Source organism: Inquilinus sp. NPDC058860, assembly GCF_042743185.1.
In the GTDB taxonomy this organism is placed as follows: domain Bacteria; phylum Pseudomonadota; class Alphaproteobacteria; order DSM-16000; family Inquilinaceae; genus Inquilinus.
This window is the reverse complement of the sequence record NZ_JBHYMS010000017.1, coordinates 1-55,005: the sequence shown is the minus strand read 5'-3', so window position 1 is coordinate 55,005 and position 55,005 is coordinate 1. Positions and strand designations below refer to the sequence as shown.

Here is a 55,005-nt window from a genome sequence, read left to right as displayed (position 1 = left end):
CGGCGGCTCCTCCCGCCGCGGGAACACCGAATCGGACAGCGCGGGCTCCAGCACCGAGGGGCAGTAGCCGATCCAGGTGGCATAGGCGGCGCGCTCACGCGAGCCGACCGGCGGCGCGAGGCCGGCCTCGGGCAGAGTGTCGGCGACATAGGCGCAGATCGCGGCGCTCTCGGTCACCACCGCCGGCGGCGACCAGTCCCCGGCCGGGCCGCGGTCGATCAGCGCCGGCACCTTGCCGGCCGGGTTGATGGCGAGATAGGCGGGGTCCTTGTGCGTCGCCTTGGCGAAGTCGTGCCGGGCGACCTCGAAGGGCACCCCCGTCTCCTCCAGCAGCCACAGGATGCGGGCGGAGCGGGAGCGCGGCGCATGGTGCAGGATGAAGCGCGGCGTGGTCATGGCCGAAGATCCTCCCCGGGAACGTCGTTGCGGCGGCAGTGAACCACAGATGCGGAGTGTGAAGCGAGAGGACTTCAGCCCGGGTCGGCCGCCCCGTCCGCGACCTCGCGCACCTCCTCAGCAAGCCAGGCGCGGAAGGCGGCCAGCTTCGGCGACCGCCATGTCGCGGGACGGGCGGCGACGTAATAGGCGAAGCGGGTGGGCCAGGGCCGGTCGAGCGCCAGCACCAGCCGGCCGGCGGCGATCTCCTCCTCGACATAGAGGTCGCGGATCAGCGCCAGCCCCTGGCCGGCGACCGCCGCCCGCACCAGCAGCAGGTCGCTGTCGAAGGCGGGGCCGCGCTCGGCCCGCGGGTCCTCGATCCCCTGCGCCGCCAGCCACAGCCGCCAGTCGGCCCGGTCGCCGTCCTGCAGCAGCGGATAGGCCAGGCAGTCGGCCGGCGCCGCGATCGGCGGGCCGCGGCGCAGCAGCGCCGGGCTGGCGACCGGCAGCAGGCGCGGCGCCAGCAGCGGCTCCGACACCAGCCCCGGCCAGTGGCCGAGGCCGTGGCGCAGCACCACGTCGACCCGGCCGAGATCGGCCAGCGCCGTGGTCGCCTCGACCCGCACCTCGATCCCGGGATGGCGGGCGGTGAAGCGCCCCAGCCGCGGCACCAGCCAGGAGGCGGCGAAGGCCGGCGCGGTGCTGACCGTCAGCGTCTCCCGCCGCCCCTCCGCCGCCAGCAGGTCCAGAGCCTCGGCCAGCTGGTCGAAGCCGCGCTGCACCAGCGGATGCGCCCGGGCGCCGGCCTCGGTCAGGCGGATGCCGCCATGGTCGCGCACGAACAGCGCCAGGCCCAGCCGCTGCTCCAGCAGCTTGAGCTGCTGGCTGATCGCGCCCGGGGTCACGCCCATGGCCTCGGCCGCCGCCTTGACGCTGCCGCGCCGGCCGATCTCGGCAAAGGCCCGGAGGCCGAGGAGAGGAAGGGGTCCGGTCATGCCTCCGGTTTAGCCCTTCTAAACTCGAACCGCATGGAATCTCGTTTGCTTGGCCGCTGCCGACCCGGCGAGACTTTAGCCGGTCTGGCAAGGAGCGACATCATGCGGGAACGGGCGCCGGGCGGCCGCTGGGTCCTGGTCGGCATCGGCTTCGCGGCGCTGGCGCTGTCCTTCTCGGTCCGCGCCGTGCTGGGCCTGTCGATGCCGGCGATCGAGGCGGAGCTGGGCTGGGACCGCAGCTTCCTGTCGGGGGCCAGCGCGCTGGCGCTGTGCGTGATGGCGGCGATGGCGCCGCTGATGGGCGCCGCGGTCGACCGCCACGGCCCGCGCCGCCTGCTGGCCGGCGGCCTCCTGCTGATCGCCGCCGGCGCCGCGGTCGTCGCCGCGGGCCGCACCACCGCCCTGTTCCTGATCGGCTTCGGCATCGTCGCCGCGATCGGCTTCACCGCGGTCGGCACCAACATCGTGGCCGCGGCGGTGGCCCGGCGCTTCAGCGAGGGGCGCGGCCTGGCCACCGGCATCGCCACCGCCGGAGCCACCGGGGGACAGCTGGTGCTGGTGCCGCTGGTGGCGCTGCTGGCGGCGGGCCCGGCCTGGCGCGGCGGCTTCGCCGCCATGGCCGCCGCCTGCCTGGTGCTGGGCCTCGCCGCCTGGGCGGCGCTGCGCGGCACGGCAGCGCCAGCCGCCCCATCGCGGCAGGAAGCCGGCGCCGGCGGCCCGACGGCGCTGCTGCGCAGCCCGGTGTTCCACCTGCTGTTCTGGAGCTTCGCCATCCGCGGCTTCACCGCCACCGGGGCGATCGAGACGCATCTGCTGCCCTTCGCCGCCCTGTGCGGCTTCCCGCCCCTGCCCAGCGCCACCGCCTATGGCGTGCTGTCGGCGATGAACGTGGCCGGGATGGTGCTGGCCGGCTGGCTGACCGACCGGGTCGACCGGCCGCTGCTGCTGGCCGTGATCTACCTGGCCCGGGCCGCCAGCTTCGTCCTGCTGATCGGCATCGGCCCCGACATCCGCTGGCTCTACGTCTTCGCCGTGATGTTCGGCCTGTTCGACTACGCGACCGTGCCGGTCACGGTCAGCCTGACGGCGAGCCATCTCGGCACCGCGCGCCTCGGCCTGGCGATGGGGCTGATCTCGGCCGGCCATGCCGCGGGCGGCGCGCTCGGCGCCTTCCTCGGCGGGGTGGTGTTCGACCGCTTCGCCGATTACGCGCCGCTCTGGGCCGGCTCGATCGGCCTCGCCGTCCTGGCCGGCCTCCTGGCCTTGCTGCTGCCCCGTCGGGTGCGGCAGCCGGCGGCGGCGTGAGGGTCAGACCGCCGGTGGCCTTGCGCCCTCCAGCTCCAGCAGCGCCGCCTTGCGGTGCAGGCCGCCGCCATAGCCGGTGAGGGTGCCGTCGCTGCCGACCAGGCGATGACAGGGCACGATCACCGAGATCGGGTTGGCGCCGTTGGCGGCGCCGACGGCGCGCACGGCCTGCGGCCGGTCGATACGCTGGGCCAGGTCGCGATAGGTCAGGGCGACGCCGCAGGGGATGTCGCAGAGCGCCGCCCAGACCCGGCGCTGGAACGGCGTGCCGAAGGGCGCCAGGGGCAGGTCGAACACCCGGCGCCGGCCGGCGAAATATTCGCCGAGCTGATCAGCGACCGGGCGCAGCGCGGCGGGGTCGGCCGGGCCCGTCTGCAGGCCCTGCCGAGCCACGCGGCGCTGGCTGAAGGTCGGGGTGCCGTCGGCGCCCTCGAAATCGAGGCCGACCAGGGCGCCCGTGGCGTCGAGCAGGGCCAGCATCGGGCCGAGCGGCGTGTCGACCGGCCCGGCGGCGATCGGGGGAACGGGCTCGCCAAGCATCATGGCCATATCCCACCCGGCGAGGCGGGCGCCGGCAACCCGAATCTTGCGGCGCTCATGCCCCGGCGGGCCGGCCGTAGCGCCGCCGCTCCCCGCCCCGCTCCAGCTCCACCGCCACATCCGGACGCGCGGAGGGCAGCAGCGGATCGAACAGCCTTTCGCCGAAGCTGCGCTGCAGGCCGAAGACGTGGCGCAGCATCAGGTTGGTGGTCAGGCCCGGCCCGCTGGAATAGACCCGCCACCCGCCATCGGCGGCGATCGCCCCCTGTTTCACCAGGGCCCAGTCGGCGCCGGCGGCATACCGGTCGGCGAAGGCGGCGTCGCTGGAGCTGAAATAGGCGTTGCGCTGGCGCGGCGACGCGTTCGGCACCACCTCGGTCGACGCCACCGGGCTGGCCTGCAGCAGGATCCGCCACACCGAATCCGCCTCGCCATGCGCCGCCATCGCCTCGCCGGCGCGCAGATGGGCGTGGGTGTACATCAGCCCGATCTCGCGGCCGAAGAAGGCGGCGGATTCGGCGCGGCGGAACAGGGTCTCGACCCCGCCGCGATAGGCCACCGGCCGGTCCATCAGCCGGATGCCGTCGGGGAAGGTCAGGTGGTCGCGGATCAGCCCGAGATGCCGCTCCACCGCCTCGCCCGCGAACAGCCCGGCGATCAGCGCCCGCTTCATCGGCAGCAGCGAATAATGCAGGCCGGTACGGGTGTCGTCCGGGTGCAGCAGCAGCTCGGCCACCGTGCCGTCCGGGTTGAACACGGCGTAGCCGGCCAGCACCCCGTCGCGCACCAGGTGGCGCTGCAGGTCCCAATGCATCGCCCCGGCCAGGGCCTCGATCTCGCGCGCCTTGGCGGCCCGGCCGGCATGGTCGAGCACCCCGGCCCAGCGGCCGAGCTGCTGGATCAGCAGGGCGACGGTCCAGGCGCTGACCATCCAGTCGCGCAGATGCGGATCGACCGGCTGCAGCGAATCGTTCCAGTCGCCCTCGCCGTAGCGCAGCAGCCGGGTGCCGGGGATGAACCGCTCCTGCACCACCGCGACGATGCGGTCGATATGGGCCGAGATCGGGTCCTGCCGCCCGGTGCGGGAAAAATCCTGCTCGTTGCGCCAGGCCACGGGCTCGTCCAGGAAGGCCATGTCGCCCGTGGCCTCGATGTAGTCGCACAGCGCCTTCAGCGGCCAGACGATGACGTCGCCATGGGCGTGCCGGTCCTGGATCGGCGAATACGGCTCCAGCATGAACCATTGCGGCCAGTCGCCCCGGCCCTCGTATTGCTGGGCGAAGACGGTGCGCAGCACCTCCTTCGCCGCGGCGTCGTGCTCCAGCGCCAGCAGGAACTCCAGCGCGCCCTGGCAGACGTCGCGGGTGCCCCAGGCGCCGCCGGTGTACTGCTCGAGGCCGTGCGGCACGGTCAGGTGGATCATCGCGTCATGCGCCAGCCAGGGGAAGGCGGCATCCAGCGCCGCACCCTCCGACCCGCCGCCGGTGACCCGCAGGCCGCGCGTCACCTCTGCCCAATGGGCGTTGGCCGAGCCCAGCATCTCGTCGAAGGACACGCCGGCAGCGTAGCGGTCGGCCAAAGCGGCGGCCGCTTCCGGGTCGGTCAGCGCGCCGGTGACGGCGAAGCCGAAGCCGGCGACCGCCCCGGTGCGCAGCGCGATGTACCCGCCACCGCGGCCCTGCCCGTCGGCATGGAGCAACTCGTCGCCGCCGATCGCCTCGATTGCCTCGGGGGTCGGAGTGACCAGGTGATAGATCGAGTCGGGATAGCGCTGGCCCCACAGCCAGTCCGGGTCGGGGCGGAAGGCGATGCGCTTGCCGGCGGCGTCGATCGAGACCCGCCCGGCCTGCTCCAGCTCGCGCTCGCCGAGCACGAGATGGCCGAGGACGAGGAAGCGGCAGGGCGCGCCCTCGACCTCCACCCGCCACTGCATCGCCGTGTCGGCGCCGGAGACGGCGGCGCGGACGATGACGGTGCGGCCGCCGAAGCGGTAGATCCAGCGGGCCTCCGCCAGCCCCATCTCGAAGGCCGAGGGCACGGAGAGCAGGCGCCAGCCTTCCCCGGCATCGGCCAGGATGCGCAGGCCGGAGGCGCGGGTGATGTTGTAGGGGTCGCGCGAGACCGAGAACAGCTTGTGGAACGAGGTGTTGCCGACGGTCAGCTGGGCGGCGAAGACGCCATGCGCCCAGACCGTGGCGCAGAGCAGGCCGTCGGTCGGCAGCAGCGCGGCGCCGGAGCGCAGCAGCGCGCCATGGCGGCGGCGCAGGTCGCGCTCCTTGGCCCGCAGCGCGACGTGCCGGTTCAGATTGCCCTCGTCGACGAAGAAGGATTGCAGCGCCCCGTCGTGCGTCTCCTCCAGCCGACGCGCCGGCCAGAGACGGTCGAGCGTGGCGGTGTCGAGATCCTCGGCCACCAGCGGCGGCGCGTCCTGCAGCAGGCCGCGCACCGGGGTCTCCAGCGCCACCTCGGCCGGGCGGAAGGCCTCGGTGGCCTTGAGCGCCTGGTCGACCACGGCCAGGTCCGCATCTGCGGACGCCGCCTTGTGGTCCGGCACGAACAGGCCGAAGAAGCTCCAGGTTGCCTTGGCACCGGGCGTCAGTGCGGCTGGGGCCGAGGCGATGGCCGGGCAGGCGACCTCGTGCTGCAGCCGCTCGCCCGGCAGCGCGCCGGTCACCTCGGCCCGGTCGCGGAAGCCGGGGCCGAAGCTCTGCGCCGCGTCGGTGGCGAAGCCCGCCGCGCCCTCCAGGCAGCCATGCGCCACCCAGGGGATCCGGCCGCCCTGGGCCAGGGCCTGGCGGCTCATCACCACCGGCCCGAGGCGCGGGTGCCGGGCGATGTGGTGGTCGATATATTGCGAGGCATAGGCCTCGTTGTTCATCAGGAAGCCGCGGCTGCCGAGGCCGATATCCTGCAGCAGCACCGCCGAGACCTTGGCCGCGGCGGCGCCCCGGTTCTCGACCTCGACCCGCCACAGCCAGAGATCGGCGTCCGGCGCCAGCCACAGGGTGACGCGATGCACCAGGCCCTCGGCCTCTCCGGCCCAGACGAATCGGTCCTGCCCGATCCCCGCCTGCAGCCGCGCTGTCGGCCCGACCGCTTCGACCACGCGGCCGTCGCCGAGCCGCAGCAGCACCCGGCCGATGCCGCCGGCGATCGGCGAGCCCAGCACCTGGTTGACCAGCACCGGGTCGCTCTTGTCGTCCGCCCGGTGCGACAGGGCGAAGATCGTGCCGTTCGGCAGCAGGGCGGCGGCGAGGCCGGTGCGGTTGGCGATCCGCCGCAGCCCGAGATCGGCGTCGCGCGGCAGGATGAAGTCGGCCGTCATGTTGCGTTCCCTCCGTCCGAGAATCCCTTCTACCCCGGCCCGGAGCCGCTGCCTATGGGACCCGATGCCTGCCTTGGCAGCGTCGCAATTCGCCCCTCTACTGCGCCCCAACCGCAACCCTTTCGGGATTCGACCATGACCCGATTCCGTTCCAGCCTGCTCGCCGCCGCCCTGCTCGCCGCCGTGGCGGTGCCGGCCACGATCGCCGGCACGGCGCCGGCCCTGGCCGCCGAGGCCGCCGCGCCGACCCTGACGATGACCGGCGAGGGCACTGCCGGCGCCGCGCCCGACCAGGCCACCATCACCAGCGGCGTCACCAGCGAGGGCCAGTCCGCGCGCGAGGCAGTCGACGCCAACAGCAAGGCCATGGCCGCGCTGATCGACGCCTTCAAGAAGGCCGGGATCCAGCCCGCCGACCTGCAGACCAGCGGCTTCTCGGTGCAGCCGCGCTATGCCGCGCCGAAGGAGGGCTCGGGCGAGGCGCCGAAGATCGACGGCTATGAGGTGCGCAACCAGGTGACGGTGCGGGTGCGCGACCTGACCAGGCTGGGCGCAGTGCTGGACACCGCGGTCGCCACCGGCTCGAACCAGATCGACGGCGTCGGCTTCGGCCTGGCCGATCCGGCGCCGGTGCTGGACAAGGCGCGCGAGGCCGCGGTGGCCGATGCCCGGCGCAAGGCCGAGCTGATCGCCAAGGCCGCCGGGGTGAAGCTGGGCCGCATCCTGGCGATCGCCGAGCCGGGTTCCGAGCCGCCGCGCCCGATGATGGCCGCCTACGCCATGGAGAAGATGGCCGCCGTCCCCGTCGAGGCCGGTGAGAGCGAGTTCAAGGCACGGGTCAACGTGACCTGGGAGATTGCTCAGTAAGGAGCCGGCTCAGCCGCCGCAGTGACCGTCGAGACTGCGCTGCAGTCTCGACGGTCACTGGCCCTGGATGACGTGGATCGCCTCGTAGACCCGGCGGACCTGGTCGGCGTAGGGGCGCCCCGTCTCCAGGTTCTCCGGACCGGCATTGTAGGCGGCGACCGCGGACCAGATGTCGCTGCCGCCGGTGGCGACGCGCATCTCGCGCAGGATCTCGCCGCCGACCAGGAGGCAGACGCAGCGGTCGGCCAGCAGCGCCTCGCGGGTGACGCCGAGCGCGGCCAGGCGGGGATAGTGGATCGAGTTGATCTGCATCATGCAGACATCCTCGCTGCCGTTGCTGTTGGCCGCGTTCACGGCCTGCTGGCGCCAGCGCGTCTCGACATAGGACATGGCCAGGATCAGCTCGGTCGGCACCCCGGCCTGCAGGGCGGCGCGGGCCATGCAGTCCCCGGCCGAGGCCGGCCCCGGCAGCAGGGCCAGCGCCGTCACCGCCGCCACGGCCGCCCGCCGTCCATTCCGTCCCCCGTGAGCCATCGGACCCCGCCTGCTGCGCCGTCGGAAGGACCCGAAGCCTATACCATCCGGCTTGCGGATCAATGACATCGGCCTATACCGAAGGCCATGCCGATGTGATCCGCCGACGGGAGGACCGATGGAGAAGGTGCGCAGCACGGTCGAGGACGGCATCGCCGTCGTCACCATCGCCAGCCCGCCGGTCAACGCACTGGACGCCGGCGTCCGCGCCGGGCTGGCCGAGGCGGTGCGCCGCGCCGATGCCGACCCCGCGGTGCGCGCCATCGTCATCGCCGCCGAGGGCCGCACCTTCATCGCCGGCGCCGACATCGGCGAGTTCGGCAAGCCGCCTGTGCCGCCCTCCCTGCCCGAGGTGATCGATGCCCTCGATTCGGTCGGCAAGCCGGTCGTCGCCGCGATCGGCGGCGCGGCGCTGGGCGGCGGGCTGGAGGTGGCGCTGGGCTGCGACGCCCGCATCGCCGGCCCGGCCGCCAAGCTGGGCCTGCCCGAGGTCAAGCTGGGGCTGATCCCCGGCGCCGGCGGCACCCAGCGGCTGCCCCGGCTGATCGGCGCCGCCCCGGCGTTCAGGCTGATGGCCGACGGCGCCCCCACCTCCGCCGCCGAGGCGCTGAAGCTCGGCATCGTCGACGCCGTGGCCGAGGGCGACCTGCTGGCCGCGGCCAAGGCCAAGGCGCTGGAACTGGCCGGCACGAAACGGCGGACCCGCGACCTGGACCGGCAGCTGCAGCCGGGCGGCCGCGAGGCCTTCGAGCGGGCGGCAGCCGAGGCGCTGAGGCGCAGCCCGGACCTGCCGAACATCGCCGCCCTGGCCGAAGCGGTGCGCGCCACCTTCACCGAGACCTTCGAGGCCGGGCAGGCGCTGGAGCGCGCCCGCTTCGTCGATCTCGTCGCCGACGACCGGTCCAAGGCCCTGCGCTACGCCTTCTTCGCCGAGCGCGAGACCGCCCGGGTGCCGGGGCTGGCGAAGGACACGGCGCGGCGGCCGGTCGCCCGCGCCGCGGTGATCGGCGCCGGCACCATGGGCGCCGGCATCGCCATGTGCTTCGCCAATGCCGGCATCCCGGTCACCGTGATCGAGACGGGAGAGGAACTGCTGGCCCGCGGCCTGGACCGCATCGCCAGGACCTATGCGTCGTCGGTGCAGCGCGGCAGCCTGTCGGCGGAGGAGCGGGACCGCCGCCTGGCGCTGGTGACCGGCAAGGTCGGGCTGGAGGCCGCCGCCGACGCCGATGTGGTGGTCGAGGCCGCCTTCGAGGACATGGATCTGAAGCGGCAGATCTTCGGCACGCTGGACCGGGTGGCCAAGCCCGGCGCGGTCCTGGCCACCAACACCTCCTATCTCGACGTCGATGAGATCGCCGCCGCGACCGGCCGCCCCGGCGACGTGCTGGGGCTGCATTTCTTCAGCCCGGCCAATGTCATGCGCCTGCTGGAGGTGGTGCGCGGCCGCGCGACCGCGCCGGAGGTGCTGGCCACCGCGATCGACCTGGGCAAGCGGCTGGGCAAGGTGCCGGTGGTGGTCGGCGTCTGCCGCGGCTTCGTCGGCAACCGCATGCTGGCCCGCCGCACCCAGGAGGCCGAGCGCCTGCTGATCGAGGGCGCGCTGCCGCACGAGGTCGACGCCGCCCTGACCGGCTTCGGCTTCCGCATGGGGCCCTTCGCGGTCAGCGACCTGGCCGGGCTGGACATCGCCTGGCGCAACCGCAAGTCGCTGGGCCAGAAAGCGCCGGTGGCCGACGCGCTGTGCGAGGCCGGGCGCCTGGGCCAGAAGGCGGGCCGCGGCTACTACCTCTATCCCGAGGGCGCCCGCAGCGGCGTGCGCGACCCGGAGGTGGAGGCGCTGCTGCAGCAGGTCTCCGCCCGGCTCGGCGTCACCCGCCGCCCGATCCCGGCCGAGGAGATCGTCGAGCGCCTGGTCTACCCGATGGTCAATGAGGGCGCCCGCATCCTGGAGGAGGGCATCGCCGCCCGCCCCGGCGACATCGACGTCATCTGGATCAACGGCTATGGCTGGCCGGCCTGGCGCGGCGGCCCGATGTTCCATGCCGACCAGGTCGGGCTGCAGACCGTGGCGGCCCGGCTGGAGGCTTTTGCCGCCCGCGGCGAGCCGGCCCTGGCGCCGGCGCCGCTGCTGTGCCGCCTGGCCGAGTCCGGCCAGGGCTTCGCCGGCTGGACCGCACCGGGGCGTTGAGCGGCCGTCCGAAGGACGATCGGGTGAGGGCGGATCGCGGCCTCGGGGTCCTGCTCTCACCCGGAGGCGCAAGCGCCTCCGACCTCTCCGGTAAGTGGGAAAGGCAACATGATCCGGATTTCGTAGGTTGGGTTCGCGGCAAGCGAACCCAACAGAGATGCGGCACGATGTTGGGTTCGCCATGCGAACCCAACCTACGCGGCCGCGCTGGACAACAGGGGGCGCCTAACTGCTGTCCGGCTTCCACGGCTTCGTCGCGGGCCGGCCGGTGTCGGCCTCCTCCGGCGGACGAGGCCGGTCGGGCTCGGGCCAAGTCGCCGCGGCTTCGACAGGGTCGGAGGGCACGTGATCGGGGGGCAGACGATCCGGGGCCTCGACGGCGCCGTTCCAGTCCCGCGGCAGCAGGGCTGCGTCCAGGTCTCGCCGATCCTCCGCCTCCTCACCCGGTTCGAGCTCGATGTCGAGGCACTCGCTCTCGGTCAGGGATTCGCGCGGTTCCGGCCGGGGCTCGCCGTCCTCGGGATCGGCCGCCGGCGCGGCCTCGGCCGGGGCGGCTTCGGCGGCCTCGACCGCCGCCTCCGCCGGCGTGGGTTCCGGCGCCGCCTTCCCGGCCTTGCGATCCTGGTAGTTCTCGCGGACCCGCTGGCTCATCGCGATCGACAGCCGCACCGAACGGGCCAGGCGCACCTGCGCCAGCGCGAAATCCGGCCTGGTCGGCCCGATCGGCGTCGCCAGCTGCTCCGTCGCCGTCATCCGCGCCGTGCGGAGATGGATCTCGACCAGCTCGGCCAGCGAGCCCAGCGCCCATCGCGTCCAGGCCAGGTCCCTATCGACCGGCCCGTCCTCCAATCCGCGATCCTCAGGCGCCATGTCCATGGAACATATCATGAACGAAGCCGATCGATAATGCCACTGCAATCGTGCCCCCGGTGGAGTCAGGCCGGAAGGCCTCGTGAGCGGGAGAGACAGGATCTGCCCTAAAGCCCGCCCGTCACCGCCTGCCAGTCCAGGCCGAAGCGGGCGAGGTATTTGCGCAGGCGGTCGGCGTCGTTGGCGCTGGTCTTCTGTGCCCGCGACGCGGCGAACAGGGTGCGGCCGGCGGCGCTGAGCGAGCTGCTGGTCCGGCACACGCCCACCACCGCGGCCAGCTGGGCGCGGTCGAACAGGTCGATCCGCGCCAGCCGCTCCGGCCCCATGAGCCCGGCCAGCAGCGCCTCGCCCCCGTCCTCGCCGCCGCGCGACCAGGTGCGCTTCAGCCGCTCGATCTCCTCCTCCACCACCGCCTCGTTGATCCGGCCGGAGGGGGCGAAGGTGGCCATGCGTGTGATCGAGGCGCCGAGGTCGCGGAAATTCGCGCTCCACACCGCCTCGGGCGCGGTGGCGAAGGCCAGGTAGCGGTCCCGCGCCTCGCGGTTGAAGGTGATCTGCACCCCTTCCCGCTCGGCATGGCGGCGCAGCTCGAACTCCAGGTTCGGGGCGATGTCCTCGCGCCGGTCGCGCAGCCCCGGCAAAGTGAAGGTCCACAGGTTCAGCCGGGCCAGCAGGTCCTCGCGGAACCGGCCGCGGGCGACGTCGACCGACAGGTCGCGATTGGTGCCGGCGATCAGCTGGAAGTCGCTCGCCACTTCCCTGTCCGCGCCGACCGGCGGGAACCGCTTCTCCTCCACCGCGCGCAGGATCATCGCCTGCTCGTCGGGGCCCAGCTCGCCGATCTCGTCGAGGAACAGGATGCCGCCATCGGCCGAGCGCAGCAGCCCGGCGCGGTCCTGCAGCGCCCCGGTGAAGGCGCCCTTGACATGGCCGAACAGGGCCGACATGGCGCCGTCGCCGCGCAGCGTGGCGCAGTTGACCTCGACGAACGGCCCCTCGACCTGGTGCCGCGCGCGCTTCAGGTCGTAGATCCGCCGCGCCAGCTGCGACTTGCCCGCGCCGGTCGGGCCGATCAGCAGCAGCGGCGCCTTCGACCGGACCGCCACCTGCTCGATCTGGTCGATCATCCGGTTGAAGGCGGCGTTGCGGGTGGCGATGCCGGATTTCAGGAACGACGCCGCCTCCTCCCGCTCCGCCTCGAAACGGGTGGCGATGCGGTCGTAGCGCGACAGGTCGAGGTCGATGACGTCGTAGCCGCCGGGATGCCCCGCCTCCCACCGCTTCGGCGGGGTCAGCTGCAAGAGGCGCGCCGGCAGGTAATGCGCTTCGGTCAGCAGGAACCAGCAGATCTGGATGACATGCGTGCCGGTGGTGATGTTGACCAGGTACTCCTCGTCCTCGGTGTCGAAATCATAGGCGCGGGCGAAGTCCAGCATCGCCGCGAAGACCTCCTGGAAGTCCCAGGCGTTGCGCAGGTTCATCAGGTTGAAGCGGACGACGGTGTCCGGCGACACCGCCTGGATGTCGCCGGCGACGCGCTTGGCCAGCGCGGCCGAGTGGGTGTCGTGGATCAGCTCCAGCCGGTCGACCAGCATGTCCTCGTGCTGGCACAGCGCCACGGTCGGCCGCCACCGCTCCCACCGGCTGTCCAGCTTGCCGGCATCCATGGTGGTGCCGATGAAGCCGATGACCACCCGCCGCTTCGGCATAGTCTTATCCTGTAAGATAATAGCCGATCCTGTAAGATCGGACTTCCTCATCATCTCCGATGACCGGCAGGCTGTAAATCGCGGCCTGAAAATTTTTTATTCCTTCATTATCAGTGATTTACAAGAAATCAGCCGATCGGCCTTCCAGAGTTGGCACGCGCTTCGCTTATTGAGTGGCGCAACCGAAGGATGACGATCATGGCAAACAAGTCCGTGTTTGCTTCGCTGATGGGAAGGCTGCTTCCGCGCAGCGACGCACAGAACCACGAGGGGGCCCAGGCCTACGCCCTGACGCCGCGCCACGCGCTGGCGCAGCTGGCGGCGACCGGGACGCTCCACCGGACGTTCTACGCCGATGCGCGGGAGCAGCTGGACCAGGTGCTCGCCCTCGCCCGCGAGGTCGAGCCCGGATTCATCGCCCGCACCGCGGTCCATGCCCGCGAGCGGGGGCACATGAAGGACATGCCGGCCCTGCTGGTCGCCCTTCTGTCCACCCTCGAGACGCCCGACGTCACGCCGGCCTTCCGGCGCGTGGTCGACAACGGCCGCATGCTGCGCAGCTTCGTGCAGATCATGCGGTCGGGCGCCGTGGGGCGGAAGTCGCTCGGCACCCGGCCGAAGCGGCTGGTGCAGGAGTGGCTGGAGCAGGCCTCGGACATCGAGATCATGCGGGCGGCGGTGGGGCAGGATCCCTCGCTGGCCGATGTGATCAGGATGGTCCACCCGAAGCCGGCGAACCCGTCGCGCCAGGCGCTGTATGGCTGGCTGATCGGCCGGCCGTATGACGCCGCGGCGCTGCCGGAGGTGGTGCGGGGCTTCGAGGCCTTCAAGCGCGACCCGTCGGCGCCGGTGCCGGACGTGCCCTTCCAGATGCTGACGGCGCTGCCGCTGACGCGGGAGCACTGGGCGGCGATCGGGGAGAAGGCCGGCTGGCACATGCTGCGGATGAACCTGAACACCTTCGCCCGCCACGGCGTGTTCGAGGTGGACGGGTTCGCCGAGCGGGTGGCGGCGCGGCTGCGCGACCCGGAGGCGATCCGGCGGGCCCGGGTGTTCCCGTACCAGCTGATGGCGGCGTATGCCATGGCGGGGGCGGGTGTGCCGGCGGTGGTGCGCGAGGCGCTGCAGGACGCGATGGAGGTCGCGGTCGGCAACGTCCCGGCGCTGCCGGGCCGGGTGGTGGTCTGCCCCGACGTGTCGGGGTCGATGGCTTCCCCGGTCACCGGCTACCGGGCCGGCGGGACGACTTCGGTGCGCTGCATCGACGTCGCCGCGCTGGTGGCCGCGGCGGTGCTGCGGGCCAACCGGTCGGCCCGGGTCATGCCGTTCGAGCAGGCTGTGGTCGAGATCGACCTCAACCCGCGCGACTCGGTGATGACCAATGCGCGGAAGCTGGCCGCCATCGGCGGCGGCGGCACCAACTGCTCGGCCCCGGTCGAGCGGCTGGTGGCGGAGCGCGCCGCGGTCGACCTCGTCGTGTTCGTCTCGGACAACCAGTCCTGGGTCGATGCGGCGAAGCACCCGCACCAGGGCACCGGGCTGATGCAGGCCTGGGCCAGGCTGAAGGAGAGGAACCCGGAGGCCAGGCTGGTCTGCATCGACATCCAGCCCTACGCCACGACGCAGGCGCAGGAGCGGACGGACATCCTCAACGTCGGGGGCTTCTCCGACGCGGTGTTCGACGCGATCGCCGCCTTCGCCGAGGCCGGGACGGGCGCGGACCGCTGGGTCGAGGAGATCGAGCGGATCGTGCTGTGACGGATCGGGACCGGGCGTCCGGGAGACCGGGCGCCCGGTCCCGGCCGGGAGGAATGCGGCCGGGACTCCATCGGGACCCCGCAGGCGGGCCGGGCAACCGGCTGCGCACGGGGCGCCGCTTCGGCGGCGTTGTCCCGGCACCCCTCGTCCTTCCGGTTGGGATCCATGGCGAATGCCGTGCGGGAGTACATCCTCCCAAGATGGGCGCGGCGTGCCGGAAACACGCCTCCGACCCCGCGTCGGAAGCTCGCCTCCTGCACATCCTCGTCGCCATGGCCTCGTTCCGAACACCGGCCGGTCGGTGGGGAACGGCCGGAAGCCGGGGGGAATGCCGTCGGGACTACATTGAAAACCTGCCGTCAAACGCAGGCGCCGCTTCGGCGGCGGTCGTCCCGGCATCCCTCGTCCCCCCGGCCGACCGAGTTTTCGTGACGAATGCCGGCGGAACTCCATGCAGGCGGGTTCGACTCCCGCCGGGTCCGGTTTCCATCACCGGCCCCGTCGCTCAGCGGCCGAGCAATGGTTTCGCCACCTCTCGTCGTCACACCCTCGCGCGGCGAATGCCTGCGGGAGTCCATTGGTCAGAGCACCTGCCGCAAGGCGGGAGGTGGCGGTTCGAATCCGCCCCGGGCCGCGAGGTCCGGTAGCTCAGGAAACGCTCTCGCGAACCCTTGTCGCCGCACCCGTACAACCGTTTGAAAGGACCACAGATCGCAGCGAATGCCAGGCGGGATTACCTGGGAGCGGCGCAAGCCGTGAGGTTCGAAGCCTCGCCCGCATCGCGGTTCGCCGCGGCGCGGGAGATCCCGCCACCCCTTGTCGCTGCACCCGAACGCATGGCGAATGCCGATGGAACTCCATGGACTTTCACTCCCCTGGTCGCGGGTTCGACTCCCGCCGGGGTATCGCCCTCACGGGAATACCCCGTAGCTCAGCGGTAGAGCAGGCGCCTGCCCGGGCCTCGGCCCGGTCGGGCAAAGTTTCATCTCCCTCGTCGCCATGCGTCCTTCTGGACACAGGATCGAACATCATGGACCGGACCTACGACCTCCTCACCGAAAGCTTCGCCCCGGCGCGCGACGCGTCCGTGCGCGCCAAGCCGGTCAAGATGTGGACCCGCGGCGTGCCGGTCGACGACGGCTCGCGCCAGCAGCTGCTGAACACCGCGACGCTGCCCTTCATCCACAAGCACGTCGCGGCGATGCCGGACGTGCATTACGGCAAGGGCGCGACCATCGGGTCGGTGATCCCGACGCGCGGAGCGATCATCCCGGCGGCGGTCGGCGTCGACATCGGCTGCGGCATGTGCGCGGTGCGCACGACGCTGACCAGCCATCAGCTGCCGGACAGCCTGTCCGGGCTGCGCTCCGCGCTCGAGGCGGTGATCCCGGTCGGGATGGCCGATCACGGGCAGGACGTGCCGCGCGCGGCGGAGAACGCCTGGTACTCAGGCTTCAAGCGCCGCTACGACGAGCTGCAGCAGAAGTACCCGGCGATCTCCACCCGGCATTCGCCGGCGCGGCAGATCGGCACGCTGGGCGGCGGCAACCACTTCATCGAGGTCTGCCTGGACCAGGACGACCGCCTGTGGGTGATGCTGCATTCCGGCTCGCGCGGGGTCGGCAACCGCATCGGCAGCTTCTTCATCGCCGAGGCGCGCCGGGAGATGGAGCGGCTGTTCGTCCATCTGCCGGACCGGGACCTGGCCTATCTGGCCGAGGGCTCGGAGCTGTTCGACGACTACATGGCGGCGGTCGGCTGGGCGCAGGACTACGCCCGCGCCAACCGGGACGTGATGCTGAAGCAGGCGCTGGCGGCGATGGCCGCCGCCTTCACCGATTTCGGCGTCACCGACGAGGCGATCAACTGCCACCACAACTACGTGGAGCGGGAGCATCACTTCGGCGAGAACGTCTGGGTCACCCGCAAGGGCGCCGTGCGCGCCCGCGAGGGCGACCTGGGCATCATCCCGGGGTCGATGGGGGCGCGGTCCTTCATCGTCCGCGGCAAGGGCAACCCCGACAGCTTCTGCTCGTGCTCCCACGGGGCCGGGCGGGTGATGTCGCGGACCGAGGCCAAGCGGCGCTTCACGGTCGCCGACCATGCAGCCGCCACCGCGGGGATCGAGTGCCGGAAGGACGAGGGCGTCATCGACGAGACGCCTAAGGCCTACAAGGACATCGACGCCGTGATGGCCGCCCAGTCGGATCTGGTCGAGGTCGTGCACACGCTGCGCCAGATCGTCTGTGTGAAGGGGTAGAGACGCCACGGACAGCGCGGTCCGGGCAGCCGGACCGCGCTGCCCCCTGTCGCTCGTGGTCTCAACAAGAAACGAAAGAACCGACCATGATCACGATCGACGGATCCCAGGGCGAGGGCGGGGGGCAGATCCTGCGCTCGGCCCTGACCCTGTCCCTGGCCACCGGAACCCCGTTCCGGATCGAGAAGATCCGGGCGGGGCGCGCCAAGCCGGGCCTGCTGCGCCAGCACCTCACGGCGGTGAAGGCGGCGGCCGAGATCGGCCGGGCCGCGGTGACGGGGGCCGAGCTGGGCTCGACCGCGCTCGGCTTCGCGCCGGGCACGGTCGCGGCCGGTGAGTATGCCTTCGCCATCGGCTCGGCCGGGTCGACGCTCCTGGTGCTGCAGACCGTGCTGCTGCCGCTGGCGCTGGCGGATGCCCCGTCGCGGCTGCGGCTGCAGGGCGGCACCCATGCCATGGGCGCCCCGAGCTTCGACTTCGTCGAGCGCGCCTTCCTGCCGCTGCTGCACCGCATGGGCATCCACGCCCGGGCGGCGCTGCGCCGGCACGGCTTCTATCCGGCGGGCGGCGGCGTGGTCGAGGTCGAGGTCATGCCGCGCGGCAAGCCGGCGCCGCTGGTACTGGAGCGGCGCGGCGCCCTGCTGTCGCAACAGGTAGAGGCGGTGGTCACCCATCTGCCGCTGCACATCGCGGCGCGGGAGACGGCGGCCTTCGCCAAGACCCTGCGCTGGCGGGACGACACGGTCGTTCCCGGCCGCGCCGTCGCCGCGGACGGACCGGGCAACTGCCTGACCGTGACGGTGGCGCATGAGCACGCGATCGAGATCTTCACCGGCCATGGCCAGCCCGGCCTGCCGGCGGAGGATGTCGCCGCCGGAACGGCCCGGGCGGTGCGGCAGTATCTCGCCAGCCGCGCCCCGGTGGGCCCGCATCTGGCGGACCAGCTGCTGCTGCCGATGGCGCTGGGCGCCGGCGGCCGGTTCGTCACCATGGCGCCGACGCCGCACACCCGCACCAACATCGCGGTGATCGAGGCCTTCCTCGGCACCCGGATCGCGGTGACCCGCCACACCGGCCGCAGCGTGCTGGTCGCGGTGGACGGCCGAGACAGCAAGGAGACGGCATGAACGCCGCACTTGAAGCTTGAAGCCAGCAGCAGACATGCCGCGATGATGAACCAACCGAACGCGGAGCTTGGGCTACCTTGTGTCTAATCCGGATCGACACGTCAGAATAGACGCCCGGCCATCATGCCGGGCCTTTTTCCTCCGCCGGTCAGTCCGGCCGAAAACAAGCGAAACTACTGAAGCGGGATGCGTCCTTCCGCCTGCAGCAAGCGCTGTCCAATTTCGGGCACAGCGTGCATCGCCTGCAGGACGAATCCCTCCCTTTCTGACTGCTCGCCCAATTCGTGCAAAGCCTCGTCCAGGCGTTCAATCTGCTTTTCAGTCAGCAAAGGACTGTCGCGCGGTGGCGTAAAGATGATCATCTCATGTTCGCGCGGCTCAAACGGCAGGCCCTTTTTGTCCTCATCGCGACGGACCTTGAGATCGAACATCTTACGCTTGATTAGGTCAACCGCTTGGGCCTGCGTGCTGGCTTGAAGCGTCGCGAAGTTCGCCACAAGTTTTGGCCCTGCGAAGTCGATGCTGATGCGAGCCACCCCTTGTCCGCGGCGGCGGCGATGAGCCCGAATGTGCTCACTGAAATAGTCACTGAGACGTGGAGCGATCTGCTTCACATGCTCAAGGACGAGGATCGGGAGCCGGTCCGATGCGCCAGCGCCTCCATCCTCTGTATGTGCCTCCACGGTCGTAAGAGGGGGCTCATACCGATAGAGCGATGACAATGCCCCCATCCATGTTTTCGCGAGTTGCTCCAAAGACCTCGCCTCGCCCTCAGCGACAGTTCCAACGCTGACACCAGAGAAAACGAGAAGCCCTTCCGCTAGCGCTGCAGAGCCTTGGGTGGCGAGCGCGGTTCGGAGTTCGTCCAATGCAACTTCAGCTGCGAAAAGGGCGGTCTCCGCCGCAACTCCGTATAGGCATTCAAGCCGATTGAGCGCGTTTGCGGCTTCGATGTGAAACCCCTGTAGTCCCACCGCGGCCACAGCAATGATGAAGCGCTCCGGCGAACCGAGAATGGGCGACAGATAAATGGGCGCCCAACGCCCACGCACCGTCCCCTCCGGCCGAGGGAAGTTCGAGGTGGAGAGAGCCATCAGACCAGCCTCTCGAGTTCCAGCGTCGATGCTGCCAATCGGGGCACATGTGCGCGTCGGCTGCTCAAAAACGACATGACGGCCTCAAGGTCGCCCGAGGTTAGCAGGTGGGCAACGTGGTTCACGACGGCCAGCGCTTGAAAATCTAGCCCCTTAGTATCTAGCTCCACGAGGGCTGCATCGTCTGCAACCGCAATCCGCTGATCGTAATCCAGAACAGGCGTTAACCATTCGGTAAGCCTGCTGCGCACGGGCCGGTCGGGAGCTTCGAGATCGCCAGGCTGCCAGTCAGGTCCAGTGAAGCACTGCCCGTGGTCGATAAGCCACACCTCCTTATCCCCCGAAAAGAGAATATTTCCTGCATGACGATCGATATTGGCGACAAGTGCATCGAAGCCATACAGACGGCCAAGCGCTTGCCACTGCGCGAGACGCTCTAGCACAGCCCGCCCTCCTCCGCTGAAATACAAAGCCGCCACATGGGGTTGGCGGACATCGACGCTCGCATAAACTAACTTTGCATCGCCGAGCGTCGGCCCCTTACGGGCAGTGAATCGATCGGGGTGGGCCAGCGCAATGTAGGGCGGAGGAATGGGAAGGCCTAGGCGGATCCCGAGCGCAGCGGCAAGAACCTCGTTCGCCAACTCCTTTGGTTCGAGATCTTTGATGACTGCGGTTTGTTCGCCCTGCTCGGTGAAAATCACGCCGCGGTATGTGTCGCTGACGTTGCCCACGTTGAACGGCATCGCGCCGGCAAGCACCTCTCCCAGCCGGATAATCGGGCCCGCGTTCAGGGATGAAGCAGGCGCGGTGGGGATATCTGACGGCATCAGCAATTCTCGTTATTACAATATGGCCATAAAAGCATCGTTTCCGTCGAAACGGGAGCCACGTTCGCATCGCGAACTATGCGGGCTACCAACTCGATCAAACCCTCATCATCTGTCTGCGTGGGCGATGTTATCAAGCGAGCACCATGGCCGGTGCGCTTGACACCGGCCGTCCCGGCTTGCGAGCCTGGACCCGGAAGTGACACGGGGTGCCCGGGAACGGGCTGAGATCATACCCGTCGAACCTGATCTGGGTCATGCCAGCGAAGGGAGCCGTCACGCGATGCCCGCCATGGGCCCCGGATCCTCAGGATCGATCGCCGACCGCCCTTCGCCGGAGGAGGAGCGGAATGGCTGCGGCTGCTGAAGCATCGGAACCGGGGCGGCGCTTCGACCTGTCGGTCTATCTCGTCACCGACACGCGGCTGAGCGGGCCGCGCGGCGTCGCCGCCGTGGCCGCGGCGGCGGCGCGCGGCGGCATCACCATCGTGCAGCTGCGCGACCCCGACGCCACCACCCGGGCGCTGATCGCAGCGGCCGGAGCGCTGCAGGCGGTGCTGGCGCCGCATGGCATCCCGTTGGTGATCAACGACCGGGTCGACGTCGCCCTGGCGGTCGGCGCCGACGGCGTCCATCTCGGCGACCGCGACATGCCGGCGGCGACGGCGCGGCGCCTGCTGGGCCCCGGCCGCATCGTCGGCGTCACCGTGCATGACGCGGCCGAGGCGCGGGCGGTCGACCCGGCCGTCGCCGACTACGCCGGCATCGGCCCGGTCTTCGCCACCTCCACCAAGGCCGAGGCCCGGCCGGCGATCGGGGTCGACGGGTTCCGGGTACTGCGCCGGCTGGTGCCGCTGCCCGCGGTCGGCATCGGCGGCATCGATGCGGCCCAGACCGCCGATGTGATCGCGGCCGGGGCGGACGGCGTCGCCGTGGTCTCGGCGATCTGCGCCGCGCCCGATCCGGAAGCGGCGGCCCGGGCGATCGCCGCGGCGGTGGCGGAAGGACGGAGGGCTTGATGATCCCCAATGTCCTGACCATCGCCGGCACCGATCCCTCGGGCGGCGCCGGCATCCAGGCGGACCTGAAGACCTTCTCGGCCCTCGGCGCCTATGGCTGCGCGGTGATCACCGCCCTGGTCGCCCAGAACACCCGCGGGGTGCAGGCGGTGGAGCTGGTGCCGGCGGCCTTCGTCGCCAGGCAGATCGACTGCCTGCTGGCCGATGTCCGGATCGACGCGGTGAAGATCGGCATGCTGGCGACCGGCGAGATCGTGCGCGTGGTGGCCGAGGCGCTGCGCCGGCACGGGCTGACCCGGGTGGTGGTCGACCCGGTGATGGTGGCGAAGAGCGGCGACCGGCTGCTGGACCCCGACGCGGTGGCGGCGCTGCGCGAGGAGCTGCTGCCGCTGGCCACCGTGGTCACGCCGAACCTGCCGGAGGCCGCCGATCTTCTGGGCCGCGCGCCGGCCGGGAGCCGGGACGAGATGCCGGGGATCGCCGCGGCGCTGCTGGCGCTGGGGCCCCGGGCGGTGCTGCTGAAGGGCGGCCATCTGGCGGAGGCGGAGAGCCCGGACCTGCTGCTCTCGGCGGCCGGGTCCCTGACCCTGGCGGCGCCGCGGATCGCCACCCGCAACACCCACGGCACCGGCTGCACCCTGTCCTCGGCCATCGCGGCCCTGCTGCCGCAGCGGCCCGACCTGGAGACGGCGGTGCGCGAGGCGAAGGATTACCTGACCGGGGCGCTGGCCGCGGCCGACCGCCTGTCCGTCGGCGGCGGCCACGGGCCCCTGCACCATTTCCACCGCTGGTGGGGGTAGCGTCCTTGTAGGTTGGGTTCGCGACAGCGAACCCAACACCCATAGAGCGGCGCGATGTTGGGTTCGCGAACGCGAACCCAACCTACGGCGTGCCAGCCTCAGCCGACCTTGTTCTTGTTGTAGACGTCGAAGGCGACGGCGGCGAGCAGGACCAGGCCCTTGATCACCATCTGCAGGTCGATGCCGAGGCCGAGGATCGACATGCCGTTGTTCATCACGCCCATGATGAAGGCGCCGATCACCACGCCGGTGATCTTGCCGACGCCGCCCGAGGCCGAGGCGCCGCCGATGAAGCAGGCGGCGATGGCGTCGAGCTCGTACTGGTTGCCGGCCTGCGGCGTCGCCGAGGTCAGGCGCGCCGTGGTGATCAGCCCGGCCAGCGCCGCCAGCACCCCCATGTTGACGAAGGTCAGGAACACCAGCTTCTCGGTGTTGATGCCGGACAGCTTGGCCGCCTTCTCGTTGCCGCCGACCGCGTAGATGCGGCGGCCGAGCGTGGTGCGGGTGGTGACGAAGGCGTAGAGCACCACCAGCACGCCCATCAGGATCAGGATGTTGGGCAGGCCGTTATAGGTCGCCAGCAGGTAGCCGAGCCCGGCCAGCGCCACCAGCGTCGCCGCGTTCTTGATGATGAAGAACAGCAGCGGCTCCTGCTCCACCCCGTGCTGGATCTCGTTGCGCCGCTTCTTGACGTTGAACCAGACCAGGATCAGCGGCACGGCGAGGCTGATCAGGAGCGTGGTGATCCAGACCTTGCCGGTGCCCGAGAACAGCTCCGGCATCGAGCCGAACAGCTCGGCGATGAAGCCCGAGGACATCTTCTGGAAGTCCTGCGGCACCGGCCCCGCCCGCTCGCCGTTCAGCACCATGATGCAGAGGCCGCGGAAGGCCAGCATGCCGGCCAGGGTGACGATGAAGGACGGGATCTTGCGGTAGGCGATGAAATAGCCCTGGACCGAGCCGATCGCGGCGCCCAGCGCCAGGCAGGCGATGGCCGAGAGCCAGGGATCGAGCCCCTGCCACACCATCAGGGCGCCGCCGACCGCGCCGACGAAGCCCGCGACCGACCCGACCGACAGGTCGATATGGCCGCTGACGATGACCAGCAGCATGCCGAAGGCCAGCACGATGACATAGGCGTTCTGCTGGATCAGGTTGCTGAGGTTCAGCGGCGTGAACAGCCGGCCGTCGGTCGCGACCTGGAAGATGATCATGATCGCGACGAGCGACAGCAGCATCGCGTATTCGCGGATGTTGTTCTTCAGGAACTCGCCGATCCGGGTGTTCGCGCGAGTCTGCAGGGCGGTCGTTTCGGTGGTCATGGCCGTGCTTCCTTAGACCCGTTCTCTCGAGCGCATGATCGCCCGCATGATGTTTTCCTGAGAGGCGTCCTTGGCCGGCATCTCGGCGCAGATCCGGCCTTCGTTCATGACGTAGATCCGGTCGGACATGCCGAGCAGCTCCGGCATCTCCGACGAGATCACGATGACGCCCTTCCCGGACGCCACCAGCTGGTTGATGATCGTGTAGATCTCGTATTTGGCGCCGACGTCGATGCCGCGTGTCGGCTCGTCGAGGATCAGCACCTCGGGCCCCGCGAACAGCCACTTGCTCAGCACCACCTTCTGCTGGTTGCCGCCGGACAGGTTGACCGTCTGCTGCTGCACGCCGGAGGAGCGGATGTTGAGCTTGCGCCGGTAGTCGAAGGCGACGCCGAGTTCGCGCATCTCGTCGATGATGCCGCTGCGGGCCACGCCGGGAAGATGGGCCAGCGGGATGTTGTGCTGAATCGAATCGCCCAGCACCAGCCCCAGCTGCTTGCGGTCCTCGGTGACATAGGCGAGGCCGGCGGCGATCGCCTTGGGCACGGTGGCGAGATCGACCGGCTGGCCCCGCATGGTGGCGGTGCCGGTGATCTTCTGGCCGTAGGACTTGCCGAACACGCTCATCGCGAACTCGGTCCGCCCCGCGCCCATCAGCCCGGCGATGCCCACCACCTCGCCGGCACGGACATGCAGGTCGATGCCCTTGATCACCTGCCGCTCGGAATGCAGCGGGTGGTAGACGCTCCAGCCCTTCACCGCGAACAGGGTCTCGCCCAGCTTCGGCTCGCGCTCGGGATAGCGGTCGGTCAGGTCGCGGCCGACCATGCCCTTGATGATCCGGTCCTCGTCGACCTCGCCGCCCCCCTGGCCACCCCCTCTTGCATCCAGCGTCTCGATGGTCGACCCGTCGCGCAGGATGGTGATCGAATCGGCGACCTTGGTGATCTCGTTCAGCTTGTGCGAGATCAGGATCGAGGAGATGCCCTGGCGCTTGAACTCCAGCAGCAGCTCCAGGAGCGCGTTGCTGTCGCTCTCGTTCAGGCTGGCCGTCGGCTCGTCGAGGATCAGGAGCTTGACCTCCTTCGACAGGGCCTTGGCGATCTCGATCAGCTGCTGCTTGCCGACGCCGAGATTGGTGACCAGCGTCGCCGGGTTCTCCTTCAGCCCGACCTTGGCCAGCAGCGCCCGGGCCCGGACCAGCGTCTCGTTCCAGTCGATGATGCCGCGGGACGCCACCTCGTTGCCGAGGAACAGGTTCTCGGCGATCGACAGGAGCGGCACCAGCGCCAGCTCCTGATGGATGATGATGATGCCGGCGTGTTCGCTGTCCGCGATCGAGCGGAACTGCCGCTCCTTCCCCTCGAACCGGATCTCGCCCTCGTAGGAGCCGTGGGGATAGACGCCGGACAGGACCTTCATCAGCGTCGACTTGCCGGCGCCGTTCTCGCCGACCACGGCATGGATCTCGCCGCGCGTGACCGCGAGGTTGACGTTGCTGAGCGCCTTCACGCCCGGGAACGTCTTGGTGATCCCGCGCATCTCCAGGATCGTATCAACGGTAACTGTATCCACCTCTGGCTCCGCTCGCCACGGGCGCCGGCCGGCCACGGAGACCGCGGCGGGCGCAACGTCAGGGCCCCGCGCCCGGAAGCGCGGGGCCCTGGGGGCACATCAGATTACTTCAGCTGGTCGGCTTTGTAGTAGCCGCTGTCGACCAGGGTCTTCTGGACGTCGGCCTTGGTCACCGGCACCGGCGTCAGCAGGTAGGACGGCACCACCTTGACCCCGTTGTTGTAGGTCTTGGTGTCGTTGACCTTCGGCTCGGCGCCGGACATCACGGCGTCGATCATGTCGACGGTGACCTTGGCGAGGTCGCGGGTGTCCTTGAACACGGTCGAGTACTGGTCGCCGGCGAGGATCGACTTGACCGACGGCACCTCGGCGTCCTGGCCGGAGACGAAGGGCAGCGGCCGGTCGCCCGAGCCGTAGCCGACCGCCTTCAGCGAGGCGATGATGCCCATCGACAGGCCGTCATAGGGCGACAGCACCGCGTCGACCTTCTTGTCGCCGTAATAGGCCGACAGCAGGTTGTCCATGCGGGCCTGGGCCGTGGCGGCGTCCCAGCGCAGGATGCCGACCTTGTCCATGCCCATCTGGCCGCTGGGCACCACGACCTTCTTGCTGTCGATGTAGGGCTGCAGCACCGACATCGCGCCGTTGTAGAAGAAGAAGGCGTTGTTGTCGTCCGGCGAGCCGCCGAACAGCTCGACGTTGAACGGGCCCTTGCCGTCCTTCAGGCCGAGGGCGTCGACCAGCGAGCCGGCTTGCAGCACACCCACCTGGAAGTTGTCGAAGGTGGTGTAGTAGTCGACATTCGGCGTGTCGCGGATCAGGCGGTCATAGGCGATGACCTTGATCCCGGAATCGTGCGCCTGCTGCAGCACCGAGGACAGCGTGGTGCCGTCGATCGCGGCGATCACCAGCACCTTGGCGCCCTTGGTGACCATGTTCTCGATCTGCGACAGCTGGGTCGGGATGTCGTCGCCCGCGTATTGCAGGTCGGCCTCGTAGCCCTTGGCCTGCAGCGACTTGACCATGTTGTCGCCGTCGGCGATCCAGCGCGCCGAGGTCTTGGTCGGCATCGACACGCCGACGAGGCCCTTTTCGGCCGCCTGCGCCGACAGCGCGAAGGCGGACAGCCCCAGCGCCAGTGCCGTGATGGATGTGATCAGCTTCACCGTTTTCTCCCTCTGCTACTCTCTTCTGCGTCCGGGCCGGCCGTTCCGGCATGGTCCCGGTGCAATGTTGCCGCATGATGGCCCATGATGCCGCAGCAGGCCCAGCCGTTCCAGCCGGCCTGTCCACGGTCACGGGATCGATCGGCGGGCGAGCCTCCGCGCGCGCTCCTCGCGGAGCGCCGGACAGCCTGCCACCGGTGGATCAAGCCCGATGCCTCGTCAATGTGGTGAAATCCATGTGCTCCTCCCTGTGAAAGGCGACTGCGACGCCTCGCGGTTTGTCTTGTGGTATCCGGGGGCCGGCCCTGCCGATCCAATCCTCATACAATTTGGCGTAATCTCTCGCCGAGCCGCCGCGCTGTCAAGCGCCGCCGGAATCGCCGCCTCGGCCGGCCTTCCCGCCGCCGCAAAAGACGGCTAAAGCTCGCCCCATGTCCCTGCTGCGCGGCATGGCGACGGTCGGGGGGCTGACGGCCGTCAGCCGGATCGCCGGATTCGCCCGCGATATCCTGACCGCCTCGCTGCTGGGCGCGGGGCCGATGGCCGACGCCTTCGTGATCGCGGTCAAGCTGCCCAACCTGGCCCGGCGCCTGTTCGCCGACGGCGCCTTCATGGTCACCTTCGTGCCGCAATACGCGGCCGAGCGGGGCGAGCGCGGCCGGGCCGCGGCGCTGGCCTTCGCCGGCGAGGTTCTGGCCGCGCTGCTGGCGGTGCTGATCCCGCTGACCCTGCTGGCGCTGCTGGCCATGCCCGCGATCCTGGCGGTGATCGCCCCCGGCTTCGTCGCCGACCCGGTGCGCCAGGCGCTGGCGCTGGACTATGCGCGGCTGGCCTTCCCCTATCTGCTGCTGATGTCGGTCTCGGCCCTCTTGGGCGGCGTGCTGAACGCGCAGGAGAGGCTGGCCCCCTTCGCCGCGGCGCCGATCCTGTTCAACCTGGTGCTGATCGCGGCGCTGCTGTTCGGCACCCGGCTGGCCGGGTCGCCCGGCCGGGCCCTGGCGATCGGCGTCACCCTGTCCGGCATCGTCCAGCTGGCCTGGCTGGCGCTGGCCTGCCGCCGCCACGGCGTGCCGGTGCGGCTGATGCCGCCCAGGATCGGGCCGCGGCTGCGCCGCCTGGTGGTGCTGATGGGGCCGGGCGCGATCGGCACCGGCATCACCCAGATCCAGATGGTGCTGAACACGCTGATCGCCAGCTTCCTGCCGGCCGGCGCGGTCAGCGCCCTCTACTACGCCGACCGGCTGACCCAGCTGCCGCTCGGCATCGTCGGCATCGCGCTGGGCACCGCCCTGCTGCCGACCCTGACCCGACTCCTGGTCGAGGATCGGCCGGAGGATGTCGCGGCGACCCAGAGCCGGGCGATCGAAGTCGGGCTGCTGCTGGGCCTGCCCGCCGCCGCCGGGCTGATCCTGCTGGCGGGACCGATCGTGCATGGGCTGTTCGAGCGCGGCGCCTTCGGGCCGGAGCAGACGGTGGCCGTGGCCGGGGCGCTGGCCGCCTACGCCGCCGGCATCCCGGCCTACATCCTGATCCGGGTGTTCTCGACCCTGTGCTTCGCCCGGCTGGACACGGCGACGCCGATGCGCACCGCGCTGGTCGCCACCATCCTGGCCGTGGCCGGCGCCGTGCTGCTGATGCGGCCGCTGGGCCATGTCGGCATCGCGCTGGCGACCGCCGTCTCGGCCTGGGTCAATGCTGGCCTCCTGGCCCGGTCGCTGCGCCGCCGCGGCGCCCTGCCGGTCGATGCCGGGCTGCGCCGGCGCGGCGGCCGGATCGCGCTGGCGGCGCTGGGCATGGCCGCCGGGCTGCTGCTGGCCCGCCAGGGCATGGCGGCGACCGGCGGCGCGGCACTGGCCGCGCTGATCGCCGGCGGCGCCGCGCTCTACGCCGCCCTGTGCCTGGCCCTGGGCGCGGTCGACCGCGGCGGGCTGGCGCGGTTCCGGCGGCGCAAGCATCTGCCGGGTTGACCCGGCTGTACCGGCCCGGCCATAACCCTTGCCTCCCCCACCCCCTGTGCGGCACCGGCGGACATGAAGCGCATCTTCTCGGGCATCCAGCCCACCCACAACATGCACCTCGGCAACTATCTCGGCGCGGTGCGGAACTGGGTGGCGCTGCAGGACGGGGCGGAGTTCGAGACCATCTACTGCGTCGTCGACCTGCATGCGCTGACCCAGCCGCAGGATCCGGCCGAGCTGCGCGCCCATATCCGCGAACTGGCGGCGACGCTGCTGGCCGTCGGCATCGACCCGGCGCGCAGCATCCTGTTCGCGCAGAGCCAGGTGCCCCAGCACAGCGAGCTGGCCTGGCTGTTCTCCTGCGTCACCCCGCTGGGCTGGCTGCGCCGCATGACCCAGTTCAAGGACAAGGCCGGCAAGCAGCAGGACACGGCGATGCACGGCCTCCTGGCCTATCCCGTGCTGATGGCGGCGGACATCCTCCTGTACAAGGGCACGCATGTGCCGGTCGGCGAGGACCAGAAGCAGCATCTGGAGCTGACCCGCGACATCGCCCAGTCCTTCAATCAGCGCTACGGCGTCGAGTTCTTCCCGCTGCCGGAGCCGCAGATCCTGGGCTCCGCCACCCGGGTGATGAGCCTGCGCGACGGGTCGAAGAAGATGAGCAAGTCGGACGAGTCCGACTACAGCCGCATCAACATGACCGACGACGCCGACACCATCGCGCTGAAGTTCCGCCGGGCCAAGACCGACCCCGAGCCGCTGCCGGCCGAGGCCGCCGGCCTGGCCGGCCGGCCGGAGGCCGAGAACCTGGTCGCCATCTACGGCGCCCTGGCCGGCAAGGATGTCGACGCGGTGCTGGCCGAGTTCGGCGGCGCGCCGTTCTCGACCTTCAAGGGTGCGCTGACCGACGTGGCGGTGGCGGTGCTGGCGCCGATCGGCGGCGAGATGCGCCGGCTGATGGCCGATCCCGGCCATGTCGACGCGGTGCTGCGCCGCGGCGGCGAGAAGGCCGCGGCCATCGCGGCGCCGGTGCTGGCCGAGACCCAGGACATCATGGGGCTGCTGCGGCCGTGAGGGAACGCCCGATCTCGACCCTGCCCAATCTCGGGCCCAAGACCGCGGAATGGCTGGCCGCCGTCGGCATCACCACCGAGACGGAGCTGCGCGCCATCGGCCCGATCGAGGCCTGGCAGCGCCTGAAGGCGGCGCAGCCGGAGCTGATCACGGTCAACGCGCTCTATGCCCTGCACGGCGCCCTGACCAACCAGCACTGGGCCTCGCTGCCGCAGGAGCTGCGCGCCCTGCTGCGCAAGGACGCCGGGGTGGAGTGAGGCCGGCCGGTGGTCACCGGCCTGGAAAGCCCCTATATTGAGGGCATGAGCCATGCCCTGTCCCCGATCGAATCCGAGTTCGCCACGGTCGAAGAGGCGGAGGCCTATGACCGCTGGTTCCGCGCCAAGGTGGAAGCGGCCCTGGCCAGCACGCAGCCCTCGGTCCCCCATGACGAGGCGATGGCACGCCTGCGCGCGCTGATCGACGAGAAGCGGTAGGCCGGCTGTCGTAGGTTGGGTTCGCCGTGGCGAACCCAACATCCCTGTTGGGTTGAGCGTTGCTCAACCCAACCTATGTGCTCTGTCCTCTTTACCTGTCATTGCCGGGCTTGACCCACGGCTGTCCGGTTAAGCTTTTCGGGTTGCAGATCTAGGCGAAGAACTAAACTTTTATTGTCATTGCCGGGCTTGACCCGGCAATCCAGGGGCCACCGAGAGCTGCTTTGAAAGCCCTGGATCCTCGGGTCAAGCCCGAGGATGACAATAAAATAGAATAACAACCTAAGATAAACACGCTTCGGTTGCGATTTTTCCTCAACCGGACAGCCGTGGGTCAAGCCCGGCAATCCAGGAGATGTCGACAGCCTCTGGATGCCCGGGTCGAGCCCGGGCATGACAGAAGAAAGCAGGCTAAATCGACGGGTCCGCGTCCTCCCCGGCCCGCTTGGCGGCACCGGCGAAGCTGGTGATGGCGAAGGATTCCAGGAGGTCGATCGCAGCATCCACCGGCATCGCGCCGGTGTCGATCGTCAGGTCCGGCGTCTCCGGCGCCTCATAGGGGGCGGACACGCCGGTGAAGCCCTGGATCTCGCCGCGGCGCGCCTTGGCGTAGAGGCCCTTGGGGTCGCGCTGCTCGCAGATCGCCAGGTCGGCCTTCACGAAGATCTCGCGGAAGCCGTCGCCGATCACGTCGCCGGCCAGGGCGCGGTGCCAGCGCTCCGGCGAGATCAGCGCCACGATCGCGATCAGCCCGGCCTCAGCGAACAGCCGCGCCACCTCGGCCGCGCGGCGGACGTTCTCGGCCCGGTCCTCGGTCGAGAAGCCGAGGTCTCGGCCGAGGCCGGTGCGCAGCGAATCGCCGTCCAGCACGGTCGACTGCCAGCCGCGGGCGAACAGGCGGGATTCCAGCGCCGTCGCCAGGGTCGACTTGCCGGAGCCGGACAGGCCGGTCAGCCAGACCACGCCGCCGGCATGGCCGTTGGCGATGCGCCGGGCGGCGGCGTCGACCCGCCGCTCGGTCGGGAACAGGAGGCGGCTGTCGGCGGTGGCGTCGAGGATGGTGACGCCGCCCACAACGTCGTAGCCGTCGACCAGCACGCCGCGGCCGGTGCCGGGCAGATCAGCGTGGCGGTCGAAGGCCATGGCGGTGCGGCCGACCACCTCGATCTCCGCCGTCTCGTTGCGCCGCACCAGCTCCGCCGTCCGGGTCTCCAGCGTGTGCACCTCGACCACATGGGCGATGCGCTCCACCGTCACCGTGTGCTCGGCGGATGCCAGGCGCAGGGTCAGCCGGGCGCCGGGGCGCAGCGGCTCGCGCGCCAGCCAGAACAGGCGCAGCTTCAGCCGGGTCGCGGTCTCGGGCGCCTCTTCGACCAGGGTGGCGATCTGGCCGCGCTCGACGAAGACCGGCGGGTCGAGCGTCAGCCCGACCGCCTGGCCGGCGCGGGCGCTGGTGATCTCCGCCGCCGGCCAGCTCTCGATCGTGGCGATGCGCGCGACCTTGCCCGAGGGGGCGAAGCGCAGGGTCTGGCCGACCGCGAGCGCGCCGCTCTCGATCCGGCCGGACACGATGCGGCGCTCGTCGAATTTGTAGACGTCCTGCACCGGCAGGCGCAGCGGCTGGTCGGTCGGCGACGGCGCCGCTTCCAGCCCGTCCAGCGCCTCGACCAGCGACGGCCCGTCATGCCAGGGCATCAGGGCCGAGCGGGTGGCGATGTTCTCGCCATGCCGGGCGGCCAGCGGCACCACCACCGCGGGCGTGATGCCGACGCTGCCGAGATAGGCCGAGATCTCGTCGACCACCGCCTGGAAGCGGGCCTGGTCGTACTCGACCAGGTCCATCTTGTTGATCGCCACCACCACCTGGGTGATGCCGAGCAGGCCGAGGATCAGGGCGTGGCGGCGCGACTGCTCCAGCGTGCCTTCGCGCGCATCGACCAGCAGCAGCGCCGCATCGGCCCCGGCGGCGCCGGAGACCATGTTCTTGAGGAACTCGGCATGGCCCGGCGCGTCGATCAGCACGTAGCGCCGGCGCGGCGTGCGGAACTGCACCTCGGCCGTGTCGATGGTGATGCCCTGGTCGCGCTCCGACTGCAGCGCGTCGATCAGGAACGACCATTCGAACGGCATGCCGCGTTTCTTGCTCATCGCCTCGACCGCCGTGACGCGCTCGGGGCCGAGCGCGCCGGTGTCGTGCAGCAGGCGGCCGATCAGGGTCGACTTGCCGTGGTCGACATGGCCGGCGATGACGACGCGCAGGGTGCGGGCGGCGGCCAGTGCCGGGTGCAGGGCGACGATTCCGTCCATGGTCACATGTACCCCGCACTGCGGAGGCGTTCGAAGCCGTCCTCGGTCTCGTTGTCGATGATCCGGCCGGAGCGTTCGGAGACCTTGGTGGTCTCGAGCTCGGCGATGATCGCCTCGATCGTGTCGGCGTCGCTGGCCACCGGCAGGGTGATGTTCTTCTCGCCGAGCGAGCGGTAGCGCAGGCCGTCCTTGGCCAGGTACAGCGGCACGATCGGGATGCCCTCGCGCTGGGTGTAGCGCCAGACGTCGATCTCGGTCCATTTCAGGATCGGGTGGATCCGGACATGGGTGCCGGGCTCGAACCGGGTCTTGTACTGGCCCCAGAATTCCGCCGGCTGGTCGGCCACATCCCACGCGCCCTCGAAGCTGCGCGGGCTGAACACCCGCTCCTTCGCCCGCGTGCCCTGCTCGTCCCGGCGGATGCCGACGATGATGCCCTCGAAGCCCTCGCGCTGGATCACCGCCTTCAGCCCTTCGGTCTTGCGCGCCGCCGCCCGGCCGCCGGGCGCCAGGGTCTGGTCCATCAGCTCCTCCGGCGGGCAGTCCTCGACGATCAGCGGCAGGTTCCATTCGCGCACCAGCCGATCGCGGAACTCATAGACCTCCGGCAGCTCCATATGGGTCTCGAGCTGGACCAGCGGGAACGGCACATGGCCGAAGAACGCCTTGCGCAGCAGCCACAGGATCAGGGTCGAGTCCTTGCCGATGGACCAGAGCATCGCCAGCCGATCGATACGGGCGAAGGCCTCGCGGAGAATGGTGATGCTCTCCGCTTCGAGTTCGTCGAGATGATTCATGATCTACAGGTGCGTGACCGGGGAGGAGACGGGATCGGCGGGGCGGTGGATACCGCATTCGGTCTTGTCTTGGCCAGACCAGCGGCCGGAGCGCGGGTCGGCGCCCTGCGCCACCCGCTCGGTACAGGGCATGCAGCCGATCGACAGGAAGCCGTCGGCCTCCAGCGGATGATGCGCCAGGCCCCGGGCCTCGAATTCCGCGGCGACCCGGTCGGACGACCAGCCGGCCAGCGGGTTGATCTTGAAGCGGCCCTCGTCCGGCGCCCATTCGACCGCCGGCAGGTCGGCGCGGGTGAGCGCCTGGAAGCGCTTGCGGCCGGTGATCCAGCCGCCGAAGCCGGCGAGCGCGCGTTCCAGCGGCTCGACCTTGCGCAGCGCGCAGCAGGCATCGGGGTCGCGCCGGAACAGCAGCAGGTCGGGGTCTCGTCTGGCGATTTCGTCGGGGTCGGGCCTGACCGAGCGTACATCCTCGAGTCCGAGCTGCGCGACCAGCCGGTCGCGGTAGCGCAGAGTCTCGCCGAAATGCCGCAGCGTGTCGAGGAAGATGACCGGCACGGCCGGCGCGACCTCGGCCGCCAGGGCCAGCAGCACCGCTGATTCCGTGCCGAAGGACGACACCAGGGCGACCGGCCCGAGCCTGGGGTCCGCCAATACCTTTTCGATCAGCGCACGCCCGTCCAGCCCGTCGAATTCGGCGGCGATCAGCTCCTGATCGAGCTGCGAGCGTGCAGCGGCAGAGACGGACATCGGGTGCTCATTCTCGGCAAACTCTCCAATTTCACTGTAAAATGGAGCGCATTTGCTGGTTGACTGTGTGTGAATCTGGAGACTAATGTCAACCATCAATTGTGGATAGAACGCCGCCGCCGATGTCCGCCGATCCGACCGCCGCGCCCGCGGCCCCGCCGAAGCTTTCCGCCGTCGAAGGCGTGAAGGAACAGAGCCGATTCCTGCGCGGCGGCATCGCCGCCGACCTTGCCACGCCCGGCATCTCGGTCACCGAGGAAAGCTATAACCTGCTGAAATTCCACGGCAGTTATGAGCAGTACGACCGTGACACCGCGACCGCGCGGAAGAAGCAGGGGCTGGAGAAGGAATACCAGTTCATGATCCGCGCCCGCATCCCGGGCGGGCGGATCACGGCCGAGCAATACCTGGCCCTCGACGCCATCGCCGACAGATATGCCAACGGATCGGTGCGGATTACCACGCGCCAGGGCATCCAATTCCACGGCGTCCTGAAGGGAAACCTGAAGGCGACGATCGCCGACATCAACCATTCGATGCTGACCACCATGTCCGCCTGCGGCGACGTGGTGCGCAATGTCATGACCACCCCGGCGCCGATCCGCGACGCGGTGCATGCCCGGCTGGAGGCGGATGCCCGCTTCCTGTCGACGCGGCTGCTGCCGAAGAGCCGGGCCTATTACGAGCTGTTCCTGGACGAAGAGAGCCAAGCGCCGGCCGAATCGGTCGACGAACCGCTGTACGGTGCGACCTATCTGCCGCGGAAGTTCAAGATCGGCCTGGCCGCGCCCGAGGACAACACGGTCGACATCCTGACCCACGACCTCGGCATCCTCGCCGTGTTCGAGGGCGACCAGCTGCAGGGCTACAACCTCAATCTCGGCGGCGGCCACGGCCTGACCCACACCAAGCCCGGCACCTATGCCCGCATGGGCTCGCCGATCGCCTCGGTCGGGCCGGGCGAGCTGCTGCAGGGCGCCGAGGCGGTGATCCGCCTGTACCGCGACCACGGCAACCGCGCCGACCGCAAGCGCGCCCGGCTGAAATACGTGCTGGACGACATGGGCCTGGACTGGACCCGGAAGGAGCTGGAGCGCCAGTTCGGCCGGGTCCTGGCCGACCCGCTGCCGCACGCGCCGTTCCGGGTGCCCGACCATCTCGGCTGGCACGAGCAGGGCGACGGCCGCTTCTGGCTGGGCCTGCCGGTGGCCAGCGGCCGGATCCAGGACGGCCCGGCCGTGCGGCTGCGCACCGCGCTGCGCACGCTGTTCGAGAACTGGGCCAAGCCGGCGGTGCTGACGCCGCAGCAGGACATCCTGATCGCCGACATCGCACCGGGCGAGCGCGACGAGATCGCGGCGCATCTGCGCAGCCACGGCGTGGTCTTCGCCGAGGACCTGACCCAGGTGCGGCGCTGGGCCCTGGCCTGCCCGGCCCTGCCGACCTGCGGCCTGGCGCTGTCGGAGGCCGAGCGCATCCGCGAGCCGGTGATCGATTCCTTCGAGGCGGTGCTGCGCCGCCACGGGCTGATCGACGAACGGCTCAGCATCCGCATGACCGGCTGCCCGAACGGCTGCGCCCGCCCCTATGCCGGCGACATCGGCATCGTCGGCCGCACCCCGGGCACCTTCGCCCTGTTCGTCGGCGGCGATTTCGAGGGCACGCGGCTGAACGCCAAGCTGGCGGAGAAGGTGCCGGAGGCGGCGATCGCCACCACGCTGGAGCCGATCTTCGCCGCCTTCGCCCAGGAGCGCCTGCCGGGCGAGGGCTTCGGCGACTACTGCCACCGCCAGGGACTGGAGCGGCTGACCGCCCTCATCTCCACCGCCGAGGCCGCCTGATGCTGCCGATCGCCCTCTGCCCGGAAGCGGTCCCGGTCGCCCTGGTCGGCCGGGGCGACAAGGCGGTGCGCCGCCTGGCCCAGCTGGACGAGGGTGGCTTCACCGTCGCCGTCTTCGCCGACGCCCCGTCGCCCGACCTTGTGCTGGCCGCTGGCGACCGGCTGCGGCGGCGCCTGCCGAGCGCGGCTGATCTCGGCGCCCAGCGCCTGCTGCTGGTGGCCGACCTGGACGAGGCCCGCGCCGCCGACCTCGCCCTGCTCGCCCGCCGCCTCGGCCTGCTGGTCAATGTCGAGGACCGCACGGCCTTGTGCGACTTCCACCTGCCGGCGATCGTGCGCCGCGGCGACCTGGTGGTGGCGATCTCGACCGGCGGGCTGAGCCCCCGCCTGGCCGGCCGGCTGCGCCTGGCCGCCGAGCGGCTGATCCATCGCGACTGGGGCGCCCGCCTGGCCCGGCTCGGCCTCCTGCGCTCCGAGCTGCGCGCCCAGGGCAAGGGCCCGACGGAGATCTCCCGCGCGGTCGATTCGGTGATCGACGGCGAAGGCTGGCTCGGCCGGGTCTGAGCGGTCAGACGCCCCGCCGGGCGATCAGAAAGGCCCCGACGACCAGCAGGATCGCGCCGAGGATCGGCAGCCCCTGCGTCGAGAGCGCCTGGGCGCCGGACTTCAGCTGATCCGCCGCCAGCCCGGCCGCCAGCTGGCTGGCCACCAGGATGGCGATGGTGGGCGCCGCCCCAAGCCGCTGGTAGCCGAGGATGCCGGCGAAGACGAAGAAGGAGCCCAGCAGCCCCGGCAGCAAGGCCCAGGGGCGCAGGGCCGACACCGCCTCGGCCACGCCGCCCGGGCCGTTGCGGAGCAGCAGCAGGGCCAGCAGCGCCGTCAGCCCGACGGCGGAGTTGATCACCAGCGCGACCAGCACGGTCGAGGCCGACAGCGTGATCCGCACCATCAGCAGGTTCTGCAGGACCAGGCACAGCCCGGCCGAGACCAGCAGCGCGACCGTGGCGGCGGCGCCCATCAGTCCCGGCCGTCCGGATCGGCGCGTGCGTCGAGCCGCAGCTGCAGGAAGGCGAGGTCGAGCCACCGGCCGAACTTCGCCCCGACCTCGCGCATCACCCCCGCCGGTTCGAAGCCGAGGCTCTCATGCAGCCGGATGGAGCCGGCGTTGCCCGCCTCGACGCCGGCGACCATGACGTGCTTGCCGAGGGCCTTCGCCCGGACGATGAGCTCCAGCATCAGCGCCCTGCCGACCCCGCCGCCGCGCCGGTCGCGGTGGACATAGACCGAATGCTCGACGGTATGGCGGTAGCCGTCCCAGGCACGCCAGTCGCCGAAGGAGGCGTACCCCGCCACCCGGCCGTCATCGTCGACCGCCACCAGCACCGGGTAGCCGAGGCGCCGGCGCTCCCCCAGCCAGGCGGCGCGGTTCGCCGCGTCGACCACGGTCTCGTTCCAGATCGCCGTCGTGTGCAGCACGGCGTCGTTGTAGATCGCCAGGATGCCGTCGACGTCTCCGGCCTCGGCGTCGCGAATGCGCATCTCACCCTCACGGCCATGGACAGCTCGTTGATACGGCGTCCTCGCAATGTCGTCCACTTTAGTGATACGCATTGCTCATATGGTCCATTATAGTAGTACGCATGATGGAATCCGACGGCATCGACCGGCGCATCGGCGCCCGTATCCGGATCGAGCGGGAGAGCCGCGGCTGGTCCCTCTCCGCCCTCGCCGCACGCGCCGCCGTCTCCCGCGCCATGGTGTTCAAGGTCGAGCGCGGCGAGAGCAGCCCGACGGCCAGCCTGCTGGGCAAGCTGTCCGGCGCCTTCGGCCTGAGCATGTCGACGCTGATGGCGCGGGCGGAGATGCAGCAGGGCCGGCTGTCGCGGCGGGCCGACCAGCCGGTGTGGACCGACCCGCAGACCGGCTATCTCCGCCGGCACGTGTCGCCGCGCACGGACCTGCCGCTCGACCTCGTCCGCATCGAGCTGCCGGCCGGGCGGGAGGTGCCGATGCCGGCCTCGGCCTACGCCTTCCAGCGCCAGCTGATCTGGGTGCTGGGCGGCGAACTGGTCTTCGTCGAAGGGGCGGCGCGGCACGAGATGCAGGCCGGCGACTGCCTCGAGCTCGGCCCGCCCGTCGACTGCACCTTCCGCAACGAGGGCGCGCACCCCTGCACCTACGCCGTCGTGGTGCTGCGCCAGCCGTGAGGGGGGTCGCCCCGCCTCAAGCCTTGTCGAGCGGGAAGCCCCTGAACGGCTTGATCTCCTTCAGCACGAACATCGTCTGCATCTCCTTGATCCCGGGCAGGCGGCGCACCACCGCCATGGCGAAGTCGGCATAGCTGTCGAGATCCGGGGCGACGACCTGCAGCAGGAAGTCCGAATCGCCGGCGATGCTGTAGCAGGCGACCACCTCCTTCAACTGCCGGACGCTCTCCGAGAACTCCTCCGCCTCCGCCTCGCTGTGGCTGTCGATCCTGACCCGGATGAAGGCGAGCACGCCGAGGCCGATCCGCCGCCGGTCCAAGAGCGCCGCATAGCCCTGGATGACGCCGTCCTCCTCCAACTGCCGGACCCGCCGCCAGCAGGGCGAGGTCGACAGCCCGACCTCGGCCGACAGCGCCTGGTTGGTCAGGCGGCCGTCCTGCTGCAGGGCGGCGAGGATGCGGAGATCGACTGGTTCGAGCATGATCTACCTTGAAGCGGATGTTTCCCGGCAGATCCTACCCATCGTCGTGAACCCCGGCCTGCCGCTCGGGCTGATCGCCAACACCGCCGGCGCCATCGCCATCGGGCTGGGCGCCCGGCTGCCGGCCCTGGCGGCGCGCCGGCTGACCGACCGCCGGGACCGTACCATCGACATCAGCTCGAACCAGCCGGTGCCGGTGCTGCAGGCCGATGCGGAGGCGATCCGGGCGCTGCTGCTGAAGGCGCTGGCCCAGCCGCCAGTCGAGGGAGTGGGCGAGCGGGCGGTGGTGCCCTTTCCGGCCTTCGCCCGGTCGCTGCACGCCTATGCCGAGTACGAGGCGGCCTTCCCCGCCCGGGACCTGGGCGAGGAGGCGATCGACGGGCTGGGCCTCGCCGGCCCGGCGAAATGGGTCAAGTCGCTGACCGGCTCGCTCAAGCTGCTGCGGTAGCCATACGGCCGCCCCCGCGCCTTTGCGAACGGGGCCGGCCGCGCCTAGTCCGGATCCTCCGGCCATTGCCGGGCGTGCCCGGGAATGATCACGCCGGGCAGGGCCCGGCTGGTCCAGATGTGGACGGCTTCGCTCAGGTCCAGCGGCTCGTCGAGCGAGCCGCCCTTGATGCAGATCTCGTCCTCCCGGTCCTTGTCGCCGTCCCAGAGGCGCGATCCGCAGTTCGGGCAGAAGAAGGAGACGATCGCCCATCCCGATTTCGTCGGCCGCGACCAGCGGCTGAGCGTGCCGCCGAGCAGGCGAAGGTCGGCGCTGCGGAAGAACGCCGAGATCCCGAACGCCGAGGCCGACTGCTTCCGGCATTCGCGGCAATGGCAGACATACAGGCCGAGCGGTGCGCCGGTGAGCTCGTAACGCACCTGGCCGCATTGGCAGCCGCCGGTGAGGGGCGGTCCGGCCGTCGAGGCTCCCATGGATCGTCCTCCTGAAGCGGCGACAGATGATCAGTTCGCCGCCGGGACCGGGCAGCTCATGTCGCCTTCCGCGCAGTTCAGATAGGCCTTGAAGTCCTCGATCCGGCTCTTGGTCTGGCCGTCCAGGCACATCGAATGGATCATCGGGGCGGCGGTGCCGCCCGAGACGGCGGACTCCTGGAAATTGCATTCCGCGTCGCGGAAGGCGATCCAGGCCCGCTGCGTCGTCACCAGCAGCTTGGTCGTGTCCGGGTCATCCTTCAGCCGGGCCTCGATCTCCTTATAGAGCTTGTTCAGCTCGGCATCCGACGCCTTGAACGCCTTGCCGTAGCACTCGTTCAGCCCGGCCTGCCCGCCCTGGGCGTTGTCGCATTCGTCGGCCCCGGCGGATGTCGGGATGGCGGCGGCGACCGCCAGTAGGGCAACCAGGCCGGCGAGGGAAGCACGCATGGACGATCCTCCTATTTCCAGCAGAAATTCCGCTGCCGTGTCGGATTCGGTACCGCGTCCGGCGCGACCTGCCAAGGGAGCGGCTCAGCCGCCCTCCGCGAAATACCGCCCGGGGGTGACGCCGAAGGCCTTGCGGAAGCCGGCGACGAAGGCGCTGGGCCCTTCATAGCCGAGCCGGTCGGACACCTCGCCGACCGGAATGCCGAGCGACAGCCACTCCACCGCCTTCAGGAGCCTGGCCTGGCGCCGCCAGGCCCGGAAGCTGAGGCCGGTCTCGACCCGGAAGTGCCGCTCGAAGGACCGTTCCGACAGCGCCGCCCGCCGCGCCACCTCGGCCAGGCCGTCGGCCCCCGCCGGGTCGGCCGCCAGCCCGGCGACGGCGCGCCGCAGCCGGGCGGATTGCGGCATCGGCAGGTGCAGGGGCGCGATCGGCTCGGTCACCAGCTGGTCGAGGATCACGTCGACGATCCGCCCCGCCGGGCCGCCTGTCGCGGCGTCGCGCGGATAGCCCAGAAGCGCCAGCACCAGCTCGCGCAGCAGCGGCGACAGCCGGATCACCGACGGCTCGCGCGGCAGGTGGCGCACGGCTTCGGGCCGCAGGAACAGGTAGCGCAGCGCGGATCGCTGCAGATAGGTCACGGCATGCGGCACGTCCGGCGGGATCCACAGCGCCCGTTCCGGCGGCACCACGAAGCTGCCGCGCCCGGTCTCGACCGTCACCGAGCCGGAGACGATGTGGAACAGCTGGGCCCAGCGGTGGCTGTGCGACCGGAAGTGCAGCCCGGCCTCGACCTCGCCGGCGAAGGTGAGGGCGGCGGCCGGGTAGTCCTCCCCCTCCGGCCGGTCGAGATCGGGATGGACCCGGTTGTCCGGATGGATCATGGCGACTCACATACATAAATCGACGGAGTGGCGCTAACACGAAAAACTTCGATCGCCCTAGGGTGACCCAGGTGACATCGATCCCGCCCCGACCGGGCCAGCATCGAGGATCGACAGCCAAGGAGACCCGACGATGACCACGATCGTTTCATCCCGCAACTCGCGGACAGCCGTCCCGGCGGCCCGGCCGGCGACCGCCGCCGCCCGCGGCCTGGCCTGGATCCGGCATCGGCTGCGGATCCGGCGGGACACGGCGATGCTGCTGGCGCTCAGCGACCACCTGCTCACCGACATGGGAGTCCGCCGCGACCAGGTCCGGCACGCCGTGCGCGAGGGCTGCCTCCAGCCCGGCGCGGACCGCCGCGACCCATGAGACATGACGGCCGGGCCGGAAGCGCTCACGCCGGTTCCGCGATCCGCCAGGGGACGGGCCGCAGCGCCGCCTCGAGAACGTCCAGGAACCGCTCCGTCCGCGCCACGCGTCCGGTCCGCGGGCCGAGCAGCGCCACGACATCGGCGTCCGGCAGATGCCAGTCCGGCAGCAGCGGCACGAGCCGGCCGGCCCGCAGGTCCGCGGCGACGTCCCATTCGGAGCGCAGGATGATCCCGAGGCCGGCGAGCCCCCATTGCCGGACCACCCCGCCGTCATTGCTGTTCAGGACCGGGTGGATGCGGACCGTGGCCCGCCGCCCGCCGGCATGGGTGAAGCTCCAGAGCGTGACGTCGGCCCGGTCTTCCCGGATCACCGCGCAGTCGTGGCCCCGCAGCTCTTCCGGCCGCCCGGGCGCACCGCGCCTCGCCAGATAAGACGGCGCGGCGCACAGCAGGCGGCGGTTCGGCGCCAGCCGGCGCAGGGTCAGGGCCGAATCGGCGAGCGGCCCGACCTGGACCAGCACGTCCCAGCTGCCGGCCGCGAGGCCGCCGGCGGGATCCTCGAACAGGATCAGCGTCAGCTCGACCTCGGGGTGCTGCGCCTTCAGCGCCGCCATGGCCGGGGCGACATAGGCCCGCCCGAAGCCGAAGGGGGCGGCCACCCGCAGGTGCCCCAGGACGGCCTGCCGGCGATCGGCCATGCTCTCCACGATCCCGGCCATCTCCCCCAGCACGCGGGCGCCGCGCTCGGCCAGCAGGGCGCCTTCGGCCGTGAGCCGCAGGCTTCGGCCGGTGCGGTCGACCAGGCGCACCTTCAGCCGCTCTTCCAGCTGGCGAAGCCGCTGGGTGACGGCCGGCGGGGTCACGCCGAGGGCGCGGGCCGCGGCGGCGAGCGACGAGGACGCCGCCACCACCGCGAAGAACTGGAGGTCCTGCGACGTGATCATTAAGGCTGAACTTAACCTTGAATGCAGGAGCGGTAAATTGCGCCTGCACTGGCTTCCGTCTAGACCTCGTACATCCTGCTTCGGAAGCCGCCGATGTCCGCCGCCGATCGTCTCCACGCCGTCGAAACGCCGGGCCTCGTCCTCGACGAAGGCCGCATGCTCCGCAACATCGAGCGCCTGCGCAGTCGGCTGCAGCCGCTGAACGTGGCGCTGCGCCCCCATCTCAAGACGGCGAAGTCGATCGAGGTGGCGCGGCGCGTCCTGACGGGCGGCGACGGCCCGGCGACGGTCTCGACGCTGAAGGAGGCGGAGGTGTTCGCCGCGGCGGGCATCCGCGACATCGTCTACGCGGTCGGCATCGCCCCGCAGAAGCTGGACCGGGTCCTCGCCATCCGCGCCCGGGGCTGCGACCTGTCGGTCATCCTCGATTCGCCTGGGCAGGCCGCGGCCGTGGCCGAGGCGTCACGCCGGGCCGGCGCGCGGATCCCGGCCCTGATCGAGGTCGATTGCGACGGCCATCGCGGCGGGCTGAGGCCCGACGATCCGGCCCTCCCGGCCGTTGGCCGCATGCTCCACGACGGCGGCGCCGAGCTGCGCGGCGTGCTGACCCATGCCGGAGAAAGCTACGGCGTGTCCGGCGCCGAGGCGCATGCGGCCTTCGCCGAGCGGGAACGGGCCGCCGCGGTGGCGGCGGCCGGGGCCCTGCGGTCGGCCGGCCTGCCCTGCCCGGTCGTCAGCGTCGGCTCGACGCCGACCGCGCACGCCGCCCGCGACCTGTCGGGCGTGACCGAGATGCGCGCCGGCGTCTACGTCTTCTTCGACCTGGTCATGGCCGGCATCGGCGTGTGCTCGACCGACGACATCGCGCTGTCGGTGCTGACCAGCGTCATCGGGCAGAACCGCGAGCGCGGCTGCCTCTTCATCGACGCCGGCTGGATGGCGCTGTCGCGCGACCGGGGCACGGCGGGCCAGGCGGTCGACCAGGGCTGCGGCCTGGTCTGCGACATCGAGGGGACCGTGCTCGGCGACCTCGTCGTCTCCGGCGCCAACCAGGAGCACGGCGTCGTCTCGCTCCGCCCCGGCAGCCGGGGTGCCCTGCCCGACCTGCCGGCCGGCACCCGCCTGCGCATCCTGCCCAACCACGCCTGCGCCACCGCCGCCCAGTTCGGCGGCTACGAGGTGCTGCCGGCCGACCCGGCGGCGGGCCTCGCGCATTGGCCGCGCTTCGGCGGCTGGTAGACAGGAGGCCGATGATGCTGTTCGTCCCCGAAGCCGAATCCGCCGCCCTGGCCACGCATGAGATGGCCTATGCGGCCGTCCGCGAGGCGCTGATCGCCGTCTGCGAAGCCGGCACCGACTCCTTCCCGGTGGTGCATGGGCACGGGTCGGCGCGGGAGAACCGCTTCACCGTCAAGGCCGCCGCGGCGGCCGATGTCGCGGGGCTCAAGGTCGGCTCCTACTGGCCCGGCAACCCGGCGATCGGCCTGCCGCGCCACAACTCGCTGATCCTGCTGTTCGACCAGGAGAAGGGCCGGATCGGCGCGGCGATCGAGGCCGGCACCCTGAACGCCTACCGCACGGCCGCCGCCGATGCCGTCGCCGCGGATGCGCTGGCGCGGCCCGATGCCGCCACCCTCGCCGTCTTCGGCGCCGGCCACCAGGCGCGGTACGAATGCGCGGCCGTGGCGCGCATCCGCCCGATCCGCCGCGTGCTGGTGGTGGCGCGGAACCCGCAGCAGGGCGCCGCGATGGCGGCGGAGCTGCGCGACCAGGGCCTCGCGGCGGAGACCGCCGCCGCCGAGGCCGCCTGCCGGGCCGCCGACATCATCGTCACCGCCACATCGGCGACGTCGCCGCTGTTCGAGGCTGGCTGGGTGCGCCCGGGCACGCATGTCGCCAGCATGGGGTCGGATGCCCGCGGCAAGCAGGAGCTGCCGCCGCACCTCCTGGCCGGGGCGAGCCTGTTCTGCGACCTGCCGGCCCAGTCCCGCGCCATCGGCGAGTTCCAGCACGCGCCGCCGGACGCGGCGCCGGTGGCGATCGGCGACGTCCTCGCGGGGCGCCATCCCGGCCGCCGCGCCGCGGCGGAGATCACCGTCTTCGACAGCTCGGGACTGTCCGTCCAGGACCTCTACGTCGCCCGGCACCTTCTGGCCCGCCGTGCCGGGACGAGCTCGAGCTGAAGCTGGACAATCGCGCACAATTATTCTGACGGACACAAGCAATGTCTCGTCACTTTCCAGGACGAATTGTCATGAGTTTATTTATGACTTCTCAGTTTAACTGATCTGTAATATTTGTTGCTGCAAAGGCGCCACGACCGTCCGGGCGGTGTTTTCTGCCCGCAGCGTAAATGGGGGCTCGCCGATGACCATTCCGGCAACACCTCGCCGCGTCCTGTTCGAAGGGCCGCGGCAGACCGCGACAGGGGGCGGCCGGGATCGGACGGCCGAATGGCAGGACGCCCAGGGCCGGTCCGCACCGTTGCCCGATCCGGCCAAGGACCCGTCGGGAGCCGTCGCGTATCAGGTGCGGCCGGGCGACACCTTCTCCAGCATCGCGCCGCGCGTCGGGCAGACCGACAAGGATCTGGAGGCGGCGAATCCCGGGGTCGATCCCCGGCGCCTGCGCCCCGGGGACCGGATCGTCATCCTGGACGACGTCCGGCGCGAGGCCGCGACGCAGCAGCTGAAGGCCCTGGACACGGCGCACCGCACGCATGGGACCGCCGGCCAGGAGGCCTGGGCCGGCGTGCAGCCGCTGGTGGAGGCCGAGCTGCGCCGCGTGGGCCGCGACGGGCCGACACCGGGCGATCGGCTGGACGGCGCGATCGGGGACATCAAGGCCAGGGCGCCGGGGGATGCCCGGTTCGCGACGATCGTCGACCAGGCGCGCCAGACCGTCGAGCGGGAATGGGAGGGCCAGGGCCGCACCCATGCCGCGACGGACACGATCCTGGCGCTGGCGGGCGACGCGCAGGCGGCGGACCGGTCGGCGGCCGCGATCGCGAACGATCCGGAGGGCAACGGGCCGACCCCGACGGACCGGGTCGGGGCCGCCGCGAATGCCGCGCAGCACAAATGGGACCTGGTCACCCAGGCGGCGGTCCCGCAGCTCGAAGCCCTGGCGAAGGGCGTCGGATCGCCGGCGGAGGCGGAGACCAAGGTGGCCCAGCGGGCCGCATCCCTGAGCAATTACGGGCCGGACGACGAGCAGTACCGGTCGGCGATCGACGCCGCCGCGCGGGAGGTGCTGGTCGGCAAGCCGTCCCGGGCCGTGGCGGACGCCTATGCCAGCGGCGGCGCCCCGGCCGCGGCGGCGAAGCTGCGCGAGGTCGCCGGCCAGGCCTCGCCCGTGGTGGCGGCCCGCATCCTGCAGGCGTCGCAGCCGGTGATCGACAAGATCTCCGCCGATCTCGGCCGGGAGGCGCGCGAGAAGCTGCCGGCGCCGGGCGCCGCCGGGCCGGGGAGCAACCCGATCGACCTGGGCAGCATCGACGAGACCGGCATCCAGGCGGCGCGCAAGGACAAGTCGTTCGGCATGGACGCCACCTTCGCCGTCACCCTCGGCGACCTGGCGGCGGCGGCAGACCGGGCCGGGCTGGCGCCCGACGGCAAGACCGCCGTCAAGGGCCTGGCCTCCAGCCTCGCCGAGCAGATGCCCGATGTCGACGACATGCGCTACGCGCCGGGCGAGCGGCCGGCGCACGACGTCGCCAAGGCCTTCGCCTGGACGGTCGGCCAGGGCGACGGCGCGACCCTGTCGCTGGCCGTCGCCGCCGCCATGCCGGCCGACCGCCGCGACTACGGCAACGCCCTGGTCGCCGCCGCGGCGGAGGGGCTCGGCACGTTGCGGCAGCGGGTCGTGGCGGATGTCGGCGCCTTCGGCGACGCCACCAAGACGCTGGCCTTCCTGAAGCAGGGGCCGGGCCAGCTGCTGGACCAGGCGCAGTTCCAGAAGGCCATGGCGGCCTATCTGAAGGCCCATCCGGACACCGCCGACAAGGCCGCCGCAGCCTATGACACCGTCGCCCGCGGCGGCGACGCGCTGCTGCGCACCGCGGCGGCGATCAACGCCTATGAGCCGGAGCTGGGCGGGTCCGGCGACTTCGCGAAGCTGAAGGGCGCGCGCGACGACACCGGCGACCGCGACGCCCTCGAATTCGCGGTCAAGAGCAGCCCGGCGACGCTGGTCGAGCTGGCCAACCTGTCCGACGAGGTCGAACGGCCGCCGCCCGGCAAGGTGACGCCGTGGTGGCCGATCCGCGGCACGCAGGATTTCGTCAACGAGGTGATCGCCTACCGGGCCAAGCCCGCCTACGACCTGCTGTCGCAGGCCCAGCGCGACGGCGGGCTGGTGCCGCGCACCGGCGTGACGGCCGCGAACGGGATGGGCAAGGCCAACCGGCTGGCCGGCACCGTTCTGGCGGGCATCCATGCCGACGCGATGTTCCAGAACCAGGACCTGTTCAGCCAGGCCTACGGCCTCTATTTCGCGTCCGGCGCCGGCAAGTACGGCCTCGAGCTGCTCGGCGGCATGGTCCAGTCCGGCATCGCCAAGCTGCCGCAGCTGCAGGGCGGACGGCTCGACCGGCTGAGCGACTTCGTCGCCGTCGAGCGCCGGCCCTGGCAGATGCTCAGCGGCGCGCTCGGCAAGGCCTATATCCCGCTCGACGCCGCCTACACCGTGTACAATCTGGCGAAGGGCGACATTCCGCGCGCCATCTTCTTCGGCGGCACCGCGACGGCCGACGTGATGCTGGCCTACGGCTCCGGCGCCGTGCCGGTGGTCGGCGCCGCCCTGCTGCTGGCCTCGGCGGTCGGCAACTACATCTATGGCAAGATCGAGAAGGCGAACGAGAACGAGGACGATGCCCGCGAGTTCCTCACCGGCGCCGATCTCCGGCCCGAGATCGCGGACCAGCTGGCCGACCACGATTCCGACGGCAACAGCGTCGGCCCTGCCCTGGCCGCCCTGGCCAGGCGGCGGGGGCTGGAGCCGGCGGCGTTCACGGACTACCTGAACCGGCTGACGCCGCAGCAGGTCTCCGCCCTGGTGCAGCAGGCGAAATCGGTGCGGCCGGACGACAAGGGCCGGATGCCGGTCGCCGGGCCCGGCGATTCCTATCTCGCCCTGCCGCTCGACCCGACCAGGACCGACGTGTCGCAATACACCACCATCACCTACAACGGCGCCAGCAAGCGGTGGGAGGATCCGGTCACCCGCATGTACTGGGACGGGGGCCGTCGCTGGGTGTTCGATCCCAGGATCGGCAACAGCTTCGGCACCATCCCGCCGCAGCCGGACCCGGTGGTCAGCTACGATCCGGCGACGGGCGAGCTGCTGAAGTCGAACGGCTTCGGCCGGCCGGCGCGGGCGGAGAGCCTGGCCGGCCTCGAGAACTGGATGTACGCCAACGGCATGCCCCCGCCCCGCGGCCGCTGACGCCGGCCGCGCTCGCCCCCGCCCCGGAGATGCGGAGGAACCCGGCCCGCCGAGGGCCTACTCCGCCGGCGTCGGATGGGCCGGCGGCGCCTCCTCCTCGGCGACGCGATGGTGATCGCGGGCGAGGTAGGTGTAGACCATCGGCACCACGAACAGGGTGAACAGCGTGCCGATCGACATGCCCGACGCGATCACCAGGCCGATCGAGAACCGCGCCGCGGCGCCGGCGCCGCTGGCGTAGAGCAGCGGCACCACGCCCAGCACCATCGCCGCCGTGGTCATCAGGATCGGCCGCAGGCGGATCGCCGCCGCCTGCTCGATCGCGTCGCGCCGCGACAGCCCCTGTTCTTCCTGCAGCTTGTTGGCGAACTCCACCATCAGGATGCCGTGCTTGGTGATCAGCCCGACCAGGGTGATCAGCCCGATCTGGGTGTAGATGTTGATGCTGGCCCCGGGGATGTCCAAGCCGAAGCCCGCCAGGATCGCGCCGACATTCAGCGCCGCCAGGGCGCCGAAGATCGACAGCGGCACCGACATCATGATGATCAGCGGGTCGCGGAAGCTCTCGAACTGCGCCGCCAGCACCAGGAAGATCACGATCACGGCGAAGGCGAAGGCGATCATCACCGTGTTGCCCTCGGTGATGTACTGCCGGGAATCGCCCTCGTAATCGTAGGACATGCCGCGCGGCAGAATCCGGTCGGCGGTCTGCTGCAGGAAGGTCAGCGCCTGGCCGAGGGTGACGATCACCGGCGTCGGCACCGCCTGGATGGTCGAGCTGTTGAGCTGGTTGAACTGGGCGTAGGAGTTCGCCGTCGCCTGAGTCTTCAGCGTCACCACCGAGGACAGCGGGATCAGGTCGCCGCCGGCGGTGCGGACGAAGTACTTGTTCAGCTCCTCCGGGTTCAGCCGGCTCTCCTGCGCGACCTGCGGGATCACCTTGTAGCTGCGGTTGTCGCGGTCGAAGCGGCCGATGTCGTTGCCGCCCAGCATGACGTTCAGCGTGGTGCCGATGTCGTCCATGTTGATGCCGAGCGCCGCCGCCTTGTTGCGGTCGATCTCGACCGACAGCTCCGGCCGGTCGAAGGCCAGGGTGGCGTTGGCGAACAGGAACATGCCGCTCTGCCGTGCCTCGTTGGCGATCTGCTGCGCCATCTCGTAGACCAGCTGGGGCGAGCCCGGGGCCTTGATCACGAACTGCACCGGCGGGCCGCCGCCGGAGCCGGGCAGGGCCGGCGGCGAGGTGGCGAAGCCCTCGACCCCGGCGATGCTGCCGACGATGCCCTGGACCTGCGCCTCGATCTCGGCGCCGCTGCGGGTGCGATCACCCCACGGCTTGAAGGTCATGCCGCCGAAGCCGGACGACAGCGAGCCGGCGCCGTTGACCGCGAAGATCGCGTCGTGCTCCGGGATCGCCTGCAGATCCTTGATCAGCTTGTCGCTGAACCGGTTCATGTATTCGAGATTGGCGTAGCGCGGGCCCTCGAGGATCATGAAGACGAAGCCCTGATCCTCCTTCGGGGCCAGCTCGCTCGGCGTCTTCCAGAACAGGAAGGCCGAGGCGGCGAGCAGTACGATGGCGAGGAACACCGTCACCGGCCGGTAGTTCAGCGAGTTGTGCAGCCGCCGGTGGTACCAGCCCTGCAGCCCGGTGAAGAAGCGGTCGACCACGCGCTGGAACCGGCCGGCGCCCGCGCCATGCGGCTTCAGGAGCTTGCTGGTCATCATCGGCGACAGGGTCAGCGCGACGATGCCGGAGATGATGACGGCGCCGGCCAGGGTGAAGGCGAATTCGCGGAACAGCGCCCCGGTCAGGCCGGTGGCGAAGCCGATCGGGGCGTAGACCGCGGCCAGGGTGATGGTCATCGACACCACCGGCCCGGCGATCTCCGCGGCCCCTTTCAGCGCCGCCTGCCTGGGCGTCAGCCCCTCCTCGATGTGCCGATGGATGTTCTCCACCACCACGATGGCGTCGTCGACCACCAGGCCGATGGCCAGCACCATGGCGAGCAGGGTCAGCGTGTTGATCGAGTATCCGAGCGCGTAGAGGCAGAACAGGACGCCGATCAGCGACAGCGGGATGGTGACGACCGGTATGACGACGGCGCGGAACGAGCCGAGGAACAGCAGGATGACGACGACAACGATCGCCACCGCCTCGGGAATGGTCTTGCCGACCTCCCAGATCGAGGATTCGATGAACTCGGTGGCGTCGTAGACGATCTCGCCGCGCATGCCCTCCGGCATCTGGCGCTCGATGTCGACCATCGCCGCACGCACGTTGGCGGCCGTGGTCAGCGGGTTGGCCGCAGGCGTCGGGTTGATGGCGATGAAGATCGCCTCGCGCCCGTTGAAGGTGACGCGAGCGTCGTAGCTCTCGCTCCCCAGCTCGACCCGGGCCACGTCCTTCAGCCGGACGATGTTGGACCCGTCCGAGCGCACCACCAGGTCGCCGAAGGCCTCGGCCGTGCGCAGCGTGGTGTCGGTGCGGATGGCGAAGGTGACCAGCTCGCCCTCGGTGCGGCCCGGCGCCGACTGGAAGTTGTTGGCCCGGATCGCCGTCACCACGTCGGCCGCCGTCACCATGCGCGCGGCCAGCCGGATCGGGTCGACCCAGACCCGCATGGCAAAGCTCTTGGCGCCCAGGATCTCGGCCTCGGCCACGCCCTCGGTGGTCGACAGCTGCGGCTGCACCACGCGGGTGATGTATTCGGTCACCTCCTCCGGCGACATCCGGTCGCTGTCCAGCGCGATGTACTGAATCGCGATCTCCTGGCCGGTGCCCTTGACCACCACCGGGTCCTTGGATTCCGTCGGCAGGTCGTTGCGGACCTGCTGCACCTTGGTCAGCACCTCGGTCAGCGCCGCATCAGGGTTGGCGTTCAGCTTCATGTGCACCGACACGGTGCTGACGCCCTGGACCGAGGAGGAGGTGACGTAGTCCAGCCCTTCCGTGCTCGCCACCGCCTGGGCGATCGGGGTGGTGATGAACCCCTGCATCAGGTCGGCACTGGCGCCCGGATAGGCGGTGGTGATGGTGATCACCGTCTCTTCGGTCTTCGGGAACTGGCGCACCGGCAGGGTGGCCAGGCCCTGCAGGCCGAGCAGCAGGATCAGCAGGCTGACCACCGAGGCCAGGACCGGCCGGCGGATAAAGATCGAGGTGAAGTTCATGGCGGCGTTCCCCCTTCCCGCCGGAACTACGATCCGGCCTGCGGCGGACGGGTGGGGTCGACCGAGTTGTCGATCACCACCGGGAAGCCGTTCTGCAGCTTGAGCTGGCCGGAGGTGACGACCTGGTCGCCCGCCTTCACCCCCTCGACGATCTCGGCGACGCTGCCCTGGCGCTGGCCGACCCGGACGAAGACCTGCTCGACCGCCAGCTGCGGCCCGGCCGGCGCCTGGCCCTGGCCCGCGCTTTGGCCGGCATCGCCGGCGGCCTGCTGCTGTTGCCCCTGGCCGCCTTCCGCCTTCTTTTCGCGGATCACGAAGACGGTGTCGCCGTAAAGGCTGAAGGTGATCGCGGTCTGCGGCACGGTCACGACGCTCGGCCGCTCCGGCAGGATCAGCCGGACATTGGCGAAGAAGCCCGGGCGCAGCTTGAGGCCGGGATTGTCGATGGTGGCCCGCACCCTGACCATGCGGCTGGCGGTGTCGACCACCGGCTCGATGCCGGTAACCTCGCCGCGGAACACCTCGTCCGGGAAGGCATCGGCCCGCACCTCCACCTTCTGGCCGTGGCTGATGCGGCTGAACGCCTGTTCCGGCAGGGTGAAGTCGGCATAGACCTGGTCGAGGCGCTGCAAGGTGACCAGCGCATCGCCTGGGGCGACATAGCGGCCGATATCGATCTTGCGGATGCCGACGATGCCGGCGAAGGGCGCCATCACCGCCTTCTTCTCGATCACCGCCTCGGCGCGGGCGAGCTGGGCCTGGGCCTTCAAGAGCTCGGCATTCGCCGTGTCCAGATCGGCCTGCGGGGCGTTGCCGCGCGCCCGCAGCGACGACACCCGGACCAGGGTGCGCTGCGCCAGGTCGATCGCCGCCTGGTACAGCCGCGCATCCGTCTGGTCGATCGAATCGTCGAGCTGCACCAGCCGCTGACCGGCCTGGACCGTGTCGTTGGCCTTGAAGTCGATCGACTTGACCGTGCCCGCGACTTCGGAGGCGACCTGGATGCCCTCGACCGCCGAGACGGTGCCGATGCCCTCGAGATAGTCGGTCCAGGTCTTCGCTTCGGCCGTGGCGGCGGAGACGACGACCGGCGGCATCTGCTGATTGGCGAAGAAGGCCGCCACGCCCTGGTCGCGCATGACATTCATGCCGACGAGCGCGCCGACGACGATAATCAGGGTGATCCCGACCAGAAAGAAGCGGAGGATCATGCGCGAGTCCGTCCCCAGGCCCGCGATTGATCATACGGGCTCATGCTGTGAATCAAAAAGCGCAGCACCATACACTAGACGGCGACGAACCGGCTAACCGGAAACATACATGCATGTACGGCATGGATAACCGAGGCGGCCATGCCGCGGCCGCATCGCTTCGCCGCGGCCGCCAACGGCCTTCGCATTGGCTCATTCACCGACTAAGGTGCCGGTGAGACTGGACGGGACCCCGCGCCATGCAAGTCTATCTGCCGATCGCCGAGGTCTCGGTGAACGCCCTGCTGATTCTCGGCATGGGCGGGCTGGTCGGGTTCCTGTCCGGCCTGTTCGGCGTCGGCGGCGGCTTCCTGATGACGCCGCTCCTGATCTTCATCGGCATCCCGCCGGCGGTGGCGGTCGGCACCCAGGCCAACCAGCTGGTCGCGGCCAGCGTCTCCGGCATGCTGGCGCATTGGCGGCGCGGCAATGTCGACCTGAAGATGGGGCTGGTGCTGCTGGCCGGCAGCGTCATCGGCAGCGTGCTGGGGGTGCGGCTGTTCAGCCTGCTGCAGCTCTTGGGCCAGATCGACCTGGCCATCAATCTGTTCTACCTCCTCTTCCTCGGCACCGTCGGCGGGCTGATGCTGATCGAGAGCCTGCGGTCGATGCTGCGAACCCGCCGCTCGCCGGGACAGCGGCGCAAGCTGCACAAGCACGGCTGGTTCCACGGCCTGCCGTTCAAGACCCGGTTCCCGAAGTCGCGGCTGTACATCAGCGCCCTGGCGCCGATCGCGATCGGCGCGCTGGGCGGCTTCCTGACCGCGATCATGGGCATCGGCGGCGGCTTCATCCTGGTGCCGGCGATGATCTACCTGCTGGGCATGCCGGCCTCGCTGGTGGCCGGCACCTCGCTGTTCCAGATCATCTTCACCACCGCCCTGGTCTGCTTCCTGCAGGCCTTCCAGAACCAGACGGTCGACGTGCTGCTGGCCCTGCTGCTGCTGGCCGGCGGCGTGATCGGCGCCCAGTTCGGCACCCATGCCAGCGGCCGGCTGCGCGGCGACCAGGCCCGCGCCTTGCTGGCGACGCTGGTGCTGATCATCTGCGTCAAGGTCGGCTTCGACCTGATCGGCACGCCGGCCGACCTGTTCTCCGTCGCCATGCGCCGGGGGGGCTGAGCCGTGCTGCGCTTCGTCCTCGCCGTCGCCGTCTGGGCCGCGGCGCTGACCGTCTGCCGGCCCGGTGCCGCCCAGGACCTGGTCGCCGACCTGTCCGACCACGTCATCGCCATCAACACCGGCTTCACCGGCACCAAGGTCCTGCTGTTCGGCGCCACCGAGGGCGAGGGCGACGTGGCGGTGGTGGTGCGCGGCCCGTCCGACCGGGCCACGGTGCGCGAGAAGGACCGCGTCGCCGGCATCTGGCTGAACCATGCCAGCATGAAGTTCGGCGGGGTGCCCGGCTTCTACGCCGTGGCCTCGAGCAAGCCGCTCGAGGAGCTGGCGCCGCCGCCGGTGCTGGAGCGTGCCGGCATCGGCCTGAAATACCTGCAGTTGATCCCGGGCGAAGACGACCGCGAGGCCGGGCCCGAGGCCATCGCCGCCTATCGCGACGCGCTGATCCGCGGCCTGCAGCGCGACGGCCTCTACGTCGTCGAGACCGGCCAGGTCAGCTTCCTCAGCGGCCGCCTGTTCCGGACCCGGATCGAGTTCCCGGCCAACGTCCCGACCGGCCAGTACCAGGTGGAGGCCTATCTGTTCCGCGGCGGCCAGGTGGTCGACGCCCAGACCACGCCGCTGATCGTCGGCAAGGTCGGGATGGGTGCCGAGATCTACCAGTTCGCGCAGAGCGAGCCGGCACTGTACGGGCTGGCCGCCATCATCGTCGCCGTCGCCTCCGGCTGGCTGGCGAGCGTCGTCTTCCGCCGCGCCTGACCCCTTCCCATCTTTGAGGGTGCCATGACCGACAACGCCCCAGAAACCCCGAAGCAGGAGCTGCCGCGCATCTTCCTCGTCGTCGTCGACGACACCGAGGAGTGGCGGGCGGCGCTGCGCTACGCCTGCCGGCGGGCGCAGCACACCGGCGGCCGCGTCGCCCTGCTGCACGTCATCAGCCCGAGCGAGATCCAGCATTGGGGCGCGATCGAGGACGTGCTGCGCGAGGAGGCCCGGCACGAGGCCGAGCAGCGGCTGCAGCGGGTGGCGCGCGAGGTCAACCAGCTGACCGGCACCATCCCGATCCTGCACATCCGCGAGGGCGCCGCCCGCGACGAGCTGATGGCCCTGATCGCCGAGGAGCCGTCGATCTCGGTGCTGGTGCTGGGCGCCGACACCGTCTCCTCCGCCGGCCCCGGCCCGCTGATCCAGTACCTGACCAGCAGCCGGGCCATCGCCAGGCTGCGGATCCCGCTGACCATCGTGCCGGGCAACCTGACGACCGAGGCGATCGACGCCCTGACCTGAGGCCCCGGATCCGCACGGCCGGCGGCTTGACGGCGCCATCCCGCGGTGGCATCCGAGCGTGACGGGTGCCGGCAGGCCCGGCCTTCGACGAATCGAGACATGGACGAGCCAGACAGTCGTCCCGACCGGGACGAAACAGACCACCGGAGGCGACCCGACCGGATCGCCCCGAAAGGGAACGGACGGCCCAGCGCCGCGCCGGCCGGAAGGCCCCGCTAGACACCGCGGCGCCCCGGCCCGGCGATGCGCCGGCCGCAGGGGACAGACCGCGATGCTGCGCATCTACACGCTTTCGAACGCCCGTTTCGCCTCGGTCGAGCCGGCCGAGGACGCCGGCTTCCCGCCGGACACGGTCTGGATCGACCTGTTCAACCCGACCGCCGAGGAGGAGCGGCTGGCCGAGAAGCAGCTCGGCCTGTTCCTGCCGACCCGCGAGGAGATGCAGGAGATCGAGGCGTCGAGCCGGCTGTACCAGGAAGACGGCGGCATGTTCATGACCGCGAGCGTGCTCTACGCCACCGAAACCGATGCGCCGGGCACGGCCCCGATCACCTTCGTGCTGAAGGGCCAGACCCTGGTCACCATCCGCTACGCCGAGCCGAAATCGCTGACCGGCTTCATCGCCCATGCCGAGCGCCAGCCGATGCTGTGCCCGTCCGGCTCGGCCACGCTGATCGGGCTTCTGGAGGCCATCGTCGACCGCACCGCCGACATCCTGGAGCGGGTGGCGGGCGAGGTCGACGGGCTGTCGCAGCGCATCTTCAAGGTCCACGAGGCGGTGCACAAGCGCACCACCAACGAGGAGCTGGAGGCCAACCTCAAGCAGATCGGCCGCAGCCAGAACCTGGTGTCGAAGGCGCGCGAGAGCCTGGTCAGCCTGGCCCGGCTGCTGAGCTTCCTGGCCGTCGGCGACGCCACCAAGGACAAGGTGTTCCGCACCCATCTGAAGAGCCTGAGCCGGGACGTGGCGTCGCTGACCGACCACGCCACCTATATCGGCAACAACATCACCTTCCTGCTCGACGCCTCGATGGGGATGATCAACATCGAGCAGAACGCGATCATCAAGATCTTCTCGGTCGCCGCCGTGGTGTTCCTGCCGCCGACCCTGGTGGCCAGCATCTACGGCATGAATTTCGACATCATGCCCGAGCTGAAATGGGCGGTCGGCTATCCCTTCGCCCTCTGTCTGATGGTGCTGTCCGCCGTGCTGCCCTATCTGTGGTTCAAGCGGAAGGGGTGGTTGTAGAAGGGCCGAAACGACCTGAAGATGTGCGGGAGGCGCTCATGCCCGAGACTCGCGTCTTGAAGCTGTTCAGAACGGGCGCCGGCCAGATCGTCCGGTTGCCCGCCGACTTCCGATTCGACGGCGATACGGTTTATGCGTCCCGTGACGCCCGCACGGGCGATGTGACTCTGTCCGATCGACCAGGTGCCGATAGCTGGGGAGAGTTTTTCGAGCTGATGCGCACCATCGACGTGCCCGATGGTTTCATGACCGAGCGTCCGATGAATGTTTTGCCGAAGGATGAAGCTTTCTCAGAATAGCCCCGCTTCTTCCTTGTCCCCCCTCCCCTTGCGGGAGGGGGGCAGGGGGAGGGGTC

Annotated in this window: 50 protein-coding genes and 1 riboswitch (1 of these 51 only partly in view); of the genes, 26 read left to right on the top strand and 24 right to left on the bottom strand. The window is 70.6% G+C overall.

Going from position 1 to position 55,005, the window contains the following annotated elements; genetic code table 11:
• A protein-coding gene (locus tag ACFW16_RS14145) for a glutathione S-transferase family protein (protein ID WP_380305928.1) crosses the window boundary here: on the bottom strand, positions 1-396 show its 5' portion. It extends 255 nt beyond the left edge of the window; only the first 396 of its 651 coding nucleotides appear in the window; its start codon is at positions 394-396; its stop codon lies beyond the left edge, outside the window.
• A 74-nt stretch (positions 397-470) separates the two neighbouring features.
• Entirely contained in the window at positions 471-1,373 is a 903-nt protein-coding gene (locus ACFW16_RS14140) for a LysR substrate-binding domain-containing protein (RefSeq protein WP_380305927.1), read from the bottom strand.
• Positions 1,374-1,475: 102 nt separating this feature from the next.
• Here ACFW16_RS14140 and ACFW16_RS14135 point away from each other — a divergent pair, with 102 nt between their 5' ends.
• Positions 1,476-2,678 carry an MFS transporter gene (locus ACFW16_RS14135; RefSeq protein ID WP_380305925.1) on the top strand — a complete coding sequence of 401 codons (1,203 nt, stop codon included), beginning with the start codon at positions 1,476-1,478 and terminating at the stop codon, positions 2,676-2,678.
• 3 nt (positions 2,679-2,681) lie between these two features.
• Here the strand turns inward: ACFW16_RS14135 and ACFW16_RS14130 are convergent, their stop codons facing one another.
• Together ACFW16_RS14130 and ACFW16_RS14125 are read right to left on the bottom strand one after the other, a co-directional pair.
• Positions 2,682-3,221, bottom strand: a complete 540-nt coding sequence (locus ACFW16_RS14130) for a methylated-DNA--[protein]-cysteine S-methyltransferase (protein ID WP_380305924.1) — start codon at positions 3,219-3,221, stop codon at positions 2,682-2,684.
• 52 nt (positions 3,222-3,273) lie between these two features.
• Complete coding sequence (locus tag ACFW16_RS14125; protein WP_380305922.1) at positions 3,274-6,543, bottom strand: hypothetical protein; 3,270 nt, start codon at positions 6,541-6,543, stop codon at positions 3,274-3,276.
• Between the two features lie 135 nt (positions 6,544-6,678).
• Between ACFW16_RS14125 and ACFW16_RS14120 the strand changes: the two genes are divergently transcribed.
• A complete protein-coding gene (locus ACFW16_RS14120) occupies positions 6,679-7,410 on the top strand; it encodes an SIMPL domain-containing protein (RefSeq protein WP_380305920.1) in 732 nt (243 codons plus the stop codon).
• Positions 7,411-7,464: 54 nt separating this feature from the next.
• Here ACFW16_RS14120 and ACFW16_RS14115 read toward each other — a convergent pair whose 3' ends face one another.
• Positions 7,465-7,908: a lytic transglycosylase domain-containing protein gene (locus tag ACFW16_RS14115; RefSeq protein WP_380305918.1), complete on the bottom strand. Its 444-nt coding sequence runs from the start codon at positions 7,906-7,908 to the stop codon at positions 7,465-7,467.
• A gap of 154 nt (positions 7,909-8,062) precedes the next feature.
• Between ACFW16_RS14115 and ACFW16_RS14110 the strand changes: the two genes are divergently transcribed.
• The gene (locus ACFW16_RS14110) at positions 8,063-10,135 is read left to right on the top strand and encodes a 3-hydroxyacyl-CoA dehydrogenase NAD-binding domain-containing protein (RefSeq protein WP_380305916.1); all 2,073 of its coding nucleotides are present in this window, start codon (positions 8,063-8,065) and stop codon (positions 10,133-10,135) included.
• 225 nt (positions 10,136-10,360) lie between these two features.
• Here ACFW16_RS14110 and ACFW16_RS14105 read toward each other — a convergent pair whose 3' ends face one another.
• Positions 10,361-11,011 (bottom strand): hypothetical protein, encoded by a 651-nt coding sequence (locus tag ACFW16_RS14105; RefSeq protein ID WP_380305915.1) that lies wholly within the window; start codon positions 11,009-11,011, stop codon positions 10,361-10,363.
• 101 nt (positions 11,012-11,112) lie between these two features.
• A complete protein-coding gene (gene rtcR, locus ACFW16_RS14100) occupies positions 11,113-12,714 on the bottom strand; it encodes an RNA repair transcriptional activator RtcR (protein WP_380305913.1) in 1,602 nt (533 codons plus the stop codon).
• On the opposite strand from rtcR, the gene ACFW16_RS14095 reads away from it, so the two are divergent.
• The 4 genes from ACFW16_RS14095 (at position 12,692) to rtcA (ending at position 17,859) form a co-directional block, all read left to right on the top strand.
• Positions 12,692-12,907 carry a hypothetical protein gene (locus ACFW16_RS14095; protein WP_380305911.1) on the top strand — a complete coding sequence of 72 codons (216 nt, stop codon included), beginning with the start codon at positions 12,692-12,694 and terminating at the stop codon, positions 12,905-12,907. The two genes, rtcR and ACFW16_RS14095, sit on opposite strands and share 23 nt — an antisense overlap.
• Positions 12,908-12,912: 5 nt before the next feature.
• A complete protein-coding gene (locus tag ACFW16_RS14090) occupies positions 12,913-14,472 on the top strand; it encodes an RNA-binding protein (RefSeq protein ID WP_380305909.1) in 1,560 nt (519 codons plus the stop codon).
• Between the two features lie 1,030 nt (positions 14,473-15,502).
• Positions 15,503-16,732 (top strand): RtcB family protein, encoded by a 1,230-nt coding sequence (locus ACFW16_RS14085; RefSeq protein WP_380305907.1) that lies wholly within the window; start codon positions 15,503-15,505, stop codon positions 16,730-16,732.
• Positions 16,733-16,818: 86 nt separating this feature from the next.
• Positions 16,819-17,859 carry an RNA 3'-terminal phosphate cyclase gene (gene rtcA, locus ACFW16_RS14080; protein WP_380305905.1) on the top strand — a complete coding sequence of 347 codons (1,041 nt, stop codon included), beginning with the start codon at positions 16,819-16,821 and terminating at the stop codon, positions 17,857-17,859.
• Between the two features lie 173 nt (positions 17,860-18,032).
• On the opposite strand, the gene ACFW16_RS14075 is transcribed toward rtcA, so the two are convergent.
• Both ACFW16_RS14075 and ACFW16_RS14070 read right to left on the bottom strand, forming a co-directional pair.
• Positions 18,033-18,953, bottom strand: a complete 921-nt coding sequence (locus tag ACFW16_RS14075; RefSeq protein WP_380305903.1) for a hypothetical protein — start codon at positions 18,951-18,953, stop codon at positions 18,033-18,035.
• Positions 18,953-19,783: a HipA family kinase gene (locus ACFW16_RS14070; RefSeq protein WP_380305901.1), complete on the bottom strand. Its 831-nt coding sequence runs from the start codon at positions 19,781-19,783 to the stop codon at positions 18,953-18,955. The genes ACFW16_RS14075 and ACFW16_RS14070 overlap by 1 nt, the downstream gene beginning before the upstream one ends.
• Positions 19,784-19,978: 195 nt before the next feature.
• Positions 19,979-20,074: riboswitch (TPP riboswitch) on the top strand.
• A gap of 59 nt (positions 20,075-20,133) precedes the next feature.
• On the opposite strand from ACFW16_RS14070, the gene thiE reads away from it, so the two are divergent.
• Positions 20,134-20,802, top strand: a complete 669-nt coding sequence (thiE, locus tag ACFW16_RS14065) for a thiamine phosphate synthase (RefSeq protein ID WP_380305899.1) — start codon at positions 20,134-20,136, stop codon at positions 20,800-20,802.
• Complete coding sequence (gene thiD / locus ACFW16_RS14060; protein WP_380305897.1) at positions 20,802-21,602, top strand: bifunctional hydroxymethylpyrimidine kinase/phosphomethylpyrimidine kinase; 801 nt, start codon at positions 20,802-20,804, stop codon at positions 21,600-21,602. Before thiE ends, thiD begins: the two co-directional genes overlap by 1 nt.
• 98 nt (positions 21,603-21,700) lie before the next feature.
• On the opposite strand, the gene mmsB is transcribed toward thiD, so the two are convergent.
• The 3 genes from mmsB to chvE all read right to left on the bottom strand — a co-directional run bounded on the left by mmsB (position 21,701) and on the right by chvE (position 25,665).
• A complete protein-coding gene (gene mmsB / locus ACFW16_RS14055; RefSeq protein ID WP_380305894.1) occupies positions 21,701-22,924 on the bottom strand; it encodes a multiple monosaccharide ABC transporter permease in 1,224 nt (407 codons plus the stop codon).
• A gap of 12 nt (positions 22,925-22,936) precedes the next feature.
• Positions 22,937-24,466 carry a multiple monosaccharide ABC transporter ATP-binding protein gene (gene mmsA / locus ACFW16_RS14050; RefSeq protein ID WP_380306082.1) on the bottom strand — a complete coding sequence of 510 codons (1,530 nt, stop codon included), beginning with the start codon at positions 24,464-24,466 and terminating at the stop codon, positions 22,937-22,939.
• Between the two features lie 137 nt (positions 24,467-24,603).
• On the bottom strand, positions 24,604-25,665 hold the full coding sequence (chvE, locus tag ACFW16_RS14045; protein ID WP_380305892.1) for a multiple monosaccharide ABC transporter substrate-binding protein: 1,062 nt from the start codon (positions 25,663-25,665) through the stop codon (positions 24,604-24,606).
• A 431-nt stretch (positions 25,666-26,096) separates the two neighbouring features.
• On the opposite strand from chvE, the gene murJ reads away from it, so the two are divergent.
• From murJ to ACFW16_RS14025, 4 genes are all read left to right on the top strand, one after another.
• Positions 26,097-27,632 (top strand): murein biosynthesis integral membrane protein MurJ, encoded by a 1,536-nt coding sequence (gene murJ, locus ACFW16_RS14040; protein WP_380305890.1) that lies wholly within the window; start codon positions 26,097-26,099, stop codon positions 27,630-27,632.
• A 63-nt stretch (positions 27,633-27,695) separates the two neighbouring features.
• On the top strand, positions 27,696-28,700 hold the full coding sequence (gene trpS, locus ACFW16_RS14035) for a tryptophan--tRNA ligase (RefSeq protein WP_380305888.1): 1,005 nt from the start codon (positions 27,696-27,698) through the stop codon (positions 28,698-28,700).
• Positions 28,697-28,957 (top strand): TfoX/Sxy family protein, encoded by a 261-nt coding sequence (locus ACFW16_RS14030; protein ID WP_380305886.1) that lies wholly within the window; start codon positions 28,697-28,699, stop codon positions 28,955-28,957. The genes trpS and ACFW16_RS14030 overlap by 4 nt, the downstream gene beginning before the upstream one ends.
• Before the next feature lie 9 nt (positions 28,958-28,966).
• Entirely contained in the window at positions 28,967-29,176 is a 210-nt protein-coding gene (locus tag ACFW16_RS14025) for an antitoxin (protein WP_380305884.1), read from the top strand.
• A gap of 411 nt (positions 29,177-29,587) precedes the next feature.
• Here the strand turns inward: ACFW16_RS14025 and cysC are convergent, their stop codons facing one another.
• Genes cysC through ACFW16_RS14010 form a run of 3 tightly spaced genes read right to left on the bottom strand, consistent with a single transcriptional unit; the run spans position 29,588 to position 33,027 of the window.
• On the bottom strand, positions 29,588-31,483 hold the full coding sequence (cysC, locus tag ACFW16_RS14020) for an adenylyl-sulfate kinase (RefSeq protein ID WP_380306080.1): 1,896 nt from the start codon (positions 31,481-31,483) through the stop codon (positions 29,588-29,590).
• Between the two features lie 2 nt (positions 31,484-31,485).
• Positions 31,486-32,280 (bottom strand): sulfate adenylyltransferase subunit CysD, encoded by a 795-nt coding sequence (gene cysD, locus ACFW16_RS14015; RefSeq protein WP_380305882.1) that lies wholly within the window; start codon positions 32,278-32,280, stop codon positions 31,486-31,488.
• A 3-nt stretch (positions 32,281-32,283) separates the two neighbouring features.
• Positions 32,284-33,027, bottom strand: a complete 744-nt coding sequence (locus ACFW16_RS14010; RefSeq protein WP_380305880.1) for a phosphoadenylyl-sulfate reductase — start codon at positions 33,025-33,027, stop codon at positions 32,284-32,286.
• Between the two features lie 122 nt (positions 33,028-33,149).
• Here ACFW16_RS14010 and ACFW16_RS14005 point away from each other — a divergent pair, with 122 nt between their 5' ends.
• Entirely contained in the window at positions 33,150-34,868 is a 1,719-nt protein-coding gene (locus ACFW16_RS14005; protein WP_380305878.1) for an NADPH-dependent assimilatory sulfite reductase hemoprotein subunit, read from the top strand.
• Complete coding sequence (locus ACFW16_RS14000) at positions 34,868-35,431, top strand: bifunctional precorrin-2 dehydrogenase/sirohydrochlorin ferrochelatase (protein ID WP_380305876.1); 564 nt, start codon at positions 34,868-34,870, stop codon at positions 35,429-35,431. Before ACFW16_RS14005 ends, ACFW16_RS14000 begins: the two co-directional genes overlap by 1 nt.
• A 4-nt stretch (positions 35,432-35,435) precedes the next feature.
• On the opposite strand, the gene ACFW16_RS13995 is transcribed toward ACFW16_RS14000, so the two are convergent.
• Positions 35,436-35,885 carry a DMT family transporter gene (locus tag ACFW16_RS13995; protein WP_380305874.1) on the bottom strand — a complete coding sequence of 150 codons (450 nt, stop codon included), beginning with the start codon at positions 35,883-35,885 and terminating at the stop codon, positions 35,436-35,438.
• Positions 35,885-36,406, bottom strand: a complete 522-nt coding sequence (locus tag ACFW16_RS13990) for a GNAT family N-acetyltransferase (protein WP_380305872.1) — start codon at positions 36,404-36,406, stop codon at positions 35,885-35,887. The genes ACFW16_RS13995 and ACFW16_RS13990 overlap by 1 nt, the downstream gene beginning before the upstream one ends.
• A 101-nt stretch (positions 36,407-36,507) precedes the next feature.
• Between ACFW16_RS13990 and ACFW16_RS13985 the strand changes: the two genes are divergently transcribed.
• The gene (locus ACFW16_RS13985) at positions 36,508-37,074 is read left to right on the top strand and encodes a helix-turn-helix domain-containing protein (RefSeq protein WP_380305870.1); all 567 of its coding nucleotides are present in this window, start codon (positions 36,508-36,510) and stop codon (positions 37,072-37,074) included.
• Between the two features lie 16 nt (positions 37,075-37,090).
• Here ACFW16_RS13985 and ACFW16_RS13980 read toward each other — a convergent pair whose 3' ends face one another.
• Positions 37,091-37,555 (bottom strand): Lrp/AsnC family transcriptional regulator, encoded by a 465-nt coding sequence (locus ACFW16_RS13980; protein WP_380305868.1) that lies wholly within the window; start codon positions 37,553-37,555, stop codon positions 37,091-37,093.
• Here ACFW16_RS13980 and ACFW16_RS13975 point away from each other — a divergent pair.
• Positions 37,554-38,003: a DUF2000 domain-containing protein gene (locus ACFW16_RS13975; RefSeq protein ID WP_380305867.1), complete on the top strand. Its 450-nt coding sequence runs from the start codon at positions 37,554-37,556 to the stop codon at positions 38,001-38,003. The genes ACFW16_RS13980 and ACFW16_RS13975 overlap by 2 nt on opposite strands.
• Positions 38,004-38,047: 44 nt before the next feature.
• Here ACFW16_RS13975 and ACFW16_RS13970 read toward each other — a convergent pair whose 3' ends face one another.
• From ACFW16_RS13970 to ACFW16_RS13960, 3 genes are all read right to left on the bottom strand, one after another.
• Positions 38,048-38,476: a GFA family protein gene (locus ACFW16_RS13970; RefSeq protein ID WP_380305865.1), complete on the bottom strand. Its 429-nt coding sequence runs from the start codon at positions 38,474-38,476 to the stop codon at positions 38,048-38,050.
• A gap of 30 nt (positions 38,477-38,506) precedes the next feature.
• Positions 38,507-38,926 carry a lysozyme inhibitor LprI family protein gene (locus ACFW16_RS13965; protein ID WP_380305863.1) on the bottom strand — a complete coding sequence of 140 codons (420 nt, stop codon included), beginning with the start codon at positions 38,924-38,926 and terminating at the stop codon, positions 38,507-38,509.
• An 84-nt stretch (positions 38,927-39,010) separates the two neighbouring features.
• Positions 39,011-39,808, bottom strand: coding sequence for an AraC family transcriptional regulator (locus tag ACFW16_RS13960; RefSeq protein WP_380305861.1), 798 nt, complete (start codon positions 39,806-39,808; stop codon positions 39,011-39,013).
• A gap of 133 nt (positions 39,809-39,941) precedes the next feature.
• Here ACFW16_RS13960 and ACFW16_RS13955 point away from each other — a divergent pair, with 133 nt between their 5' ends.
• Entirely contained in the window at positions 39,942-40,181 is a 240-nt protein-coding gene (locus ACFW16_RS13955) for a hypothetical protein (RefSeq protein ID WP_380305860.1), read from the top strand.
• A 25-nt stretch (positions 40,182-40,206) separates the two neighbouring features.
• Here ACFW16_RS13955 and ACFW16_RS13950 read toward each other — a convergent pair whose 3' ends face one another.
• Entirely contained in the window at positions 40,207-41,127 is a 921-nt protein-coding gene (locus ACFW16_RS13950) for a LysR family transcriptional regulator (protein ID WP_380305858.1), read from the bottom strand.
• Positions 41,128-41,220: 93 nt separating this feature from the next.
• Between ACFW16_RS13950 and ACFW16_RS13945 the strand changes: the two genes are divergently transcribed.
• The 3 genes from ACFW16_RS13945 (at position 41,221) to ACFW16_RS13935 (ending at position 46,572) form a co-directional block, all read left to right on the top strand.
• A complete protein-coding gene (locus ACFW16_RS13945; protein WP_380305856.1) occupies positions 41,221-42,366 on the top strand; it encodes a DSD1 family PLP-dependent enzyme in 1,146 nt (381 codons plus the stop codon).
• Positions 42,367-42,380: 14 nt separating this feature from the next.
• Positions 42,381-43,310 (top strand): ornithine cyclodeaminase family protein, encoded by a 930-nt coding sequence (locus ACFW16_RS13940; RefSeq protein ID WP_380305854.1) that lies wholly within the window; start codon positions 42,381-42,383, stop codon positions 43,308-43,310.
• A 184-nt stretch (positions 43,311-43,494) separates the two neighbouring features.
• Positions 43,495-46,572, top strand: coding sequence for a LysM peptidoglycan-binding domain-containing protein (locus tag ACFW16_RS13935; RefSeq protein ID WP_380305852.1), 3,078 nt, complete (start codon positions 43,495-43,497; stop codon positions 46,570-46,572).
• A 57-nt stretch (positions 46,573-46,629) separates the two neighbouring features.
• Here the strand turns inward: ACFW16_RS13935 and ACFW16_RS13930 are convergent, their stop codons facing one another.
• Both ACFW16_RS13930 and ACFW16_RS13925 read right to left on the bottom strand, forming a co-directional pair.
• Complete coding sequence (locus ACFW16_RS13930; RefSeq protein WP_380305850.1) at positions 46,630-49,746, bottom strand: efflux RND transporter permease subunit; 3,117 nt, start codon at positions 49,744-49,746, stop codon at positions 46,630-46,632.
• Between the two features lie 26 nt (positions 49,747-49,772).
• Positions 49,773-50,957, bottom strand: coding sequence for an efflux RND transporter periplasmic adaptor subunit (locus tag ACFW16_RS13925; RefSeq protein ID WP_380305848.1), 1,185 nt, complete (start codon positions 50,955-50,957; stop codon positions 49,773-49,775).
• Between the two features lie 239 nt (positions 50,958-51,196).
• Between ACFW16_RS13925 and ACFW16_RS13920 the strand changes: the two genes are divergently transcribed.
• From ACFW16_RS13920 to ACFW16_RS13900, 5 genes are all read left to right on the top strand, one after another.
• Positions 51,197-52,117 carry a sulfite exporter TauE/SafE family protein gene (locus tag ACFW16_RS13920; RefSeq protein ID WP_380305846.1) on the top strand — a complete coding sequence of 307 codons (921 nt, stop codon included), beginning with the start codon at positions 51,197-51,199 and terminating at the stop codon, positions 52,115-52,117.
• Positions 52,118-52,120: 3 nt separating this feature from the next.
• Complete coding sequence (locus tag ACFW16_RS13915) at positions 52,121-52,873, top strand: TIGR02186 family protein (protein WP_380305844.1); 753 nt, start codon at positions 52,121-52,123, stop codon at positions 52,871-52,873.
• A 24-nt stretch (positions 52,874-52,897) separates the two neighbouring features.
• A complete protein-coding gene (locus ACFW16_RS13910) occupies positions 52,898-53,401 on the top strand; it encodes a universal stress protein (RefSeq protein ID WP_380305842.1) in 504 nt (167 codons plus the stop codon).
• A gap of 271 nt (positions 53,402-53,672) precedes the next feature.
• Positions 53,673-54,650 carry a magnesium transporter CorA family protein gene (locus tag ACFW16_RS13905; protein ID WP_380305840.1) on the top strand — a complete coding sequence of 326 codons (978 nt, stop codon included), beginning with the start codon at positions 53,673-53,675 and terminating at the stop codon, positions 54,648-54,650.
• 38 nt (positions 54,651-54,688) lie between these two features.
• The gene (locus ACFW16_RS13900) at positions 54,689-54,949 is read left to right on the top strand and encodes an antitoxin (protein WP_380305837.1); all 261 of its coding nucleotides are present in this window, start codon (positions 54,689-54,691) and stop codon (positions 54,947-54,949) included.
• Positions 54,950-55,005: the final 56 nt, after the last annotated feature.

Excerpts from the sequence above, each read along its gene's own strand:
- ACFW16_RS14140 (WP_380305927.1), bottom strand. The coding sequence starts at position 1,373 with ATGACCGGACCCCTTCCTCTCCTCGGCCTCCGGGCCTTTGCCGAGATC.
- ACFW16_RS14135 (WP_380305925.1), top strand. The coding sequence starts at position 1,476 with ATGCGGGAACGGGCGCCGGGCGGCCGCTGGGTCCTGGTCGGCATCGGC.
- ACFW16_RS14130 (WP_380305924.1), bottom strand. The coding sequence starts at position 3,221 with ATGATGCTTGGCGAGCCCGTTCCCCCGATCGCCGCCGGGCCGGTCGAC.
- ACFW16_RS14125 (WP_380305922.1), bottom strand. The coding sequence starts at position 6,543 with ATGACGGCCGACTTCATCCTGCCGCGCGACGCCGATCTCGGGCTGCGG.
- ACFW16_RS14120 (WP_380305920.1), top strand. The coding sequence starts at position 6,679 with ATGACCCGATTCCGTTCCAGCCTGCTCGCCGCCGCCCTGCTCGCCGCC.
- ACFW16_RS14110 (WP_380305916.1), top strand. The coding sequence starts at position 8,063 with ATGGAGAAGGTGCGCAGCACGGTCGAGGACGGCATCGCCGTCGTCACC.
- ACFW16_RS14105 (WP_380305915.1), bottom strand. The coding sequence starts at position 11,011 with ATGGACATGGCGCCTGAGGATCGCGGATTGGAGGACGGGCCGGTCGAT.
- ACFW16_RS14095 (WP_380305911.1), top strand. The coding sequence starts at position 12,692 with ATGACCACCCGCCGCTTCGGCATAGTCTTATCCTGTAAGATAATAGCC.
- rtcR (WP_380305913.1), bottom strand. The coding sequence starts at position 12,714 with ATGCCGAAGCGGCGGGTGGTCATCGGCTTCATCGGCACCACCATGGAT.
- ACFW16_RS14090 (WP_380305909.1), top strand. The coding sequence starts at position 12,913 with ATGGCAAACAAGTCCGTGTTTGCTTCGCTGATGGGAAGGCTGCTTCCG.
- ACFW16_RS14085 (WP_380305907.1), top strand. The coding sequence starts at position 15,503 with ATGGACCGGACCTACGACCTCCTCACCGAAAGCTTCGCCCCGGCGCGC.
- rtcA (WP_380305905.1), top strand. The coding sequence starts at position 16,819 with ATGATCACGATCGACGGATCCCAGGGCGAGGGCGGGGGGCAGATCCTG.
- ACFW16_RS14075 (WP_380305903.1), bottom strand. The coding sequence starts at position 18,953 with ATGGCTCTCTCCACCTCGAACTTCCCTCGGCCGGAGGGGACGGTGCGT.
- ACFW16_RS14070 (WP_380305901.1), bottom strand. The coding sequence starts at position 19,783 with ATGCCGTCAGATATCCCCACCGCGCCTGCTTCATCCCTGAACGCGGGC.
- thiE (WP_380305899.1), top strand. The coding sequence starts at position 20,134 with ATGGCTGCGGCTGCTGAAGCATCGGAACCGGGGCGGCGCTTCGACCTG.
- thiD (WP_380305897.1), top strand. The coding sequence starts at position 20,802 with ATGATCCCCAATGTCCTGACCATCGCCGGCACCGATCCCTCGGGCGGC.
- mmsB (WP_380305894.1), bottom strand. The coding sequence starts at position 22,924 with ATGACCACCGAAACGACCGCCCTGCAGACTCGCGCGAACACCCGGATC.
- mmsA (WP_380306082.1), bottom strand. The coding sequence starts at position 24,466 with ATGCGCGGGATCACCAAGACGTTCCCGGGCGTGAAGGCGCTCAGCAAC.
- murJ (WP_380305890.1), top strand. The coding sequence starts at position 26,097 with ATGTCCCTGCTGCGCGGCATGGCGACGGTCGGGGGGCTGACGGCCGTC.
- trpS (WP_380305888.1), top strand. The coding sequence starts at position 27,696 with ATGAAGCGCATCTTCTCGGGCATCCAGCCCACCCACAACATGCACCTC.
- cysC (WP_380306080.1), bottom strand. The coding sequence starts at position 31,483 with ATGGACGGAATCGTCGCCCTGCACCCGGCACTGGCCGCCGCCCGCACC.
- cysD (WP_380305882.1), bottom strand. The coding sequence starts at position 32,280 with ATGAATCATCTCGACGAACTCGAAGCGGAGAGCATCACCATTCTCCGC.
- ACFW16_RS14010 (WP_380305880.1), bottom strand. The coding sequence starts at position 33,027 with ATGTCCGTCTCTGCCGCTGCACGCTCGCAGCTCGATCAGGAGCTGATC.
- ACFW16_RS14005 (WP_380305878.1), top strand. The coding sequence starts at position 33,150 with ATGTCCGCCGATCCGACCGCCGCGCCCGCGGCCCCGCCGAAGCTTTCC.
- ACFW16_RS14000 (WP_380305876.1), top strand. The coding sequence starts at position 34,868 with ATGCTGCCGATCGCCCTCTGCCCGGAAGCGGTCCCGGTCGCCCTGGTC.
- ACFW16_RS13995 (WP_380305874.1), bottom strand. The coding sequence starts at position 35,885 with ATGGGCGCCGCCGCCACGGTCGCGCTGCTGGTCTCGGCCGGGCTGTGC.
- ACFW16_RS13990 (WP_380305872.1), bottom strand. The coding sequence starts at position 36,406 with ATGCGCATTCGCGACGCCGAGGCCGGAGACGTCGACGGCATCCTGGCG.
- ACFW16_RS13985 (WP_380305870.1), top strand. The coding sequence starts at position 36,508 with ATGATGGAATCCGACGGCATCGACCGGCGCATCGGCGCCCGTATCCGG.
- ACFW16_RS13975 (WP_380305867.1), top strand. The coding sequence starts at position 37,554 with ATGATCTACCTTGAAGCGGATGTTTCCCGGCAGATCCTACCCATCGTC.
- ACFW16_RS13980 (WP_380305868.1), bottom strand. The coding sequence starts at position 37,555 with ATGCTCGAACCAGTCGATCTCCGCATCCTCGCCGCCCTGCAGCAGGAC.
- ACFW16_RS13970 (WP_380305865.1), bottom strand. The coding sequence starts at position 38,476 with ATGGGAGCCTCGACGGCCGGACCGCCCCTCACCGGCGGCTGCCAATGC.
- ACFW16_RS13965 (WP_380305863.1), bottom strand. The coding sequence starts at position 38,926 with ATGCGTGCTTCCCTCGCCGGCCTGGTTGCCCTACTGGCGGTCGCCGCC.
- ACFW16_RS13960 (WP_380305861.1), bottom strand. The coding sequence starts at position 39,808 with ATGATCCATCCGGACAACCGGGTCCATCCCGATCTCGACCGGCCGGAG.
- ACFW16_RS13955 (WP_380305860.1), top strand. The coding sequence starts at position 39,942 with ATGACCACGATCGTTTCATCCCGCAACTCGCGGACAGCCGTCCCGGCG.
- ACFW16_RS13950 (WP_380305858.1), bottom strand. The coding sequence starts at position 41,127 with ATGATCACGTCGCAGGACCTCCAGTTCTTCGCGGTGGTGGCGGCGTCC.
- ACFW16_RS13945 (WP_380305856.1), top strand. The coding sequence starts at position 41,221 with ATGTCCGCCGCCGATCGTCTCCACGCCGTCGAAACGCCGGGCCTCGTC.
- ACFW16_RS13940 (WP_380305854.1), top strand. The coding sequence starts at position 42,381 with ATGCTGTTCGTCCCCGAAGCCGAATCCGCCGCCCTGGCCACGCATGAG.
- ACFW16_RS13935 (WP_380305852.1), top strand. The coding sequence starts at position 43,495 with ATGACCATTCCGGCAACACCTCGCCGCGTCCTGTTCGAAGGGCCGCGG.
- ACFW16_RS13930 (WP_380305850.1), bottom strand. The coding sequence starts at position 49,746 with ATGAACTTCACCTCGATCTTTATCCGCCGGCCGGTCCTGGCCTCGGTG.
- ACFW16_RS13925 (WP_380305848.1), bottom strand. The coding sequence starts at position 50,957 with ATGATCCTCCGCTTCTTTCTGGTCGGGATCACCCTGATTATCGTCGTC.
- ACFW16_RS13920 (WP_380305846.1), top strand. The coding sequence starts at position 51,197 with ATGCAAGTCTATCTGCCGATCGCCGAGGTCTCGGTGAACGCCCTGCTG.
- ACFW16_RS13910 (WP_380305842.1), top strand. The coding sequence starts at position 52,898 with ATGACCGACAACGCCCCAGAAACCCCGAAGCAGGAGCTGCCGCGCATC.
- ACFW16_RS13905 (WP_380305840.1), top strand. The coding sequence starts at position 53,673 with ATGCTGCGCATCTACACGCTTTCGAACGCCCGTTTCGCCTCGGTCGAG.
- ACFW16_RS13900 (WP_380305837.1), top strand. The coding sequence starts at position 54,689 with ATGCCCGAGACTCGCGTCTTGAAGCTGTTCAGAACGGGCGCCGGCCAG.